Source organism: Kribbella monticola, assembly GCF_003261635.1.
Lineage (GTDB): Bacteria > Actinomycetota > Actinomycetes > Propionibacteriales > Kribbellaceae > Kribbella > Kribbella monticola.
In genome coordinates this window covers 1-54,769 of sequence record NZ_QFXK01000010.1, presented here as the reverse complement: position 1 = coordinate 54,769, position 54,769 = coordinate 1, and the positions used below count along the sequence as shown (strand labels likewise).

Sequence of the window (54,769 nt, the reverse complement as noted above, 5' to 3'; positions counted from 1 at the left end):
GCAACCCGCCGTACGTGCCGTCGCCGAGACCCGACGTCCCGCGCCGCGGGCCGAGTCGCGCGTGGGAGGCCGGTCACGACGGTCGGATCGTCCTCGACGACCTGTGCGATCAGGCGCCGGACCACCTGCGACCCGGCGGAGCCATACTCCTCGTGCACTCTTCCCTGATCGGAACCGACACGACCCTGAACCGGCTGGAGCAAGCCGGACTCACGCAGGTCGAGGTACGCAGCCGCCGCCGAGGACCACTCGGACCGCTGATGCGCGCCCAGCAGCTGGCCGGCACGATCCCCGCCGACATCGACGAGGAAGAAGTCGTGATCATCCGGGCCAAAGCCCGTCGCTCCTGATCGACCGCACCGGCGCCCACTGCCCAAACCCGGCACGCCGACCGGCGACCCGCCGCCCGTCAGGCGCGGCCGCCGGTCGTCGGCACGTCAGGGGCTGCCGCCGGTACGTCGGCACGTCCGCGGCCGCCGCCCGGTCGTCGGTGTGTCAGGGGCGGCGCCAGTCGTCGGAGGTGAGGTGGCTGCCTGCCATCGGGCCCATGTTGAGCATCCCGCCGTCGGCGGCGATGCTCGCGCCGGTCACGTAGGCGGCACCCGGTGAGGCCAGGAAGGCGATCACGGCCGCGATCTCGCGCGCGTCGCCGGGCCGGCCGAGCGGTACGCCGGGACGTTTCGTACCGCGCGGATCGTCGTCCTCCTGGCCCGTCATCGGGGTGGCGATCTCACCAGGCGCCACCGCGTTGGCGGTGATCCCGTACTCCCCCAGTTCCAGCGCCAGCGTCTTGATCAGCAGGCCCAGGCCGCCCTTGGCCGCGTCGTACGGCGCCGAGCCGACCCGCGGCTGGTGCTCGTGCACGCTCGTCACTGCGATCAGCCGGCCACCACGGCCCTGCTGAATCATCCGGCGGGCGGCCCTTTGCAGGCAGAGGAAGGCTCCGTCGAGGTCGACCGACAACACCTTCCGCCAGTCGTCGAAGGACAGCTCCACGGCCAACTCGCTGGTGCCTGTCCCACTGTTGGCGACCAGCACGTCGACACCGCCCAGTATTTCGGCCAGGTCGTCGATCACGTCGGCCGCAGCAGGCAGATCGAGCAGATCAAGCTGCCGCACCTCGGCGCGGCGGCCGAGCGACCGAACCTCCTTGGCTGTTTGCTCGGCGCCCTCGGAGTCGCTGTGCCAGGTCACCCCGATGTCGAAGCCGTCGTTGGCCAACGCGACCGCGGCCGCCTTGCCGATACCGCTGTCAGAACCGGTGACTATCGCTGTAGGCATGCCGCGCCGGTACCCCGCAGTACGGCGTCCTAACGGTGGTCAGCTGGCGTGGTTGACGGTGTCGGTGATGATGCCGGCGGCGACGTCGTGGAGTTTGACGTTGGTCGACTGGGACAGGCGCACCAGGAAGGAGAAGGCGCGGTCGTTGTCCAGCCGGTAGCGCTCCATCAGGATGCCGACGGCCTGCCCGATGGTGGTGCGGGTCTCGAGTGCCTGGGTCATCGTCTCGCCCTGCCGGGCCCAGCCGAGGGCGAGCGCGATCAGCCGGGCGAACATCATGCCGAACTGGCGCGTCTCGGAGTCGATCGCATACGGACGGTCGAAGTACAGGTTCAGTGCGCCCCGGGCGTGTGGAGCGGCCTCGAACTGGAAGGCCAGCTGGGATCCCAGGCCGAACAGGCAGGCCGCCTTGGCCCCGTAGCTCGGCCAGCGCAGGTCCGATGCGAGGTCGTCCACTTGGACCACCGGCTGCCCGTAGGCGGCCTCGTAACAAGGCCCCTCCCGCAGTTCGTACTGCAGTTCGTCGGCGCACACGGCCACCGGATCGGTCGGTGCGAGCGTCTGGATCCGGTGATTCCTCGCCGTGATGGAGATACTGACGTGATCGACTCCCGGAACGGAATCAGCAGCGGAGTGCGTGATGACGTCGAGCGCCTCGGCCAGATCGATCGGCAACTGCAGTGAGTCGGCGACGTCCGTCATCACGGCGATGAGTTCCCTCAACTCCATGCTCGTATCCCTCCGTCCGGAGGCATTCCAACGATTGCTTCGACAGTACGCCTGATCCGGGCCGTTGCCGACGGCTCTCCTCGCCTGGACGCAACCGACGCCGTCTGCTTACCGTGGAAACAGGTTGAGTGAGCAGCCTGGATCCCACCTCGCCAGTGAGGATTGCCTGTTGCACCAGCCCGTCGACGACCCCGGCCCACAGTTCCGGTGGGCAGCCCGCTCGAGCTCCGAACTCGAGATCGGCCTGGACTTCACTCCGCCGTTGCTGATCGCCCGGCTGACCGGCCGGCTCACCCACACCTCGCGCAAGCCGTTGCGCTCGATCCTGCACGACGCGTCCACGCAGCGGCCCGAACGCCTGGTGCTCGACGCGACACTGCTCTCCCATTGCGACGAGGCCGGGTTGGCGGCGCTGGCCAACGCGATCAACCACAGTGCGGCGGAGTTGCCCGTGGGCGTCGCCGGTTTTCGGCGGGCCCAACGTCTGCTTCTGCACCGGCTCTGCGCCGATCGGACTCAGCAACTCCGGACGTTCGAAACGGTCGCCGAAGCCGTCGACGCGATGCTGGCCGCTCCAGGCGCCGCTCTCCCCGATCAGCAGACCCTGCTGGCCGAAGTACGGCATCTTCACCGCGCGCTGTTGTCCCGCGCAGCCATCGATCAGGCCAAGGGGATTCTGATGGCCGTCTACGGGCTGGAGCCCGATGCTGCATTCGCGATGCTCACCTGGCATTCGCGGAACAGCAGGGTTCCGCTCCGCGTTCTCGCGGAGCACTTCGTGGCAGCGGTCCGCCGGCGGCAAGGTGGACGGCTCGAACCGGTCACGACCGATGCCCTCCTGGCCGACATCGCCGCTGGCCTCAGGAGCGGGAAAGACACGCTGGCCTGACGGCCGTTGCGATCGAGCGGGCGTGAGGTGGCGATTCGCGGATCAGCGATCGACGGCCGGATCAGCGATCCTGACCGGTACCACGTTCGCCCTTGCCCTCGGCATCGTCGACGAGCTGCTCGGCCACCCGGTTGAGCTTGACGTTGCCGTGCTGGGAAAGCCTGGTCAGGAAGGCGAACGCGCGTTGGTCGGTCAGGCTGTAGCGCTCCATCAGGATGCCGATCGCCTGCCCGATGGTCCGCCGCGTCTGCAGCGCAACCTGGAGGTTGTCGACCTCCTGCGCGTACCCGATCGCCAGCGCCGACTGATGGGTGAAGAGCTGCCCGAGCGACCCCAGGTCCGTGAACGAGCCGACCGCGGTGGAGTAGAGATTGAGCGCGCCCTGCGATCTCGGGGCGTCGAAGAGCCGGAGCCCGGCCTGGGCCCGGATCCCGACCGCCACCGCGGTCGCGGCGTACCGCGGGAACCGCGGATCAGCGCCCAGGTCGGGCGAGACGACGTGAACGGTGTCGACGGCCGCGTCGTAACAAGGACCTTCCTGCAGGTCGTACTGCGCTGCGTCCACACCCCACAGCACGTCATCGGTCGGCGCCACCGTCTCCAGCCGGCCGTCGCTGTGTTTCACCGTGATGCTCGCGTAGTCGACCTCCGGGAGGACCTCCACCGCGGCCACCGTGATCCGACTCAGCGTATGGTCCAGGTCGCCCGGCGTCAGCGACTTCACCAGCCGGGCGGCTGCCTCGATCAGTTCCGCATCATCCATTTCCGGCCGGTACCCTTCCCAAGTTGGTTGAAGCGATCGGCCGCTCTCCGGCATACCGCGCCGTACTGATCATGACCGTTTGCGCGCGTCCTCGATGACCCCGTTCGCGGCCTGAGTCAGGCTGACATCGCGGTCGGCAGCTCGCTGGACGAGCAGGTCGTACGCGGCACCCATGTCGACGCCCGAGAGCTGGGCGAGAACGCCCTTGGCCTGCTCGATCACCGTCCGTCCGGCCAGCGCGGCCCGGATCCGCTCGTCGAGCTGACCGGGGCTGAGTTCGGCGGACTGGATGATCACCACGGCGGCGATGTCCGCGAAGGCCTGCGTCAGCTGTTGGGCCTCCCCGTCGGCTGTTTCCGGCGCACTGTGGAAGGCGTTCATCGCACCGATCAACCGGCCGTGCCACCGCAGCGGAACCGCATGGACCGCGTGGTAGCCGGCGGCGATGATCGCCTCACCGACCTTGCCCCAGCGCTCGATGAGCTCCGCATCCACGGCGACCGACAACGCGGAGCCGTCCTGAGCCACGTCGACGCACGGTCCGGAGTCCTGCTGGAGCTGGTAGAGCTCGAGCTCGGCCGCCTGGTGCGAGGTGGCGCTCAGGATCTCCAGCGAGCCGTCCTCATGTTTGACCAGGAGGCCGATCGCGTCCGCGGCAGTGAACTTCGCGCAGTCGGCCAGTAGCCGGGTCAAGGTGTCAGTGACGTCGTCTTGCTGGACCATGGCCGCGGCGGCGTCCACGAACGCTTGTGAAGCGGTAGCGGCAGTCATGGAGTCTCGCTTTCGGCGTCGTCGGTGAAGTGCAGGTGCCGGCTGGTGATGAGATCGGCCACCGCTGCCAAGCTGATGTCATGGGAGAACGCGTGCGCCCGCAGCAACGCGAGCGCGTCGTCGGGGCTGATCCGTAACTGGGCCACCACCATGCCGGTGGCCTGATGGATCTCCGACCGAGTCGTCCAGGGCCCCGAGCCGAGGGAGAATTCGACCGGCGGGTCCTTGACCAGGGCGGCGCCGATCGCGCTCGCGAGGAACTGCGCCTGGCCCGCGTCCGGCAGTTCCATGGTCTGCTGGTGGACCGTCAGCACCCCGATGACCCCGTCGTTCCACGGCCGGATCGGTACGGCGTAGAGGACCGCGGCGCCCGGGACCTTGCGGGCGGCTTCGGTGAACAGCGGCCACGGCCCGGTCTCGGCCCGCAGGTCGGCGACCGCGATCTGTTCGGTCACGTACGCCGTCGGGCCCGGCCCCTCGCCGAGCACCTCCTGCAGATCCTCCAGCCGCGCCGCCAGGTCGTCCGTCGTACAAAGCGTGACCCGCTCGGGCTGCGTGTAGGACAGCGTGAGCGCCGCGCCGTCCCCCGACATCATCGCCAGGTAGGCACGGCAAAGGCGCGCCTCCAGCTGAAGGTCGTTGTCGTCCTCGGCGATCAATCTCGCCAGCCGGGCCAACAGGGTGGTCCGATCCAGGTCACCCATCCGCCGTCACCTCGTCCGTCCCCAACCTGTTGTCCGTCCCGGCCGGGTCCCGCACCGGACGCCAACCTCCACAATCCCACGGGCCGGTCCGGCCGGCGGGAAATCGGGCCGAGGATTGCACAAGTTCGACGAATCGCAGCTATTCCGGTGGGCACTGGGGGCCGGCAGATGCCGCTCGGCATCGCGCCGGTGAATTGATCACCGGCTGCAGCGAAAGGACGACGTCATCATGGTTGACGCTGCATCGCGAAACATGACCAGGACCACGGTTCAAAAGGCAGCCGTGGCGGTCGCATTGGCATTCCTCCTCGTCGGGGTGCTCGGATTCATCCCGGGCATCACGACGAACTACGACACGATGATGTTCGGCGGGCACCATTCCGACGCCGAACTCCTGGGCCTGTTCCAGGTCTCGATCCTGCACAACATCGTGCATCTGCTCTTCGGCATCGTCGGTCTCCTGCTGGCCAGGTCCGTCGCGGGTGCGCGTAACTATCTGATCGGCGGCGGCATCGTTTATCTGGTGCTGTGGGTCTACGGCCTGGTGATCGACCAGGCCAGCGCGGCCAACTTCGTACCGCTCAACACGGCCGACAACTGGCTGCATTTCCTGCTCGGCGTCGCGATGATCCTGCTGGGTCTCGTGCTGTCCCGGCGGCCCGTCGCGGCCAGGGGGTCGGCGCACTGATCCTCGCCTGCACGGAGCCGGCAACCTCCGCGGCGGTCTGGTAATGTTCCCCTCCCCTAGCGACGATTTTCGGCGTTTCGGGTGGGGTTCGTTCCTCACTCGTCCCGGAGGTTGTCGTGCGGAAAGGCTCACGTTCCCGGCGTGATTTCCAGTGGTTGCTGCTCGGGCAGACGACCAGTCAGTTCGGTGCCCAGGTCAGTGGCATCGCCATCCCCCTGCTGGCCGTCTCCACCTTGCGGGCCTCGCCTCTGCAGGCCGGTCTGGTGACCGCGGCCGGCACCGTGGCCTTCGCGGTGATCGGTCTGCCGGCCGGCGCCTGGATAGATCGGGTACGCCGCCGGCCGGTCCTCGTCGCCAGTGACCTGTCCCGCGCGGCCCTGTTGACCTCGATCCCGGTGATGGCCTGGCTCGGGATGCTCACCATCACTCAACTCGTCGTGGTCTCGCTGCTGATCGGCGTGGCCCGGGTCTTCTTCGACGTCGGCTACCAGAGCTACCTGCCCGACGTGGTCGGCAAACAGCGACTGATCGCCGGGAACTCAGCGATGGAAACGGTCCGGGCCTCCGGACAGGTCGCCGGACCAGGTCTCGGTGGCTGGCTGGTCGGGCGACTCGGCTCCGCGAACGTCCTGCTGATCCAGGCGATCACACTGGCCGTCTCCGCGGGTTGTCTGCTCGCGATCAAGGTCCGTGAACCTCGGCCCACCTCGCAGCAGGAGCACACCCGCCTACGAGGACAGATCAAAGAGGGCCTTGAATTCCTGAGCCGATCGCCCGTACTGCGGGCCTTGACCGTGACCAGTGCGGTCGGGAACTTCTCCTTCGCGGTGGCCTCCGCTGTGAACTACATCTTTCTGGTGCGCACCCTGCGACTGTCGCCGGCAGCGGTCGGCGTACTGCTCGCGGTCGGTTCGGTCACCGCGATGCTCGGCGCAGCCCTCACTCCCCGGTGGGCGAACCGCTTCGGGTCGGCGCGGATCGTCTGGTTGTCGTTGCTGGTGACCGGGCCGATCGCGTTGCTCGGACCACTGGCCCGGCCCGGGTGGTCAGTGGGCCTGGTCGTGCTCGGCACGGCGGTCGGTGAGCTCGGACAGATCGTCTACGCCATCAGTTCGGTCAGCCTGCGCCAGCAGCTGTGCCCCACGGAACTGCTCGGCCGGGTGAACGCCAGCGCGCGCACGCTCATCATGGCGCTGTTCCCGGTCGGGGCTCTGTTCGGCGGAGTGCTTGGCGAGTGGTTCGGCATCCGGCCCACGTTGTGGATCGCCTTGACACTCGCCGCGCTCTCCCCGCTGCCTGCTTACCGGGCTCTTCGGCAGTTCAGGACTGCCGAAGAGGTCACGATCACTCCTTCTTGAGCTCCTGGACCTTGCCTGCCGTCTTCTCCATCAAGTTCGGCAGATCGGTGGTGCCGTAGAACCTCGCGTCCGGCCGGGTGGGGGCCGGCATCGGCGCGGTGGTGGTGGGTCCGTCGTGGTACGTGAACTCGCCGTTGCCGTCAGGTGTCGGCCCCTTCGCCCAGGAACCTTCACTCGCGGCCTGACCGTCGCTGAAGTTCTGGTACTGGTACGAGACCTCCGTGTATTCCTTGTTCTGCGGGAAGTTGCTCGGCACCGGGAGAAGTTCCGCGCCCTCCTCGCGCAACTCGGTGGCGGCCGCCAGCCACATGTTCTGGTGCATGGTGTCGCGCGCGAGCAGGAACGAGAGCAGGTCGCGGACGCCGTGGTCGTCGGTCATGTGGTAGAGCCTGGCGACCTGCACCCGGCCCTGCATCTCGGCATTGGCGTTGGCCTGGAAGTCCGCCAGCAGGTTGCCGCTGGCGGTGATGTAGCTGCCCTGCCAGGGATTTCCCATGCTGTCCACGGCACGGGCGCCGGCTCCGGCGACGATCGCCTGCTGGATATCGGTGCCGCCGATGACGGCCGCGACGGTCGGGTCGTCCTGGACGGCGTCGTCAGTGATGCCGAGCGGCGCTTTCTCCAGCAGTTGCGCGATCATCGTGGCGAGCATCTCGACATGGCCGACCTCTTCGGCCCCGACCCCGAAGACCAGGTCGCGGTACTTGCCCGGGGTGTGCATGTTCCAGCCCTGGAACATGTACTGCATCGCGACGGTGATCTCGCCGTACTGACCGCCGAGCACCTCCTGCAACTTGCGCGCATAGACCGCGTCCGCGCGATCCGGGGTCGATTTGAACTGCAGTTCCTGACGGTGGAAAAACATCGTTGCCTCCTGTGAGCGGGCGAACTGCGAATCCGCGAGGTTCCCGCTCGGCGGCGCTATTAACGTGCCGGGTACTACGCCTGGGTACCAGGGCCGCGAAATGACGTTTGCGGAACTGGGGAGGAACCATGAGAAACAAAGGGTGGGCGTTGGCGGGTCTTGCCGCCGGAGCATTGGTCGTCACGTCCTGCGCCGGGGTCGGCAGCAAGGACGACGCCGGCGGCAAGGCGGGATCGGCCGGCTCGACACCCACCGGAACCCTTAATGTGATGGGTTTCAGCGGTGAGGACGAAGTGGCGCAGTCGCGTATCGCGGCCTTCAAGGCCGCTTATCCGTCCGTGACCGTGAAGAACAACAAAGGCGACTTCGACGCCCAGCAGTTCCTCACCGCGGTCTCCAGCGGCAATGCGCCGGACGTCGTCTACATGGCCCGCAACCTGGTCGGCACCTACGCCGCCAAGGGCGCGATCCTGCCGCTCGACGATTGCATCAAGAACAACGACATCGACACCGGCCAGTACCGCGAGGCCGCGCTGAACGAGGTCAAACTCAAGGACAAGACCTACGGCATCCCGGAGTTCTACACCGTCACCGTGAATCTGATCAACAGCACGGCACTGGCCTCCACCGGAGTACAGACCGCCGATATCCAGACCACCGACTGGGACAAGCTGGAGCAGACCGCGAAGAAGCTGTACAAGGCGAAGAACGGCCGGCCGGCCCGGATCGGCTACGACCCCCGGATGCCCGACTTCTTCCCGCTCTGGGCGCTGAACAACGGCGTCGAGCTGATCAAGCCCGGCGGCGAGCCGAACCTGAACGACCCCAAGGCCGTCGAAGCGCTGACATATGCGATCAAGCTGGTCAACGACCAGGGCGGTTGGTCGAACTTCAAGACCTTCCGGGACACCTTCGACATCTTCGGGGAGAAGAACCAGTTCACCCAGGATCAGCTCGCGGTGATGCCGATCGAGAACTGGTACCTGAACGTGCTGCTCGACTCCCGGCGCAACGGGCTGAAGCTGCAGTCGACGATGTTCACCGACCGCCAGGGCAAGCCGATCAGTACGCTGGGCGGCTCGGCCTGGGTCGTCCCGAAGGGCGCCAAGAACCCGGACGCGGCCTGCAAGTGGGCCAAGACCCTGACCGCGGTGGACACCTGGCAGAAGGCGGCCGAGGCCCGGATGCAGACCGTCGCCAAGGACAAGACGTTCTTCACCGGCTTGTTCACCGGCAACAAGGTCGCCGACGAGCAGATCAAGGCGAAGTACCTGAAGCCCAGCGGCGATCCGGGCTTCGACCAGGCGATCAGCAACTACTACGCCAGCCTGGACGTGGCCAAGCCGCTCAATCCGTCCCCGGCCGGGGCGGAGATCGAGGCGGCCTGGAAGAACGCGGTCGGCAAGGCGCTCGGTGGTAAGGCGACGCCGCAGGCCGCGCTCGACGCGGCGCAGACCGAAGCCAAGGCGGCCTTCGACAAGGCGAGTCAGGGCTGATGCCGCGCAGTGAGCTGGTACGCCGGGAGAACCGGGCCGGCTGGTTCTTCGTCCTCCCCTGGGTCGTCGGCTTCCTGGTCTTCACGGCCGGTCCGATGATCGCCAGCCTGGTGCTGTCCTTCACCGACTACCAGATGATCCGGAGCCCCAACCCGGTCGGCTTCGACAACTATCGCGCGCTGTTCGACGACCCGCGGGTGCTGAAGTCGCTGAGCAACACCTTCGTGTACGCGGCGATGTTCGTACCACTGGGCACTGTCGCGGCTCTCGGGCTCGCGCTGATGCTGCAGCGGGTGGGTCGGGCGAGCGGGTTCTTCCGGACCGCGTTCTACCTGCCCGAGATGACACCCGCGGTGGCCGCGGGTGCGATGTTCCTGCTGCTGCTGAACGGCCAGCAAGGCCTGGTGAACAAGGTTCTCGGCTGGTTCGGGATCAACGGCCCGAACTGGACCACCGACCCGAACTGGCTGAAACCGTCGCTCGCGATCGTCAGTCTGTGGACACTCGGCGGCACCGTGGTGATCTACCTCGCCGCGCTCAACGGCGTACCGCGGCAGTTGTACGAGGCGGCCGAACTGGACGGCGCCGGACCGATCACCCGGCTCTTCCGGATCACCGTGCCGATGATCTCGGGCGCGCTGTTCTTCACCGTCATCACCAACACGATCGCGGCGATGCAGATGTTCGACCAGGCGTACACGATGTTCTACGGGCCGCAGCAGAAGGCCGCCGCGTCGGAGGAGTCACTGGTCTACATGGTCTACCTGTTCCAGAACGCCTTCCAGTTCTTCAAGATGGGCTTCGCCTCGGCGATGGCGTGGCTGCTCTTCGTGATCATCCTGGCCATCACCTTCGTTCAGGTCCGGATCGGCAACCGGTACGTCTACTACCACGGGGAGCGCTGAGGTATGACGATTCCCTGGCGCCGGCTGCCGTTCCTGGCCCTCCTGATCGCCGCGACCTTCCTGTTCGTCTATCCGCTGGTCTGGTTGATCAGCGCATCGCTCAAACCGCGTTCGCAGGTGTTCGACAACCGGCTGATTCCCGCGGTCTTCCAGCCCCAGAACTATGTCCGGGTGTGGGACGCGGCCCCGGTACTGCGGTGGCTGGTCAACTCGCTGACGGTCGGCTTCATGGCCGCCGCCACAGTGACACTGTCCAGCGCGCTGGTCGCGTTCGGCTTCGCCTACTTCCGGTTCCGCGGCCGCAACCTGCTGTTCGGCATCGTGTTGTCGACGATGATGCTGCCGGGCGCCGTGACGATGATCCCGGTCTACCTGATCTGGAACCGGCTCGGTCTGATCGACACCCAGATCCCGCTGTGGGCGCAGAACCTGTTCGGCTCGGCCTTCTACATCTTCCTGCTCCGTCAGTTCTTCCTCGGCATCCCGCGGGAACTGTTCGAGGCGGCCCGGGTGGACGGTTGCGGCTACCTGTCGATGTTCCGGCGGATCGCCTTCCCGCTGTGCAAACCGGCGCTGGTGATCGTGTTCGTGTTCGAGTTCAAGGCCAGCTGGTCGGACCTGATGAAACCGCTGATCTACCTGCAGACGCCCGAGTACTTCACGATGCCGCGCGGGCTGAAACAGCTGATCGACGCGTTCGCGCTGTCCGGTCACTACGAGTGGGAGATCGCGATCGCGGCGAGCGTGATCGCCGTCGTACCGATGATCGTGTTGTTCGCCTTCGGCCAGCGCTACATCCTCGACGGGGTCGCCACCACCGCGCAGAAGGGCTGAACCGGTTCGGGCCGGGCGAAGAAAATGCTCGTCCCAGCGGTACGGGGGCGCGTAATGTCGGCCCCGTTGGGATCCTTGCCGAGGGGAGAACCGTGAGTCAGCCAGCTGCGCAAACCGACTACCCCGACCACATCGACGCTGCCGTACTGAAGATCGCCGGTGTCGTGGTGCTCGGGGCAATCATGTCCATTCTCGACATCACCGTGGTGAACGTCGCCCTGCCGACCTTCCAGGACACCTTCGGCTCACCCCAGAGCCCGGTCGCCTACTCGACCGTGGCCTGGACCGTGACGGCGTACACGCTCGCGCTCGCGACGGTGATCCCGCTGACCGGCTGGGCCGCCGACCGGTTCGGCACCAAGCGGCTCTACATGACCGCGATCTTCCTCTTCACCGCCGGATCCGCGCTCTGCGCGACCGCGTCGAGCATCGACATGCTGATCGGCTTCCGGGTCCTGCAGGGCCTGGGCGGCGGCATGCTGATGCCGCTCGGTATGACGATCATGACCCGGGCCGCCGGACCGCACCGGATGGGCCGGCTGATGGCGATCCTCGGCGTGCCGATGCTGCTCGGCCCGATCCTGGGCCCGATCCTCGGCGGCTGGCTGATCCAGGTCGCGAGCTGGCACTGGATCTTCCTGATCAACGTGCCGCTCGGGGTGATCGCGCTGATCTACGCGTGGTACGCGCTGGCACCCGACCACGCGGAGCGCTCGGAGTCGTTCGACTTCCTCGGGGTGGCGCTGATGTCGCCCGGGCTCGCGCTGTTCCTCTTCGGCGTCTCCTCGCTGCCGGCCAAGGGCGGCGACTTCGGCGCGCCGAGGGTGTGGGTGTCGATGCTGATCGGCGTCGTCCTGATGGCGACCTTCGTCTGGCACTCGTTCCGGCCGGAGCACCCGCTGCTCGACCTGCGGCTGTTCCGCGACCGCAACCTCACCGTCTCGATCATCACGATGTTCCTGTTCGCCGCGGCGTTCTTCGGCGGCCTGCTGCTGGTGCCGACGTACTTCCAGCAGATCCGCGGTGAGTCGACCCTGCACGCGGGCCTGCTGGTGGCGCCGCAGGGACTCGGTGCGATGGTCACCATGCCGATCGCAGGCCGGCTGGTGGACAAGATCCCGGTGGGCCGGATCGTGCCGGTCGGGATCGCGCTGATCGTGGTGGGGATGTTCGGCCTCACCCAGATCACCGCGACCACGTCGTACGGGCTGATCATCGTCATGCTGGTCGTGATGGGTTTCGGGATGGGCGCGACGATGATGCCGCTGTTCACCACCGCCCTGCGGACCTTGAACGGTGCCCAGGTCGCCCGCGGTTCGACGCTGCTGAACATCAGCCAGCAGATCGCGTCCTCCTGCGGGGTGGCGACGATGTCGGTCATCCTGACCAACCAGCTCAACGACTCGCCGATCATCCCCGGCACCCAGCAGATCCCCGGCCTGAGCGGCGGACTACGCGAAACCCAGGCGGCGATCCTGTCCAACACCCGCCCGGACAACATCGCTGCCCTGCACCTCGACCCCGCCGCCATCGCCCGCGGCCTGGTCCACGCCGCGTCCGCGTTCTCCCACACCTACTGGGTCGCTTGGGTCCTCGTCACCCTCACCCTGATCCCAGCCCTGATGCTCCCCCGCAAACGCGAAGAAAACCGCCTGGCCGAAACCGACGTCCCACCCGCAGTCGTCTGACGACCGCCTCCGGTACGCCGCCCGCCGCGACGGCGTACCGGAGCGGCCCGCAAGTTGTCCGGCTCGGGTGGGTCAGGCGGACTTGACCTCGTGGTGGAGTAGGCGGGTTACGCCGATGGCCAGGGGGATCAGGACCCAGAGGGTGCCGGAGACCGCGATGTGGGCCCAGTCGGTGGGGTTGAGGGTTTGCTGGGCGAAGGTGGGGGCCATGGCGGTGTTGAGGTCGAGCCAGGGGGCGACCTTCCCGAGGGCGTCGACCATCGAGAAGAGGAGGTTCCAGGCGATCGGGAGTACGTAGTACAAGACGACCGCGGCCGCTGTATTCATCAGCAGCATGCCGAAGGCGAAGCCTTGCACGATGCCGATAAGTTGCAGGGCGAAGAAGTCGCGCACGTTGGCGGCGCCCACGTTCCAGGTGCCGGCGCCGTCCAGGAACGCCATGCCGGCCACGTTGCTGAGCGCGGCCACACCGAGCGCGACGACCACCGCTGCCAACCCGACCAGCGTCACGGCGAGCAGCTTGGCGACGGCGATCCGCAGGCGGCTCGGTTCGAGGGTGAAGGTGACCAGGCCGGTGCGCTGACTCCACTCGGCCGTGACCGCGAGAATCCCGAGCACAGGAAGCAGGATGCTCTGCGGCGTCGCGGCCGCACCGACGAAGTTCAGGAACGTCAACTGGTCCGGATCGGCGACGAACAGGAACACGGCGATGACCGCCACCGTGATCAAGCCGATGGAAATGAGCAGCCAGAACCCTGCGCGGGTGTCGACGAGCTTGCGCAGCTCGACTCGCAGCAGGCGGTTGAACGGGACGGCTGTCACCGTCGGATCGGGGGAAACCATCAGGTCGGACGAAGTCGCGGTACTCATGCGGTGACCTTCTCTCGTGCGTCGTCGGCGGTGAGCTGCAAGAACATTTCCTCGAGTCCGGCGCCGTCCGCGCCACGCAACTCGGTCACCACAACGCCGTACTGCGCGGTGGCCGCGGCGACCTGCTCCCGAGTGGCCTGTACGACGTACGCGCCGTCGTGGGTGCGCCGACAGCTGAGCCCGGCCGCGTCGAGGCAGGTCGCCAAGGCAGCCGGATCGAGCCCGCGGACCAGGGTTCCGGCGGCGTCCAGAAGGTCGGCTTTGGTGCCGTCGGCAACGATCACGCCGCGGCCGATGACGACCAGATGGTCGGCGATGATCTCGATCTCGTGCAGCAGGTGCGAGGACAGCAGGACTGTCCCGCCACGGTCCGCGAAGCCTTTCAGCAGTCCGCGCATCCAGTGGATACCGGCCGGGTCGAGGCCGTTCGCGGGTTCGTCCAGGATCAGCACCTGCGGATCGCCGAGCAGCGCGTGGGCGATGCCGAGCCGCTGCCGCATGCCGAGGGAGTAGTTGCCGACCCGGCGGTCACCCTCGTCATCGGACAGGCCGACCAGCTCGAGCGACTCCTCCACCCGTTGCCGGTGAAGGCCCATCAACAGCGCGCCGAGCCGGAGGATCTCGCGGCCGGTGCGGCCGGCGTGCTGGGCGGAGGCGTCAAGAAGCACGCCGACATGGCGACCCGGGTTGGGCAGGTCGGCGTACGGGACACCGAGGATCGTGCTGCGGCCCCCGGACGGCGGCGTCAGGCCGGTCATCATCCGCATCGTGGTCGACTTGCCGGCTCCGTTGGGACCGAGGAACCCGGTGACGGATCCCGGTCGTGCCTGGAATGAGACGCGGTCGACGGACTGGTACGCGCCGTACCGCTTGCTGAGTTCTTCGACTGTGATCATGAGGTCGAGCCTGGCGCCGAGGGCAGCCTCCGCACATCAGTCGCAGTGCCATCTCCGCAGACCACGGACCAGACCTCGGGGTAGCCCGTAGTAGGGGGTCGGCCCCCGACCGCGGTCTGTGCCTCGGAACGGCCAGGTCCCGTACGGTGAGCTCGTGGACGCCTACGAAGCCGCGCCACCACCTCCGCTGACCCGTTGGCAGTCGAGGTGGCGCTACCTCTTCGCCGTCATCGCAGGCGCCGTCTTCTGGGTGGCAACCCTCGCCAACGCCTACGACTGGGTCCTCCGGCCGTATCTCGTCTTCGACCTCTGCCTCGGCGTCGCCAGCGTCGTGTTGATGCGCTGGCGCCGGCGTTATCCGTTGCCGGTCGCCCTGCTGGTGAGCGCGATCGGGGCCCTTTCGTCCGCGGCATCGGGAGCGGTGGTCGTCACTGCCTTGTCCCTGGCGACGCGACGGAAGTGGCCCGAGATCGTGCCGCTGGCGGTGGTGGGACTGGTCGCCTCGATCGTGTACTTCGAGACCCAGCCCGGCCAGGAGGGCCTGGCGATCTCGGTGACGTTCACCCTGGTCTTTGTGAGCGCGGTCATCGCGATCGGCATGTATGTCGGGGCTCGGCGAGACCTCCTCGCAACGCTGCGCGAGCGAGCCGATCGCGCCGAACGCGAGCAGGATCTGCGCGTCCAGCAGGCCCACGTCACCGAGCGGGCCCGGATCGCGCGAGAGATGCACGACGTACTGGCCCATCGCCTGTCGCTGGTCGCGTTGCACGCGGGCGCACTGGAGTACTGCCGCAGTCTGAGCGACGACGAAGTGGCCAACGCGGCGGCAATCACCCGGCAGAGCGCCCATCGAGCCCTCGACGATCTGCACGAGATCCTCGGCGTACTGCGGACGCTCGAACCGGACGCGCCACCGGAGCCGCCGCAACCGACGCTCGTCGACCTGCCGGCGCTGGTCCGGGAGGCCACCGGATCGGGCGCGAGAGTCCGGCTGCACAACCAGATCGAGAACCTGGCTGACGCGCCCGAGGCGGTCGGCCGCAACGCGTACAGGATGGTCCAGGAAAGCTTGACCAATGCCCGTAAGCACGCACCGGACACGGCCGTCGACGTCACGCTGAGCGGGCGGCCGGGTGGGCAGCTGATGCTGGAGGTACGCAATCCGCTGCGACTTGGCGCCGCGGTGACTACTACGCCCGGCTCGGGTCTCGGCCTGCTCGGGCTCACCGAGCGCGCCGAACTGATCGGTGGCCGCCTCGAGCACACGAGCGCCGATGGAGACTTCGTGGTCCGCGCCTGGCTACCGTGGCCGGCATGACCGAAGCTGCCGGTGACCCGATCCGCGTCGTGATCGTCGACGACGACGCGCTGGTACGGACCGCCCTCGCGATGATCCTGCGCGACGACGCCGGGATCGAGCTGGCCGGCGAAGCGGACGACGGTCAGGCCGGGCTCGACCTGGTCGCGCGGGTGGCGCCGGACGTCGTACTGCTGGACATCCGGATGCCGCGCCTGGACGGTCTCGAGGCGCTCAGCCGGCTGATGAGCCGGCCGGCGCCACCCAAGGTGATCGTGCTGACGACCTTCGACGCCGACGACTACGTACTACGTGCGCTTCGCGATGGCGCGAGTGGGTTCCTGCTCAAGCACACCCCACCCGCAGAGATCGTCGCGGCCGTCCACAAGGTGGCGGCCGGCGACCACATGCTCTCCCCCAGCGTGACCGCCCAGCTGATCGCTCGGTTGCGGGAGACCGACCCGGAACCGCGGCGAGCCCTCGACGCGCAGGCTCTGACCGGGACCCTCACCGACCGCGAACGCGAGGTGGCCATCGCCGTCGGCGAAGGGAAGGCGAACGCCCAGATCGCCGCGGAGCTCTACCTCAGCATGGCGACGGTCAAGGCACACGTCTCCCGCATCATGGTCAAGTTCGCGGCCACCAACCGGGTCCAGATCGCCAACCGCCTCCACGACGCCGGCCTGCTCTGACCGGCTTCATCGCCCGGCGCGGTACTCCGCGACTCCGGCGACGCGATGTCAGAGAAGGTGGAGTTTGTCGAACGGGGAGACTACGCGCAGCAACCTGCCGCCACCGAGGTCGACGACGACCGCGTGGGTGCCCTCGACGGCGGTGATCCGCCCGAGGCCCTCCTTGTCGTGGGAGACCCGGTCACCTTCTTCGAAGGTCTTGACCGGCTCGGGCACCCGAGGCTTGAAGGGACTCGTGGACAGGTGACGACGCGTCGTCGCGCGGGAGGGCTCCATCAACCCCAGTATGCCCCTAATCCCCAGCGTCCGCCTGCCCCGGCCATCGCCGTCGACGGCTCAGCGACCGGCCAGGAGCAGTGCCCAGGGTGCGGGCCAGTGATTCTCACAGGGGCGACGGGAGTCGTTGACGGGTCAGGATGCGGGCATGAAGCGACCCCTGATCATGCTGATCGCTGCGGTGGTGCCCGCCGCCGCGATCATCCTTCCCGTAGCGTCCAGTGCCGCGGCCGACAACACCGCCGCTACGACAACCTGCTCCCCCGTCCCGGTCGCCGCGCCTTCCGGCACGAAGGTGGTGTCGGTCGACGCCGTGGCCAGGCCGGGCGGCGACTTCACCTTCCCGAACGCCTACCCACCCGCCGACCCGATCACCGACGTACCGGCCTGGTGTGACGTCCGCGTCGTCGTGACCCATCCCGGCGCGAACGACACCGTCACCGTCAAGATCTCCCTCCCCCAGGACCCGAACAACTGGAACGGCCGGTTCCAGGCGACCGGCGGCAGCGGCTACTCGGCCGGCGACATCAGCGAACTCAGCATCCCGCTGATCGGCGCCGTCAAGAAGGGGTACGTCGGCGCGGCCACCGACGCGGGCGTCAAGGACGGCCTCGACGCCAGTTGGGGGCTCACCGCGGACGGCAAGACCAATACCGGTCTGCTCACCGACTTCGCGTCCCGCTCGGTGCACGACCTCGCCGTGATCGGCAAGGACGTGACGGCGAAGTTCTACCAGCGCGCCGCGAGCTACTCGTACTTCACGGGTTGCTCGACCGGCGGCCGCCAGGGGTACGCCGAAGCCGAGTACTACCCGACCGACTTCCAGGGCATCCTCGCCAACGCGCCCGCGGTCGACTGGAACCGGTTCGAGATCGCCACTCTGTGGTCGCAAGCGGTCTTCAACGAGGAGCACGTCGCACCGACCAAGTGCGAACTGGACGCGTTCACCAACGCCGCGGTGGCTGCCTGTGATCCTCTCGACGGGGTCAAGGACGGCGTCATCGACAACCCGTCGAACTGCACCTGGGACACGCGTCGGCTGATCGGCACGAAGGTGCTCTGCGACGGCAAGGAACTCACCATCAGCAAGGCGCTCGCCGTCGCTGTCAACAAGCTCTGGGCCGGCCCGGTCACGCCGTGGGGCAGGAAGCTCTGGTTCGGCCAGAACAAGGGCTCGTCCTTCGACTTCATTGCCTCTTACAACAAGCCGTTCACCGTTCCGGACCAGTGGGCCAAGTACTTCGTGACGAAGAACCCGTCGTTCGACAGCACCAAGCTCACCTACGCGTCCTTCGAGCGACTGTTCACCTCGGCGACCACGCAGTACGACGCTGTCATCGCCGACAACAACCCCAACCTGTCGAAGTTCGCCAAGGCCGGCGGCAAGCTGCTGACCTGGCACGGTCAGTCCGACCAGCTGATCCCGACCCTAGGCACCGTCCACTACCGCCGGCAGGTCGACGCCTTCTTCGGCGGAACCAAGCGCGTGGACGACTTCTACCGGCTGTTCCTGCTGCCGGGTGTCGATCACTGCGGCACGAAGCTCTACAGCACCGGTCCCCTGGTCGATCCGGGCGCCGACCTCGACGCCTTGGTCAACTGGGTCGAGAAGGGTGAAGCACCGGCCACCCTGCCGGTGACATCGCCGGACGGCACGACCACCCGCGACATCTGCCGCTATCCGATGGTCAGCCACAACTCCCACTGCATCACGCCCTGACCAACTGCGCAGCGACGGCCCCGGACGATGATCCGGGGCCGTCGCCTTTCCCTGCAGAACAAGGCGATTTCGTCAGAGGCGATCGGCGTCGATCACTGCACGCGCGAAGTCGTGCGGGGCCTCTTGGGGGACGTTGTGGCCGACGTCGAAGGTGCGGTGCTGGTACTTGCCGGTGAAGTGGTCGCGGTACGAACTGCCGTTGCCGGCGGGCGTGAACGGGTCGTGCTTGCCGTCGACGGTGATCGTCGGCACCGCGATCTTCGGGGCGTTCTGGAGCTCGGCTTCCAGCGCGGCGTACTCCGGCTCGGGTGGCAGCAGGCTCTGCCGCCACCGATAGTTGCCGATGACAATGGCTTCGTAGTCCGGGTTGTCGAAGGCGGCCGCGGTGCGTTCGTAAGTAGAGGCGGCGAAGTTCCACGTCGGTGAGTTGAACTTCCAGATGAATTCACCGAGTTCGCGCTTGTACAGGTGCAGCCCTTTCGCCCCTCGCTCGGTGGCGAAGTAGTACTGGTACCACCAGGCGTTCTCGGCCGCGGGCGGGAGCGGCATCAGGTTCGCCGCCAGATTGGTAATCAGATAGCCGGTCACCGACACCAGCGCTTTGACCCGCTCCGGCCACAACGCGGCGACGATGTCCGCGGTCCGCGATCCCCAGTCGAAGCCGGCCAGTACCGCGCGTTCGATCCCGAGCACGTCCATCAGCGCGAGCAGGTCGAGCGCGAAGGCGGCCTGGTCGACGTGGCGCGGGGTGGACGCCGAGCGGAACGTCGTACTGCCGTGGCCTCTCAGGTACGGCACGATGACGCGGTAGCCGCGCGCGGCGAGCAGCGGCGCGACCCGCTCGAAGCTGTGGATGTCGTACGGGAAGCCGTGCAGCAGTACGACGGGTGTACCGCGCGCCGGCCCGAGCTCGACGTACCCGACATCGAGAACACCCGCCACGACCTGCCGCACGGGCCCGAACGGACGACCCTTGGTCGCATAGGCGGTGCCGGCTGTCACTGCTGGGACCCCGCCTGCCGCAAGCGCCGCGACCCCGGTGGTCCGCAGGAACTGCCGCCGGCTTTGACCGTGGGAACTGCTGGTCGACATGAGAAAACCCTTCCGCTGGTGAGGAACGTTTCGATTCAGCTCCACACTCCCCCGGCCGCCGCCGAGCCCGCGCCCGTAGAACACCCTGGCGCACTCACCCCGGGGGCCGGGGCAGGTCATACACGTTGTAGTCAGCCGATAACACAGAATGATGAACGGTGGGCAGCGGTGATTGTTCAGATGGTGTTTGCCTGCGGGCCGCCGGTGCCGTGAAGGATCAGGCCGCAGTACGACCGACTTCAATGCAAGGAGCTCCGCCATGTCCCTCGATCGCCGTTCCGTCCTGCGGGGTGCCGCCGTCGGCGCCACGGGTGTCGGATTCGCCGCCGTCGGCGCCGTCCCCTCGCTCGCCGAGGCCACGCCCGCGCCCGCCTCGCGGCCGTACCCGACGAACCGCCCGTTCCCGCCGCTGATGGACGACCCCCAGGGTCTGCTCGCGCTGCCGCCGGGCTTCAAGTACACCGTCGTCACCCGGGCCGGCGAGACCAAGCTGAAGAGCGGCCAGCCGACCCCGGAGCTGCACGACGGTACGGCGGTCTTCGCGGCCGGCCCCAGGAGCTACACGCTGATCCAGAACCACGAGATCGGCGCGAACTCCGCTCTCGGCGTACCGCAGATCCCGGGCACCGTGTACGACGAGGGTGTCGGCGCGGCCGGTGGCTGCACCGTGATCTCCGTCGACTGCGACGGCAAGAACCACGGTGAGTGGGTCGGCATCTCCGGCACCCTGACCAACTGCGCCGGCGGCCCCACTCCTTGGGGCACCTGGATGACGTGCGAGGAGACCGAGAACAAGGCCAACGGCACGACCCGGCTGAAGGACCACGGCTACGTGTTCGAGGTCTGGGGTGACGGCAAGACCGCTCACCCCGTGCCGCTCAAGGCCCTCGGCCGCTACGCCCACGAGGCGCTCGCGATCGACCAGGACCGGCAGCACATCTACCTGTCCGAGGACGCGTCGGGCCCGAACGGATCGTTCTACCGCTGGAGCGCCCCGGCCGGTTACCGGCTCGGCAAGGAAAGCTGGAAGGACCTGCAGAACGCCGGCTTCGGCAAGCTCGAGGCGATGGCCATCCTGGGTGACGACGGCAAGCCGATCCCGGACGTCGCCTACCTGACCTCGGCCCAGTTGCTGCGGCCGTTCCGGGTCGCGTGGGTGCCGGTGCCGGACCGCGACGCGGTCACCGTGTCGACCCGCAAGCAGTTCACCGACGGCCAGGTCACCCGCGGCAAGAAGTTCGAGGGCGTCTACGGAACCCACGACGGCGTTTACGTCGTGAACTCCTACGCCAAGTCCGGTACGACGGATGTGCCGGCCGACGCCGTACCGCACGACGGCATGGTCTGGTTCTACAACTACAAGTCGAAGACCATCCAGCTGGTCACGTACTTCCCGTCGAACCCGGCGGCGGAGAACGGTGTCGGCTACGCGGACCTGAACTTCGACGGGCCGGACAACGTCACCGTCACCCCGTGGGGCTCGCTGATCCTCGCCGAGGACGGCAACGCGAGCAGCCACGTGCTGAGCGCGACGCCGGGCGGCCCGACGTACGCGATCGCCCGGAACATGCTGAACGACTCCGAGTTCACCGGGCCGACCTTCTCCGCGGACGGCAAGGTGCTGTTCGTCAACATCCAGACGCCCGGTATCACGCTGGCCATCACCGGCCCCTGGCGCGACTACCTCGGCTGAGCAGCCAACGCCGAAGAGGTGACACGGCTGACCGTGTCACCTCTTCGGCCGCGGGAGTCCTACTGGCGGACGTCCTACTGCGAGATGTCCTGGACGACGTCGCCGGTCGCCGCGTCGGGCATGGCGCGGGCGATGTCCGCCTGGGCCAGCATGCCGACCAGGTCGTGGCCGTCGATCACCGGCAGCCGGCGGACCTGATGCTTGCTCATCGTCGCCAGTGCCTCCTCGATGCTGTCGTCCGCGCCGATCGTCACCGGCTTGCCCTGCCCGAACTGGCCGGCCAGCGCCGTCGCCGGGTCACCGCCGTCGGCCAGGCACCGGACCACGATGTCGCGATCGGTCAGCACGCCCTTCAGCCGGTTGTCCTCACCGCAGATCGGGAGCGCGCCGACGTCGAGGTCGCGCATCTTGCGAGCCGCGTCGACCAGTGTCTCGTTCTCGCCGACACACTCGGCACCGGCTGTCATCAGATCCCGTGCTTTGGTCATCGTCTTCAACTCCTCACCGAACTCTGCTGGCTGCTCTACGGACAGCCCTGCGGTTCCCCTCCGCAGCCGATCGAAACCCCCGCGATTCCCCTGGCAGGCAACAACAAATCGCTGCGCCGGGAGACAGTGAAGGAAGCTAGCGGGCGTCCTGGTCGAGGAGGCGGTTCACCGAGCGTTCGACGACGGCGCGGGTCTTGTCGTCGTCGAGGTCGGTGCCGACCTTTTCGACCGCATCCGCGATCGTCCGTCCGTGTTCGTACTGCTCGACGACCCTGGGATCGACATAGGACGCACGGGCGACCGTCGGGGTGTTGCCGAGATGGTCGGAGACCTCTTCCAGCATGTCCTTCACCGCGGCGTTCAGCGCCTTCTTGGTGGCCGGTGGATCCGCTTCGGCCAGGTCGACCGCGGCGTGCACGGTGGCGGTCCAGGTGCGCAGGTCCTTCACGGTGTAGTCGTCCCCGACCAATTCGTGGAACCGGTCGTTGACCATCCCCGCGTCGATCTCGTGGTACCCGGACTCGTCGCGGTAGACCAGCAGCCGCGGGCTGTCGTGGCGAGCCCGCTTGAGCGACCGTACGGCGGCCACCAGGCGGTCGTCGTCCAACGAGATCTTGCGCTGCTGGCCGCCCTTGGCCACGAAGTCGAAGACGACCTGGCCCTTGCTGACCCGGACGTCGTCGCGCAGCAGCGTGGACGCACCACGGCTGCCGTACTCCTCGGCGTACCGGGTGTTGCCGGTGCGGAAGACACCGTAGTCCAGCATTCTCAGCGCGACCGCCAGAACCTTGCTCCGGCCGAGCCCGTCGGCACAGAGGTCCGCGTCGACGGCCTCGCGGAACGCGGGTAGCTTGCGCGCGAGACGGCGTACGCGGTCGTGTTTGTCGTCGTCCTGTGCCGAGCGCCAGTCGTCGTGGTACAGGTACTGCCGCCGGCCGGCCTGGTCGGTGCCGATCGCCTGGATGTGCCCGTTCGGGTAGGGGCAGATCCACACGTCGCGCCAGGCGGGTGGGATCGCCAGCGTCCGGATCCGCTCGATCACGTCGGCGTCCTCGATCCGGCCGCCCTCGGTGTCGTGGTAGCTGAAGCCGCTGCCGCGGCGCCGGCGGGTGTACCCCGGCTTGTCAGGATGGCTTCGACGCAGTCGCATGCCGTCCCTGTACCCGGGCCGATTCACGGCCGGCCGGAGACGTTTCCAAGCCACTGCCAGGGGTACCGCGGGCCATGGACGAAAAGCACGTGGTGGTCACCGGCGGGGCCGGATTCCTCGGCAGTCATCTGTGTGAACGCTTGCTCCAGCAGGGCCACCAGGTGACCTGTCTGGACAACTTCCTCACCGGATCCCCCGGCAACGTCGCCCACCTGCTCGACAATCCCGCCTTCACCTGCACCCGGACCGATCTGACCGAGTTCGTGCACGTCCCGGGCCCGGTCGACCTGATCCTGCACTTCGCGAGTCCCGCCTCGCCGATCGACTATCTCCGGTTGCCGATCCAGACCCTCAAGGTCGGTGCCATCGGCACCTGGCACGCGCTCGGCCTGGCCAAGGAGAAGGGCGCCCGCTTCCTGCTGGCCAGCACGTCGGAGGTGTACGGCGACCCGCAGGTCCATCCCCAGCCGGAGTCGTACTGGGGCCACGTGAACCCGATCGGCCCACGCGGCGTGTACGACGAGGCCAAGCGGTACGCCGAGGCGCTTACCACCGCCTACCGGACCAGCGAAGGCCTGGACACGGCGATCGTGCGGATCTTCAACACCTACGGTCCCCGGATGCGACCCAGCGACGGCCGCGCGATCCCGACCTTCATCCGGCAGGCGCTGGCCGGCGAACCGCTCACCGTCGCCGGCGACGGCAGCCAGACGCGCTCGGTCTGCCATGTCGACGACACGGTCAGCGGCATTCTGGGGCTGGCCTTCAGCGCGCACCCGGGTCCGGTGAACATCGGCAACCCGGACGAACGCTCCGTCCTGCGCATCGCCGAGGACGTGATCGCGGCAACCGGCTCGCAGTCGGCCATCGAGTTCATCGATCGCCCGGTCGACGACCCCGCCGTACGACGGCCCGACACCACGCTGGCCGAGCAGTTGCTGAGCTGGAAACCCCAGGTGGACTGGCAGGAAGGGCTCAGTTCGACGGTTGCCTGGTTCCGTGACGCACTTGATCCCGAGCGGCCTGCAGCACTTCAGGGACGGTGATCCGAAGCAGGGCCGCGTCGGGTTGATCGGCATGCGGGTCACCCGGCGCCTCACCGTGGTACAGAACGGTATGCCGGTCCAGATCGATCGCAGGACCCCACCACAAGGGCGGCGTGGGGCCGAACAACGTCACCGATCTGGTTCCGACCGCGGTGGCGAGGTGGGCAACTCCGGTGTCGCCGGACAACAGCACGGCCGCTGCGGCGACCCGACCAGCCAGCTCTTCAACAGACAAACGTCCACTCAGATCCTCCGCGCCTGTTTCCCGAGCCAGGAAAGCGCACAACTCCACTTCCGAACCAGTCAGTACTACGTGGTGCGAGTCCTCGCGCAGTTCCCGGATGACCTCGATCCACCTGTACGGCGGCCATTGCCGAGCGACGCTGGCTGCTCCTGGATGGACCACGACCGCTTCGTCCGGCGCGGCCTGGACAGGAAGCCGGAGATCCTCGCGAGAACACGACCCCACCAACCGGCACCAGCGATCCACCTCATGCTCATCGAGACGCCAGCGGCTACCGCTGCGATGACCCGCGGCGGCACAGTTGAACGCCACCAGGTGGTCCGGACTGCTTGCCTGCAGCAACAGATGGCTCTCCGGCCCGCGACCGTGCAGATTGACAGCGGTGTGCCGGCCGAGCGAGCGCCCGGGCGGCGGCCCGGACAGCCCGTCGGTCGGCACCACGTCGTCGACTAGTCCCAGCCCACGAAGCCAGCCGGACACGGGTTGCCGACCGGCCAGGAGCAGCGGGCGGTCGCCGTACAGTCGTCTGAGGCCCCTCAGCGCCGGGACGCCCGTCAGCGCGTCACCGAGGCCGAGGGCCCGCAGGATCAGGACCGGCCGGGGCACTACGGCCAGGAGGGTTCGACGGACGGGCAGATCACCAGTTCGCGGATCTCGACGCCGGCCGGCTGACCGAGCGCGAAGACCACGGCGTCGGCGACGTTGGCGGGATCGTTGAGCATGGCGTCCGGTCCGGGCTTGTACTGCTCCGGACGACCGTCGAAGAACGCCGTCTGCATGCCACCTGGCACCAGCATGGTCACGCCCACCCGCCCGGCCGTCTCGACGGCCAGCGCCCGCGTGAACCCGACCACGCCGAACTTGGAGGCGCAGTACGCCGTTGCGTCGCTGAGGGCTCGCAGCCCCAGGGTCGACGCCACCGTGACGAGCCGCCCGCGGGTCCGCTCGAGACGTGGTACGGCCGCTCGAGCGATCGCCGCCGTACCGATCAGATTGACGTTGATCACCCGGACCCAGTCCTGCAGGTCGACCTCGTCGATCCGGCCGCAGGCGTCGACCCCGGCAGCCGTGACCACCCCGGTCAGCGGGCCGCCGAGTTGCTCCTCCGCGGCCGCGAGCGCCGCTTCGGCGGAGGCGGGATCGGCGAGGTCCGCCTCGACCCAGCCCACGTCGTCGACCGGCTTCTGCCGATCGACGGCGACGGCGGTCCCGCCGTGTTTGCGTACCGCGCGAACGACGGCGGCGCCGAGTCCACTCGCGCCACCAGTGACGGCTACTCGGTCCAAACTCATCGGGTGCTTCCTTTCTCGAGGATCGCGGTGGTCGAGCGGCCCGGCAGGTACGGCATCAGGACGACTCGGCCACCCCAGCTGGTCACCAGAGGGTTCTCGGGCAACATCTCGGCGGTGTAGTCGCCACCTTTGGCCCAGACATCCGGGCGCAGTCGCTGCAGTGCCGCGCGGGGATCGTCGTCGTCGAAGACGACCACGGCATCCACGCACCGCAAGGAAGTGAGGACCCGGCACCGGTCCTCCGTCGAGTTCACCGGCCGGCCGTTGCCCTTGAGCCGCCGGACACTCTCGTCGGAGTTCAGCAGGACGACCAGCGCGTCGCCGAGACTCCTGGCGGCCTCGAGCGATGCGATGTGGCCGGCATGCAGGATGTCGAAGCAACCGCCTGTGGCCACCACCGTGCCGCCGGCTGCACGCACCCGCCGTACCACGGCCTCGGCATCAAGGCTCTGCCCCACAGACGCCGTCTCCGAAGTCGCCTGCACTCCCCCGGCAGCAAGCCAGTCCGCAGTGTCCTGTACTGCGGCTTCGACCGCCTCGCTCGTCGTCGCGCCCGCCCCGAGCTTCGCAGCGACCGTGCCCGCGAACCGGTCCCCCGCTCCGCAACTGTCACCGCTATATCTGAACGGCACCGGCGTGAACTGGGCCTGCGCTCCCCCGCTCGCCGTGAACACGCCATTGCTGCCGTCGGTCACCGCGACCGACCAGGCCTGCCACCGCTCGCGAAGCTCCACGGCCAGCCGGTCGGGATGCTCGACCCCCGCAGACCCGAAACGAACGGCCTCGGCCTTGTTGGGTGTCACCACCGTCGCCCCCGCGACCGGCTCGGCTCCGCGCGGATGCGGGTCCCAAACCAGTGGCCGGCGACCTGCCCAGTCGGTGAGAACACGCCGTACCTCTGGGTGGTTCAGGACGCCCCCGCCGTAGTCGGACACGAGCAGCGCATCCGCTTCTTTTAGAGCCGCTTCCAGGGCAGCCACGTCGCAGCCGCCATCACTGCTCGCCGACGCCTCGACGTCCATCCTCAACAAGGACTGCCCACCGCTGCGAATCCTGGTCTTGCACCGGGTACCGGGTGAGGTCAGCACCGATGTCACCGGGATCCGCTGCGTCAGCAGGTTGAGCAAGCGCTTCGCCGGCTCGTCATCGGCCAACGCGGTCAGCAGGTGCACCGAGACCCCAGGCCTGTCCAGCAGGACGGCCGCCAGCCCCGCGCCACCGGCCCGGTCGCTTTCCGACCCGATCTCGACCACGGGAGCCGGAGCATCCGGCATGATGCGCCGTACCTCGCCCTCGATGTCCCGGTCCAGCAGGACATCTCCCAGCACGACGACGCGCGCGGTCATCGGGACACCTCGGCGGCCTGATCCGCCCAGCGCACCGATGGCAGATGCCGCTCGACCGCTGCGCAGAGCGCGTGGACGGCGATCAGATGGATCTCCTGGACCGCGGTCGGCGCCGCCGTCTCGACGGCCAGCGTCTGGTCGGCCAGGTCCGACAGCGGACTCCGGCCCGGCCCGGTCATCGCCCAGACCTGCATCTGCCGATCGCGTGCGTCAGCCGCGGCGGCCAGCAGGTTCCGGCTCCGGCCACTCGTCGACAGCAGGATCAAGACATCGCCGGGGCGGCCGTGCGCCCTGACCTGGCGGGCGAAGATCCCGTCCGGGCCGAAGTCGTTGCAGATCGCGGTCAGGCTGGACGTCTCCGCGTGCAATGCGATCGCCGGCAGCGGCGCGCGGTCGCTCTCGAACCGGCCGACCAGCTCGGCAGTCAGGTGCTGCGCCTCGGCCGCGCTCCCACCGTTGCCGGCGGCAAGCAATTTGTGACCGGCGACGAATGCGGTGGTGAGCTGTTGCCCCCAACTGTCGATCAGCCCGGCCTGCCGGTCGAGGCTGGCCAGGCCGTTGCGCAGGTGGCCGAGATGCTCTGCGACGGTTCCGAAGCGCGCCATCAGGACACCCTCCCGGTGATGACCGACGCGCCGATGCGCCGGTAGATCTCCTCGGTGGCAGCGGCGACTCGCGGCCATGTGTAATGACGCCGTACCCGGGCAGCTCCTGCTCGGCCGAGCCGTTCACGCCGGCCGGGGTCGGCCAGCAGATCGCGCAGTGCCGCCGCGAGCCGGTCGGGATCCCGAGGAGGAACCAGGAGTCCGGTGACGCCGTCGACCACGGTGTCGAGCAGGCCGCCGACTGCCGCACCGACCACCGGCCGGGCGCAGGCCATCGCCTCCAGCGGCACGATGCCGAACGGCTCGTACCACGGTGTGCAGGCCACCACGTCGGCCGACAACATCAACCCCGCGACGTCATCGCGAGCAACCGGACCGATGAACCGCACCCGGTCGGCCACCCCGAGCCGATCAGCCTCGGCACGCAGTCTGCGCACTTCAGGATCGTTGTCGAATGCAACGACTGGACCGCCGGCCACCACCAGCTCGGCACCGGGAACCTCCGCCAGCGCCGCGATCACGGTGTCGACACCCTTGCGCTCGACCAGCCGCCCGAGAGACAGAATCCGCCCGCCCGGCCCACTTCGCCACCACCGGTCGTCGGCAGCACCACTGAACAGCTCGACCCCACACGGTACGACGTGCAACGACTCGGCCGGCGCTCCGAGCTCCAGCAGTTCGCGCACCTCGTCCGTCGCGGTGGCGATCACCGCGTCCGCAGTACGGGTCAGTCTGGCCTCGATCTCCAGGCGGCCGGGCGGGCTGGTGTCCCGATCACCTTGATGGCGTCGTTTCACCACTCCCAGGGCGTGGAAGGTCTGCGCGAACGGGAAGGCGGTCAGCCGGCGGGCGTGCTCGCAGGCGAGACCGGACATCCAGAAGTGCGCGTGCACGACATCGGGGACGGCGGACGACCAGCGTGCGCCGAGCCATCGGCCGAACGCCGGCATGTACGGCAGCAGGTCGTCCTTCGCGACCGGTTCGGGCGGTCCGGCCGGCACGTGGACGACCTCGACGCCGGGTCCGAACGGGACCCGCTCCGGGAGCGTGGCGTCGTCGCGGCGGGTGTAGACCTCCACGTCGTGGCCGCGATCAGCCAGAGCCGACGCGAGCGCGGCCACGTGGACGTTCTGCCCACCGGCGTCGGCGCCGCCCAGGACAGCCAGCGGACTCGCGTGTTCCGACACCAAAGCGATCCTCATCGGCAGACCTCCTTCAACAATCCGTCCCAGTCATCCAGGAAGCGAGTGAGTCCGAACTGCCGCAGCGCATGGGCGCGCGCGGCCTGACCGCGCGCCCGCGCCTCGGCCGGATCCCGGCGCCAGCGCTGTGCGGTCTCGATCAACCGATCGGGGGCGGCGCTGACCAGACCGGCCTCCGGTGGCACCGCTTCGTAGGCGGCGGTCGCGCCCACCGCGAGCACCGGCAGCCCGAGCATCATCGCCTCGATCAGCGAAAGCCCCAGGCTGGTCCAGCGATAGGGATGCAGGTAGCCGAAATGGCGGCCCATCCGCTCGTGCAGCTCGGCTTGCGACAGGTCGTCCACGCGAGCCAGTCCAGGGATCCGGGCCGGCAACTCCGCGGTACCCATCCCGTAGACGCTGACCGGGACCTGCTCGGTGACGCGGGCGACCAGATCGGTACCGGCCACCCGCCACCGGCGTACCGGTTCGTTGATCGCGGCAACCAGTGAGTCGTCGTCGCCGACGTAACCGTAGCCGTGGTCGGGAACGCCGTGCTCGATCACGAAGGCCGGCGCGATGCCGTTGTCCCAGACCGTCCGGTTGAACTCGGTGACATGCACGATCGGCACATCCGCCCGGGCCGCCAGCGGATGCTTCCACTCGGCAACGTCTCCCCGTGGCGTGTTGTGCTCGACATACACAGCCGGTACGCCGTGCCGCCCCAGCGCGCGCCCGGCCCAGCGCGCGAACAACTCCACCTCGCAGGGGCGCTGCAGCAGCACCACGTCGAGGTCGGTGGTTCGCAGCGCCTCGGGAGTGATCTCGCGGACCGTGTCCGGCCAGTCGTAGGTCTGGGCCCTCCCTTTGCCGTCCGCGCTGCGATCGGGCAGCACCGGAACGTAGTACTCGTGCGGCCCTTGGACGAAGGACGTCATCCAGGCCGCGTGCACATGCCAGGCGAGGATTCTCATCCTGCCACCTCCTCGATCAACTTGCCGACGGCAACGACTACCTCGTCGGCGGCGATGCCACTCAGACAGGGGTGACCCGGGATCGGGCACTCGCGTGCCCTGCTGCCGCGGCACTCCGCCTGCTGATCGCCGAGCAGGATCGAAGGGACCTGCCACGGCGCCCACTGGCCGGCCGGGACGACCGGGGCGAACAACGAGACCACCGGCGTACGGACGGCGGCGGCGAGATGGGCCGGCCCCGTGTTGCCGACGACAACACAGGAGGCGGCCCGCAGTACTTCGGCCAGCCGGCCGTAGCCGGTCTGACCGCCCAGGTCGATTCCGTTGCTTCCAGCAACCACCTTGGTCAGGTCCCGCTCGGCCGGTGAGCCGGTCACCACAACCTCGTGGCCGGCTGCCACCAGCGCGTCGACCACGTCGGCGAGCCACTGCGGGCCGGCGGCCCGGGCCGGTACCGAGGCGCCGGGGTGAACGACGACGTACGGGCGCTCCGGCTGTTCGGCCGGCCTGGTTCGGCGCACCGCCAGACCGCCGTCGTCGCCGGGCGGCAGTTCGTACCCGGCGGCCCTGACCAGCGAGAGTTGGCGGACGACCTCGTGGTCGGCCGGCGCGCGGTGGCGGAGGTCGAGCAGCGCACCCGGGTAGTCCTCGGAAGCGGCCGCGACGTTCTGGATCCCGGCCATCCGCAGAATCAGGGCCATCGGCAACGAACTCTGGTGGTACGAGGTGAGCACGAACGCCGCACCGAGGTGGGCCAGCGACAACACCTCGATCAGGGTTTCCACGCTGCGCCGATCCACGGCGGGCGGGCGGAATCCGGTCCACGGACAAGGCCAGACAAGGAGGTCGTAGATACCCGGTAGCAGCCGGGCCGCCTGCTCTCCGGACGGCGCGACCAGCAGCACGACCCGGTCGGTCGCCGCGACGGCCCGGATCGCCGGACCGGCGAGCAGAACGTCGCCGTCGTTGTCGAGCCGCGTGATCAGAACCGTTCGCATCAGCGACCTGCCCCGGAAGCGGCGAGGACGTGATCGACCGCGGCGGCCAGATCGGGGGCGGTCGTGCGGGCGGCCAGGATCTCGTCGGTCCTGGTCTGCCGATTGGGCACCAGGACGGACCGCGCACCGGCCGCCTCGGCAGCGGCGAGATCGGCCGCGATGTCGCCGATCACCACGATCTGACGCGGCGGGACGCCCAGTTCGGCAGCCGCCGACAGGACCAGCCCCGCCGCCGGCTTACGGCATGCGCAGCCGTCGGCCGGCGCGTGCGGGCAGACCTGCCAGGTCTGGAAGGGGCCGATCAGATCGTCGATCCGGCGATTCACCTCGGCCACCTGCTCGGCCGTCAGCAGCCCGCGGCCGATCCCGGACTGGTTGGTGACGACGCCGACCTGCAGGCCGGCGGTGCGCAGTCGCTCGACCGATTCGCGGGCGTGCCGAACCAGCTCTACCCGCTCCGGATCGCCGTTGTAGGGAACGTCTTCGACCAACGTGCCGTCCCGGTCGAAGAGCACCGCGCGGACCGGTCCGGGCCACGCCGTACTGCGCCGGTGCCGCCATGCTCCTCGCAGTCGATGCCAGACCGCGGCGAAGGGCAGTACCACGGAGGTCGCCGTCATCCGCGCGATCTCATCGGGAGTGCGTGGCCCCGGTGCGATCCGGCGAGCGATGAGCTCAAGCGTCAGCCCCAGCCACGCGACTCCTCCCAGTCGCCGGTACTTCGTCGCCAGAACCGCTGCCGCGACAGTCGCCACGTGTGCTTTGAAGCGTCCCGGCGGGCATTCGGCCAGCCGACGCCAGTGGCGGCCGTAGATCGCCCGCATCAGGGCGTCGTCCGCATTGCCGCGTTGCACGCGGACACTGACCCAGAAGCCTTCACGACGCACGGGATGGATCACGTACCGGCCACCGCGGGTCAAGATCCAGCCGGCCCGGCGGATCCGGAGCGCCAGTTCGGCGTCCTCGCGGTAGGCCCGCGGGAACCGCTCGTCGAAACCGTCGACATCCTGCAGAGCCTGCCGGCGGTACGCCATGTCGGCTGTCGCCCACCGCGCGGTCTCGAGCCCCGCCGTAGAGCGCTCCCAGTCGGTGCTCGGCCGATCCGTCGGTCGCGGTACGACGATGGCGCCCTGGATCCCAGCCGTTGAAGGGGCCGCGCTCTCGAGATCCGCGAGCAGGTCCTCCGACCAGGTGCCGGAGAGCCGGACATCGTCGTCGAGGAAGGCGATCCACTCGGTGTCGGCGGCCCGCCAGCCGAGGTTCCGCGCGCGGGCCGGACCGTGGCCGCCGGCCTGCAGGATCGTCGCGTCGACCGGCAGGCGGCCCTCGGGTTGGCGCCGGTCGTCGACGACATAGATCGCATCGGGATGGTGGACCTGAGCAGCCAGGTCGTCCAGCAGGTCGAACAGGCCCTGCCTGCCGACCGTCGGAATCACCACCGACCAGGTTGTCATCGGAACGCCTCGGCCCGGCGGACGACGTGAGGTCCCAGCACCAGCAGGCCCACCGGCGTCGAGCCGAACAGTTCGAGCGCGTCGGACGGACTGTCCACCATCGGCCGGCCGGCCGTGTTGAGGCTCGTGTTCACCAGGACCGGCAGGCCGGTTCGCCGCTCGAACTCGGTGAGGAGTTGCGCGAGCAGCGGCTCGTCGGCCCGGTCGACGGTCTGGATCCGCGCTGTGCCGTCGACGTGCACCACTGCCGGGATGCGCTCTCGCCAGGCCGACGCGACCTCGTGCACGAACAGCATGTACGGGCTCGGCAACGGTCCGTCGAAGATGGCCGCCGCTCGCTCCGCGAGAACCAGTGGCGCCACCGGACGGAACTGCTCGCGTCCCTTGATCTCGTTGAGTCGCTCCAGATTCTGCCGCCGGCCCGGATGCGCCAGCAGGGACCGATGACCGAGCGCCCGCGGCCCGTACTCCGAACGCCCCTGGTACCAGGCGACGATCTGGTCGTCCGCGAGCGCCTGGCCGACCACGGCGGCCAGGTCGGCAGGCGTTTCGAACGGCAACGCGGCCTGCCGGAGACGAGCGGCCAACGCGTCATCGCTCCAGCCACGCCCGAGCGCTGCCGTCGGCATCGGGTCGGGCCGACCATCGGTCGCGCTGAGATGGAGCGCCGCGCCGAGCGACGTACCGGCATCTCCTGCGGCGGGCTGCACCCAAACGTGGTCGTAGGGACCCTGCCGGGCGATCACCGAATTGGCGACGCAGTTCAGCGCGGTGCCGCCGGCCATCGTGAGCGCCTTTGCACCGGTCTGTTCATGCAGCCAGCCGGTCAGTTCCAGCAGAACTTCCTCCAGCCGGCGCTGGACGCTGCACGCGAGGTCGGCCTGGGCGTCGCTCAGCTCCATGCCGTCCTGCGCCTTGGGCGCGTACGCCGACCAGTCCACCGGCTCGGTGACGAACCCACCGTCGCCCGTCGTCCGGACCAACTCGCGAAAGTCCGCCAGGTGCCGCGGCTTTCCGTACGACGCGAGCGCCATCACCTTGTACTCGTCGCTCGAACGCAGGAAACCCAGGTGCTCGGTCAGGTCCTCGTACAGCAGACCGAGCGAGTGCGGCAGGTCCTGCGTGGCGAGGATCTGCAGCTCAGGTCCGTCGTACAGACCGGCCAGGTGGGACGCCCGCTCGCCGCGACCGTCGAGGACCAGACAGGCGCTGCGCTCGTACGGCGCAGCCAGGCCGGCCGATGCCGCGTGGGCGACGTGATGAGGTACGAACCGGACCTTGTCCGGATCGAGTCCCGGCAGTGCGGCCGCCAGGAACCGCGGTGCCCGGCGGGCATAGTCGAGCCGGGTCGCGTCGCCCGGGTCGGAGACTCCGAGCCCGGCCAGGTCTACGCAGAGTGACGGGTCGAACGAGTATCCGACCGCGTCGAGGTCTTCAGGTCGCAGGCCGGCGGCGTCCAGGCACCAGCGCATGGACTGCTCGGGCAGTTCCCACGCCGACCATGGAACCGGCCGTTTTCCGTGCTTGCGCCGACTGAATCGTTCCTCTTCGGCGGCGGCCACCACCTGTCCGTCGACGACCAGTGCGGCCGACGGATCGTGGAAGATCGCGTTGACGCCCAGAACCCGCATGTGCTTGACCTCCTTCACCCGGGGGAGCAGCGGAGGTACCCGGCCGAAACGCTCGTACACGTCGAGTAGCGCTTCTTCTCGATTCGCGCCCGAACCGCTACAGCCTGATTCGGTTCGCGGAAGCTGGGTACGGGGGCCCGATCCGGCCCGTGGCCCAGCCCTTCGCCACACTGCCGGTTCGGCGAGTGGGTGTGCTCCATGGCCATCAGCGATTCAGTTCCCCAGCCCGGCACTTCCGTCCGGCACCAGGCGCGTCCGCTGCGCGATCAGCAGGCCACCGAGGTGGAGCGCCTGCTGCGACTTGCCGCAGGCGCACCGGAGTACCAGAAGGCGCGTCTGCTCGAAGAAGCCATCCTGGCGGGTATGCCGATGGCGCGTACGCTGGCGGCGCGGTACTGCCGGCGAGGAGTGGACACCGAGGACGTCCACCAGGTCGCCTGCGTCGGCCTGGTGAAGGCGGTGCGCGGGTACCGGCCCGGCGACGACACCGACTTCCGGTCGTATGCGCTGCCGACGATCCGCGGCGAGATCCGCCGGTACTTTCGCGATCGGGCCTGGATGGTCCGGCCGCCGCGCAACATCCAGGACGTGCAGTCGGCGATCAACGCCGCCGAGGGCGAGTTGGCCCTGCTGCTGCAGCGCTGGCCGACCGCCGACGACCTCGCCACCGCGCTCGACCTCTCGGTGGCCGAGATCCTCGACGCCCAACGGGCCCAGGGCTGCTTCCACCCGACCTCGCTCGATGCCAACGTCGTCGCCTCACCGACGCTGTCCCTGGCCAACACCATCGCGGACGAACGCGACACCTACGAACTCGTCGACGACGTCGAAGCACTGCGGCCAGTGGTCGCGGACCTGCCCGACCGGGCGCGGCTGATCCTGCACCGGCGGTTCGTCGAACATCGCACCCAGGCCGAGATCGGCGCCGAGATCGGCGTCAGCCAGATGCAGGTGTCCCGCCTGCTCCACGAGATCATGCAACTCTTCCGCGCCGCCCTCACCGCTTGAGCCATGGACAGGTTGCACAAGTTCCGGCCGCGCAGAGGTTTGTCGCGGGCGTCTGCGGCTACCCCGATGTCATGAGCAACCACCTCGCGTCAGCCGATCCCGCGAATCCGCGAGGGCGGATGTCCGTCGGCGATCGGGTCGTGCTGCTCGCCGCGGTTGTCGTTCTGGCGGTGAGCGGGATTTGGCTCGCTGCCTCTACGGCCACTGCGGCTAGCAACAGCAGCGGCGACAGCGCGGCGGTAACGGTCGCCTCAGTAGCGGCTGCCAGCCCGAGCCCGCTCCCGGCCGGCGACAGCGACGGGGACGCGAACGACTGGACCGGGACGCCGTTGGTCTTCGTAGGTCTGCTTGCAGTGTTACTGGTTGCCGCCAGCGTGATCGTGGTTCGCTACCGAAGTCACCGCAACAAACCGGACCGGGAGCAACGATGACCGAAAAGTCCTTCCGCAAAGGCGATGCCGTGGAGTGGGACAGCCACGGCGGTACTGCGCAAGGGAAGGTGGAACGCAAGATCACCGAGCGCACCGAAGCCGGTGGCCGCACGGTCGACGCCTCTCCCGACGAACCGCAGTACCTCGTCCGGAGCGATAAATCGGGTGGCACCGCCGTCCACAAACCGTCGGCGTTGCGGCGGATCGGCAAGAAGTCCTGATCACTTGACCGAACAATTGCACACCTCTGGAGGCGATGATGAGTTTTGATCGGCCTGGCGTGAATGAGCAGAAGACCGTCAGCGATACCGAGGTCAACGACGCGCTGGAGAACGGTGACACCGAGACGGAGTTGGCGGATGTCGACAACGTCGAGCACGACGACGGCCGGCGTTCGCCGGGGCCCGTCGAGAACGACGAACGGCAGCCGCCTAGTGAGCAGGACGTCACCAGCGGCGAGCGGGGCAACCCGGTCGAGCCACCTGACTGATCAGGCGTGGAACCGGCCGCTGGCTGGGCGGAATCGAGGAAGCCAGCGGCCGGGTCTTCTTACCGGAGTTCTGCGTCAGCCCCACCAGTAGAAGTGGTAGCCGCCACCGCGGTAGTAGATGTGGGTGACGATGTACTTCTGCCCGTAGTCGAACCATTTCTGCACGCAGCTGGTGTAGTCGTAGCCGCACGCGACCTCGCCTTCGGACTGGACGCCGGTCGTGACGGTGGTCTGTGCGTGCGCCGCGGTCGTGGTGCCCACGACGGCCGTTAATGCAAGCCCGGCGGCCGCGATCAGTCGTGTGAAAGTACTCATGAGGTGGTTCCGCCCTTTCGTCCTCGGCAGTTGCCTTGCGCAACATCGTTACGCTCTGTTCCACCGCCGGTACCCTCTGCGATCAGGCCTAATCACCTCCGGCAGATGATCAGCTGTCGGCACCCCGGCCCGTGCGGGCCTGCAACTCGTCGATCAGCCGGGACGCGTCGGCCTTGGTGAGCTCGGCCGGCACCTCGACGCCGGCTTCCTGCGCCAGCGTCTCGAGGTACGACGCCTGCGGTCCGGTCATCGGCTCGTCCCCCGTCGTCCAGTCCTCGGGATCCTTCTCGGGCACCGGATTGACATCCATGATTCCTCCTGTCGAACAACCGCTCGATTACTGGGCACCCCGGTACCCAGGCCGGCCGCGCTCAATCAGGTCAATGGACGCATGAACGTGCGGTCGTACCGCAGCACACAGCCGCTCTCGTCCCGGATCTTGTCCGCGGCGACGAAATCCGGATCGACCCCGAAGAGCGCCCGGTACTTCTCGTACTCCGCCAGGCTCGGGAAGCTGAACAAGGCCAAGGCCCGGTCGCTCGCCCCCTCCGACGGCAGGTAGTAGCCGTGGTGGGTGCCGCCGTGCCGGCCGACCAGCTCGATCCAGCGCCGGCCGAACTCCTCGAACGCCTCGATCTTCGCCGGATCGATGACGTACTCGACCACACAGGTGATCATCCCGAGCCTCCTTCTCGTCGGCTGTCGAGTGCCCGGCGTCCCGGGCCGGAAACCCCACCCGCGTGGCGGCGCACCCGCCGGGGTACCGGTCGGTCGTGACGAGCGTTGGCCGGCCGTGACCAACCAGTACGGCGTACCGCCTCCCCCGCGTAGCGCGTTGACGCTGCGCCTGGTCCTCGCGACCTTCGGCCTGCTCGTCTGCGCCGCCGCGGCAGTCGTCTTCGCCGTGCTCGACCTGCCGCTGCCCCTGATCCTCGTCGCGGCCCTGCTGGCCGTGGTAGCCGCCGTCGACCTCGTCGTCATCACCCGCCGCAAACTCCACGGCGAACCGGGCTGACCCCGATGCCCCGCGGCAACTTCGTGGTGCGTTAAGCCGGCTCTTCGTCGCCGAGTTCGGTGAAGAGAGTGAGCTGGATGCCGCCGGGGGTTTCGAGGCGGGCGTTGAGGGAGTTCCAGGGCGTTCGGGTGGGCTCGGCGATCACGCTGGCACCTGCATCGGCAAGCTGGGCGGTGACGGCGGCGGAGTCGTCGACCTCCAGCGCGACGCGAAACTTGCCCGCCACCCGGCGGCCGACCTCCACCTTGTCGATGAAGTCCGCCTGGTTCGGGTCGGCGATCTCCAGCGTCGCCCGACCTGCCTCCAGAATCATCACCCGGCCGTCCTCGGACGAGTACGACTCACGCTCGGCCAGCCCCAGCACGTCGCGGTAGAACGCGACCGCCTCGTCGTAGTCCGTCGCCGTGACCACCAACCGAAGTTCCTTCACACCCATCCGACAACCTCCAGGTCGACACTCCACCACCATGGCCGAGGCCCAACCTTACGTCCGCCACCGGGCACCGGGCCTGCGGGCATCAGGACATCGACCGCGCGGTTGCCGATAGCAACTTTCTCGAGCACGAAGGGTCGTGAGGTCCGGGCGGACGGGACCTTCGGCCCTGACCGTTCGTGGTGGTTTCCGGCTGTACTCGGTGGGAGCCGCGCCGACCCCGCCTGCTCGAAAGGGTGCGATGACATGAGTAGCTCCGTTGCCAACAACCCGGCAAGGGGCCATGGTGGGGAGGGTGACCCCCGCGACGAGGTCGAGGCGATGACTACTTCGCAGTCGCCTGCCCGCGCGGCCACGCGCTCACCCTGGCTGATGCTGGCGATGGCGACCATCGGGTTCGCGGTCAACTTCTGGGCCTGGGCGCTGATCAGCCCGCTCGGCCCGCTCTTCCGGACCACCGGCTCCCTGGGTCCGCTCACCGAATCCGACGTCGCGCTGCTGGTCGCCGTACCGGTGGTCGTCGGCTCGCTGGGCCGCATCGTCGTGGGCGGTCTGACCGATCGGTACGGCGGCCGGGTGATGTTCCCGATCGTCTCGGGTGTGACCATCCTGCCGATCCTCTTCATCGCCTTCGCCGCCCTCGACTCCTACGCGCTGCTGCTGGTCGGCGGCTTCTTCCTCGGTATCGCCGGTACCGCGTTCGCGGTCGGCGTCCCGTTCGTCAACGCGTGGTTCCCACCCGACAAGCGTGGTCTCGCCATCGGCGTCTTCGGAGCCGGAATGGGCGGTACCGCGATCAGCGCCCTGACCACCGTGAAGCTCACCGACCACTTGGGCGCGAAATCACCGTTCCTGATCACCGCCGCGGTGCTGGCCTGCTACGCCGTTGCGGCGTGGCTGGTCCTGCGCGACGCCCCCGGCCGGGTCGTCCCGACCAGTTCGCTGGCGTCGCGGATCTCGGTCAACGCGCGGCTCGCGATCACCTGGCAGGCGTGCATCCTCTACGCGGTGGCCTTCGGCGGGTATGTCGCCTTCTCGGTCTACCTCCCGGCGTACCTCAAGACCGCGCATCACCTCACCGCGGCCGACGCGGCGAACCGGATGGCCGGCTTCGTCCTGATCGCCGTCATCATGCGACCGGTCGGCGGCTGGCTCGCCGACAAGGTCGGCGCGATCCCGGTCCTGGCGACCGGCTTCGGGATCGTCGTGGTCTGCGCCGGCATCTCAGCCGGTACGCCGCCCCTGCACGGCATCGGAACGCTCGCCTTCCTTGCCATGGCGGCCGCACTCGGCTCCGGTAGCGGGGCGACGTTCGCCCTCATCGCCAAGGTCACCGAGCCGTCCCGGGTCGGCGGGGTCACCGGCTTGGTCGGTGCCGCCGGCGGACTGGGCGGCTTCATCCCGCCACTGATCATGGGCTACGTCTACGGTCGCACGGACTCCTACGCCATCGGCTTGTGGCTGCTCTCCGGTACGGCGGCCCTCGCGCTCCTGCTCACCCTCACGATCGTCCGTCGTACCGCCACCAAGGGACAGGAAACGCGTTGACCCGTTCAGAGCAGCAGTCCGGCCTCGGGATGGACGGTTCGTTCACCGAGGCCCTCGTCCGGACCAGACGGTTCTTCACCCGGGGCACCGTCTCGGACGACCTGCGAACCATCACCAAGGCGGGTGGGCGCGAGGCCGACGACTTCTACCGCGACCGCTGGAGCCACGACAAGGTCGTCCGGTCCACTCATGGCGTGAACTGCACCGGCTCGTGCTCGTGGAAGGTCTACGTCAAGGACGGCATCATCACCTGGGAGACCCAGCAGACCGACTACCCGTCGGTCGGCCCGGACTCCCCGGAGTACGAGCCGCGGGGGTGTCCGCGCGGCGCGGCCTTCTCCTGGTACACCTACTCCCCCACCCGGGTCCGCTATCCCTATGTGCGCGGCGTCCTGCTCCAGATGTTCCGCGAGGCCAAGGCCCAGTACGGCGGCGACCCCGTGAAGGCGTGGGAGCACATCGTCGAGAATCCCTTGCGGGCCAAGGCATACAAGTCGGCGCGCGGCAAGGGCGGCCTGGTCAGGGCGAGCTGGGACGAGGCCAGCGAGATCGTGGCCGCGGCTCATGTCCACACGATCAAGAAGTACGGCCCCGACCGGGTGGCGGGCTTCTCCCCCATCCCCGCGATGTCGATGGTCTCGCACGCGTCAGGTGCGCGGTTCGTCAACCTCATCGGCGGCTCGATGCTCAGCTTCTACGACTGGTACGCCGATCTGCCGGTCGCGTCGCCGCAGGTCTTCGGCGATCAGACCGACGTCCCCGAGTCCGGCGACTGGTGGAACGCCGGCTACCTGATCATGTGGGGCTCCAACCTCCCGGTCACCCGGACTCCGGACGCGCACTGGATGACTGAGGCGCGGTACCGCGGCCAGAAGGTCGTCGCGGTCGCCCCGGACTACGCCGACAACGTCAAGTTCGCCGACGAGTGGTTGCCCGCGAAGCCCGGTACCGATGCTGCTCTCGCGATGGCGATGGGTCACGTCGTCCTCAGGGAGTTCTTCGTCGACCGCCAGACGCCGTACTTCACCGAATACGTGAAGACCTACACCGATCTGCCCTATCTGGTCCGGTTGGAGGAGACCGCCGACGGCGAGTACACCGCGGGCAAGTTCCTCACCGCCGCCGATCTGGCGGAGCACTCCAGCGACGAGAACGCCGCCTTCAAAACCGTCCTCCTCGACTCGCGCACCGGCGCGCCCGTCGTACCGAACGGCTCGCTGGGACACCGATACGGCGAGGCCGGCGTCGGCCAGTGGAACCTCGACCTCGGCGACGTCGATCCGGCCCTGTCGCTGCTCGACACCGCGACCGAGTCGGTCGTCGTCCGGATGCCACGTTTCGACACCCCCCGATGGTGCCGCCGCGGAGCTTCCCAGAGGCGTGCCGGTGCAACGTGTGGAGGGCCACCTGGTGACCACCGTCTTCGATCTCCTCCTTGCCCAGTACGGCGTCGGCCGCGGCTCCTTGCCCGGCAGTTGGCCAACCGGCGAGAACAACGGGTACGACGACGCGTCGTCGCCGTACACGCCTGCCTGGCAGGAAACGATCACCGGTGTGCCGGCCGCCACCGCCGCCCGGATCGGGCGCGAGTTCGCCCGCAACGCCGAGGAGTCCAAGGGCCGGTCGATGATCGTGATGGGCGCCGGCACGAACCACTGGTTCCACTCGGACACGATCTACCGCGCCTTCCTCACCCTGACCAACCTCACCGGCTGCCAGGGCGTCAACGGCGGCGGCTGGGCGCACTACGTCGGCCAGGAGAAGGTCCGCCCGATCACCGGCTACACGCAGATCGCCAACGCGCTCGACTGGAACCGGCCGCCACGCAACATGATCCAGACCGCGTACTGGTACCTGCACACCAACCAGTTCCGCTACGACCAGTTCGGGGCCGACACGTTGGCGGCCACCACCGGCAAGGGACGGCTCGCGGGGAGATCGACGGCCGACGTGATCGCGCAGAGCGCGCGGATGGGCTGGATGCCGTCGTACCCGACGTTCGACCGCAATCCACTCGACCTCAGCGACGACGCGGCGGCCGCCGGGCAACCGGTCGGCCAGTACGTCGTACAGCAACTGAAGGCCGGCGAGCTCGCTTTCGCCGGTGAGGATCCCGATGCCCCCGGCAACTATCCGCGGATCCTGTCGATCTGGCGGGCCAACCTGCTCGGCTCGTCGGGCAAGGGCAACGAGTACTTCCTCAAGCACCTGCTCGGCACGGACTCGTCGCTGCGCGCGACCGAGACACCGGAGGAACTGCGACCGGTCGACGTCACCTGGCGCGACCAGGCGCCGGAGGGCAAGCTCGACCTGCTGATGACGATCGACTTCCGGCAGACCAGTACGACGATCTTCTCCGACGTCGTCCTGCCGGCCGCGACCTGGTACGAGAAACACGATCTCAGCACCACCGACATGCACCCGTTCGTGCACTCCTTCAACCCCGCGATCGCGCCGCCTTGGCAAACCCGTACCGATTGGGATGCCTGGCAGACGATCGCGGAGAAGTTCAGCAGCCTCGCGGCGACCCACCTCGGGGTCCGCAAAGACGTGGTCGCCGTGCCGCTCACCCACGACACGCCGGACGCGATGGCCAACCCGCACGGTGTGGTCCGCGACTGGAAGAAGGGCGAGTGCGAGCCGATCCCCGGCGTCACCATGCCCAAACTGGTCGAGGTCGAGCGAGACTACGGCGCGGTCGCCGAGAAGCTGAACGCACTCGGCCCGCTGATGGACAGCCTGGGCGCAACGACCAAGGGCGTCACCTTCGACCTCGGCAAGCAGGTCGACTATCTCCGGGCCAAGAACGGTGCCGTCCGGGGCGGCGTCGCCGACGGCAGGCCCTCCCTGCGGAAGGACGTCCACGTCTGCGAGGCGATCCTGGCGATGTCCGGGACCACGAACGGACACCTGGCGACGCAGGGATTCAAGACGCTCGAGAAGCGCACCGGCGTACGGCTGGCCGACCTCGCCGAGGAACACCAGGGCAAGCAGATCACCTTCGCCGACACCCAAGGGCCGCCCGTTCCGGTGATCACCTCGCCGGAGTGGTCGGGCTCCGAGACCGGCGGTCGCCGCTACTCGCCCTTCACCATCAACGTGGAGCGGAAGAAGCCCTGGCACACACTGACCGGGCGGATGCACTTCTACCTCGACCACGACTGGATGACCGAACTCGGCGAGGGTCTGCCCGTCTACCGGCCGCCCCTCAACCTCGCGGCACTGTTCGCGGAGCCCGCACTCGGCAACGTGTCCGACGGGTCGGCGGGTCAGGTCGAGGGACTTACCGTGCGCTACCTGACCCCGCACAACAAATGGTCGATCCACTCCGAGTACCAGGACAACCTCTTCATGCTGTCGCTGTCGCGCGGCGGCCAGAACGTCTGGATGAGTGACCGGGACGCGGCCAAGGTCGGAATCCAGGACAACGACTGGATCGAGGCGGTCAACCGCAACGGCGTCGTGGTCGCCCGGGCGATCGTCTCGCACCGGATGCCGGAGGGAACGGTGTACATGTACCACGCCCAGGACCGGCTGATCGACGTACCGCTCGCGGAGACGTCCGGCAAACGCGGCGGCATCCACAACTCGCTGACCCGCCTGCTGGTGAAGCCGTCCCACCTGATCGGCGGCTACGCCCAGCTCACCTACGCCTTCAACTACCTCGGGCCCACCGGCAACCAGCGCGACGAGGTCACCATCATCCGCAAGCGCAGCCAGGAGGTGACCTACTGATGAAGGTCATGGCCCAGATGGCGATGGTGATGAACCTCGACAAGTGCATCGGCTGCCACACCTGCTCGGTCACCTGCAAGCAGGCCTGGACCAACCGATCGGGGACGGAGTACGTCTGGTTCAACAACGTCGAGACCAGGCCCGGGCTCGGCTACCCGCGGACGTACGAGGACCAGGAGAAGTGGCAGGGCGGCTGGGAGCTCACCAAGCGCGGCCGGATGAAACTCAAGGGCGGCGGGCGCCTGAAGAACCTGATGACGATTTTCTCCAACCCCAAGCTGCCGTCGATCAACGAGTACTACGAGCCGTGGACCTACGACTACTCGACTCTCACCGACGCGCCCGCGCAGGAACACACCCCGGTGGCCCGGCCCAAGTCGCTGATCAGCGGCAAGGACCTGAAGATCGAGTGGTCGGCCAACTGGGACGACGACCTGGGCGGCTCGACCGCGACCGCGCACCTCGACCCGATGCTGGCGAAGATCGCCGACAAGGTGAAGTTCGAGTTCGAGCAGACCTTCATGTTCTACCTGCCCAGGATCTGCGAGCACTGCCTCAACCCGTCATGCGCGGCGTCGTGCCCCAGCGGTGCGATCTACAAGCGCGCCGAGGACGGCATCGTCCTGGTCGATCAGGACCGGTGCCGCGGCTGGCGCAAGTGCGTCTCGGGCTGCCCGTACAAAAAGGTCTACTTCAACCACCGCACCGGTAAGGCCGAGAAGTGCACGTTCTGCTTCCCGCGCATCGAGGTCGGCCTGCCGACTGTTTGCGCGGAGACCTGCGTGGGCCGGCTGCGCTACATCGGCCTGATGCTGTACGACGCCGACAAGGTGCTCGAGGCAGCTTCCACCACTGATGACCAGGGTCTGTACGAGGCCCAGCGCGACGTCTTCCTCGACCCGTCCGACCCTGAGGTGATCCGCGAGGCGGAGAAGGCCGGGATCGCCCGCAACTGGATCGATGCCGCCCAGCGCTCCCCCGTCTACGCGCTGATCAACACCTACAAGGTCGCTTTGCCGCTGCATCCGGAGTACCGGACGATGCCGATGGTCTGGTACATCCCACCGCTGTCCCCGGTCGTCGAGGTCGTGGCAGAGACCGGTGAGGACGCCGAGAACAAAGGCAACCTCTTCGCCGCGATCGACGCCCTGCGGATCCCGGTCGAGTACCTCGCCGAGTTGTTCACCGCCGGTGACGTCGGACCGGTCGACGCCGTACTGCGAAAGCTCGCGGCGATGCGCTGCTACCTGCGCGACATCAACCTCGGTCGCGACCCGGACGCCTCGATCCCGGCCGCCGTCGGGATGAGCGAGGAGGACATGTACGACATGTACCGCCTGCTCGCGATCGCGAAGTACGACGAGCGCTACGTGATCCCACCTGCTCATGCCGAGCAGGCGCACGCTCTGGAGGAGCTGTCCACGGAGTGCTCGGTCTCGGAGTACGGCGGTGGTCAGCACGACCTGTTCGGTGAGGGCTCCGGAGTGCCGACGCCGATCGCGGTCGAGAACTTCCAGATGCTGCAGGACCGGCAGACCTCCGACTCACTGAGCGGCCCGGAGAACAAATCGGGTCGGGTCAACCTACTGAACTGGGACGGCAAGGGCTCACCACCCGGGATGTTCCCGCCGAAGGACGCCGACTCGTGACCGGCCGACGCCCCAAGCCGGTCCTGCCGCCCGACCAGCTCTCCATCGCGTGGCAGTCGGTCTCGCTGCTGCTCGACTACCCCGACGAAGACCTGCTCGCCCGAGCCGCCCTGCTCCGCTCGGCCTCCCGCGAGCTTCCGGCCGCGATCGGCGAATCCCTCCGGTCCTTCCTCGATCACCTCGAAGCAACACCGTTGCCCGATCTCCAGGCCGACTACGTCGAAACCTTCGACAACCGGCGACGCTGCAACCTGTTCCTGACCTACTTCGCTCATGGCGACACCCGCAAGCGCGGGCTGGCGCTGTTGCGCTTCAAGCAGACCTATCTGCGCGCGGGTTTCGAACCCGGCGAAGCCGAACTGCCCGACCACCTCTGCGTAGTACTGGAGTTCGCGGCCACCATCGACCAGCGGCTGGGTCGCGACCTGATGCTCGACCACCGGGCCGGACTCGAGTTGCTGAGACTGTCACTACGCGACAAGCGCTCGCCATGGGCGCCGCTCATCGACGCGGTCACGGCAACTCTGCCGGCACTGCGTGGAGAGGAGCGAGACGCCGTACGCCGGCTGGCTGCCGAGGGACCACCGGAGGAAGAGGTCGGCCTCGCCCCGTTCGCCAGTCCTCAGTTCAGTCCCGGGACCACCTCGCTGCCGATGCCGACCTTCCCCGGAGGTCACCGATGAGCGAGTTCCTCTTCGTCGTCGTCCCGTACCTCTGCCTCGCGACCTTCGTCGTCGGACACCTGTGGCGCTACCGCTACGACAAGTTCGGCTGGACCACCCGCTCGTCCCAGCTCTACGAGAACCGGCTGTTGCGGATCGGCAGTCCACTGTTCCACTTCGGCCTGCTCGGCGTCGTCGGCGGACACATCATCGGCCTGCTGGTACCGGAGTCGTGGACAGACGCGGTCGGCATCAGCGAGCGCATGTACCACGTCGTCGCCGTGGTGGGCGGTCTGCTGGCCGGACTCATGACGGTGGCCGGGATGGCGATCCTGATCTACCGGCGACGTACGGTCGGCCCGGTCTTCTCGGCCACAACCGTGATGGACAAGGTGATGTACGCGTTCCTGGCAGTCGTGATCGTGCTCGGGATGTGGAACACGATCGCCGGGTCGATCCTCACCATCGGCGGCGAGTACGACTACCGCGAAGGCGTCTCGGTCTGGTACCGCTCGTTCCTCGCCTTCAACCCCGACGCGACCCTGATGGCTGCGGCTCCGCTCGGATTCCAGCTGCACGCGCTGGTCGCATTCGGCCTCTTCGCGCTGTGGCCCTTCACGCGCCTGGTCCACGTCTTCAGTGCGCCCCTGGGCTACCTCACCCGTCCCTACATCGTCTACCGCAGTCGCGACGACAGCCGCCTCGGCAGCCATCGCCCCCGCCGCGGCTGGGACCGCACCGGCTGACCTGCTCTCTGGTTTCAGCGGGGTCGGACTACGCCCAGGGTTTCGCGGGCTATCTGCCATTCCTCGTTGGTGGGGATTACGAGAACGGCGACTTGGCTGTCGTCGGTGGAGATTCGGCGCGGATCTGTGCAGGAGGCGGTGTTGCGGTCGTGGTCGATCGTGATGCCGAGGCGGTCGAGGTTGGCGAGGGCAGCGGCGCGCATAGCGGCGTCGTGTTCGCCGATGCCGGCGGTGAAGACGATCGCGTCGACCGTGCCGAGCGCGGCGTAGTACGCGCCGACGTACTTCTTGATGCGGTAGCAGAAGACGTCGAACGCCAACTGCGCCAGTTCGTCGCCGGCCGCGCGTCGCCGGGACAGCTCGCGGAAGTCGTTGTCGCCGGCCAGACCCTTCAAGCCGGAGCCGAAGTTCAGCAGGTGGTCGATCTTGTCCAGCGACCAGCCGAGTTCGCGCGCCAGGTGGGCGTGGATCGCCGGGTCGAGGTCGCCGGAGCGCGTGCCCATCACCAGGCCTTCGAGCGGGGTCATCCCCATCGAGGTGTCCACGGAGAGGCCGCCGCGTACGGCGGTCGCCGAGCAGCCGTTGCCGAGATGGAGCACGACGAGGTTCACGTCGCTCGGCGGCCGGCCCAGCATCCGCGCGGCCTCCGCCGAGACAAAGGCGTGCGACGTGCCGTGGAATCCGTAGCGGCGGACTCCGTGGTCGGTCGCCCACTCGTGCGGTACTGCGTACGTGTGTGCTGCCGGCGGCAAGGTCTGGTGGAAGGCGGTGTCGAAAACGGCGACCTGTGGGAGGTCAGGGAACAGCCGAAGGGCCACTCGCATGCCGGCGAGGTTGGCCGGGTTGTGCAACGGAGCCAGCGAGATCAGTTCGGAGACCCTCGTGAGCAGCTCGTCGTCGATCAGGGCCGGCTCGGCGAAGTACGTTCCGCCGTGCACAACTCGGTGGCCGATGGCAACCATGCCGACCTGGTCCAGTGCGGGCCCATAGGTGCCGAAGGCATCGATCGCCGCCTGCAACGCGTCCTCGTGCGACGACGCGGTCAGCGCCGCACTGGTCTCGCCCTGGGGTCCGCGATGGGTGTGCCGGCCTTCGCTCTCGCCGATCCGCTCCACCAGGCCGCTCGCCGCAGCCGCACCGGAGTCGGCGTCGACCAGGCTGTACTTGAGCGAGGACGACCCCGCATTGATCACCAGGACGTAGGCGCTCATCGGTTCCTTCCAGCGGTTTGCTGTGCCTGAATCGCCGTGATCGCGACGGTGTTGACGATGTCGCGCACGGTCGCACCACGGGACAAGTCGTTCACGGGTTTCTTGAGCCCTTGCAGGACAGGCCCGACAGCTACCGCGTTCGCGGATCGCTGCACAGCCTTGTACGTGTTGTTGCCCGTATTGAGGTCAGGGAACACGAAGACGGTGGCCCGCCCGGCGACCGACGACTCCGGCAACTTGGTCTTCGCCACGGCGCTGTCGATCGCGGCGTCGTACTGGATCGGTCCCTCCACCAGCAACGCGGGAACGCGCTCTCTGACGATGCTGGTTGCCTTGGACACCTTTTCGACATCGGTCCCGGAACCCGATGTACCGGTGGAGTACGACAGCATCGCGACCCGGGGCTCGATGCCGAAGGCGGCCGCGGTCGCCGCCGACGAGATCGCGATGTCCGCGAGTTGCTCGGCGCTCGGATCCGGGTTCACCGCGCAGTCGCCGTACACGAGGACCTGGTTCTCCAGGCACATGAAGAACACCGAAGAGACGACGGAGACGTCGGGCAGCGTCTTCACGATCTCCAGTGCCGGCCGGATCGTGTGCGCGGTGGTGTGCACCGAACCCGAGACCATGCCGTCGGCCAGACCGAGCTGGACCATCATCGTGCCGAAGTACGAGACGTCCTTGACCACGTCGCGGGCCTGCTCGAGCTCGACACCGCGATGTCTGCGCAGCCGGTGGTACTCCGCGGCGAACCGCTCGCCCAGCTCCTCGTCGTCGGGACTGACGATCCGGGCCGCCGAGATGTCCACCCCGAGACCGGCCGCCTTCGCGCTGATCAGCACCCGGTCGCCGAGCAGCGTCAGCTCCGCCACGCCGCGGCGCAACAGGACGTCGGCCGCCCGGAGGATCCGCTCCTCCTCACCCTCCGGCAGCACGATGTGCTTGCGGTCGGCAACGGCTTCGTCGATCAACTGGTGCTCGAACATCAGCGGCGTCACCGCGCTGCTCCGCGCCACCGCCAGCCGGTCCAGCAGCGCCGCGCCATCGACGTACTGGTCGAACAGCGCCAGCGCGGTGTTGACCTTGCGCGGCGAGTCCTTGGTCAGCCGGCCCCGGACGGCGGTCAGCGCCGTCGAGGTCGCATGGGTGCCCAGGTCGGTCTCGATCAGCGGCAGTGTGTTGCCGACGCCCTCGATCAGCCGCAGGATCTGCGGCGGCAAGGCGAAGCCGCCGTTGAGGAAGATCGCCGAGATCTGCGGGAAGTTCTGCGAGGCGTTCGCCATCAGCACGCCGACGACCACCTCGGGACGATCGGCGGCCGTGATCACAGCAGCGCCTTCGAAGAGCCGGTCCAGCACGTTCGGCATGGTCATCCCGGCGATCACCAGCCCGCTGGCCTCGCGGGACAGCAACCGCGGGTCTCCACTCAGCAACCGCCCGTCGACCGCACTCATCAGATCCGCCACCGCGGGCGCGCTGAGCAGCGGCTCCTCCGGAATCGCGTACGCCGGTACGTCGGCCTCCGACAACGCCGCGACGATCGGCTCGAGCCGGTCCGCGTCCACCCGGTTGGCGATCACCGCGAACAACGAGCCGTGGTTGGCCGCGAGTTCGGCGGCTGTGATGTCGGTCAGCGTGCGCAGGTCCTCGGGGCCGCGGCCCGAACCATTCAGGACGAGCAGCACCGGCGCGCCCAGGTTGGCGGCGATCCTCGCGTTGTAGGAGAACTCGGTCGGCGTACCGACATCGGTGTAGTCGCTGCCGACGATGACGACCGGATCGCCGCGATCGGCCACCGCGCGGTATCGCTGCACGATCTGATCCAGCGCGGCATCGGGGTCTCGGTGCACCTCGTCGTAGCTGACGCCCACGCATTCGTCGTACGACAACGAGACGGCGTCGTGGGAGATGAGCAGGTCCAGGACGTAGTCGCGGCCGCCGTACGAGGCGGCGTCGGGGCGAACGATCGGCCGGAATACGGCTACCCGCTCGACCCGCTTCGACAGCTCCTGCAGCACTCCCAGCGCCACCGTGGACTTGCCGGTGTACCCCTCCACCGACGCGACATACACGCTGCTACCCATACCCCGCACCCTAGTCCGCGCTCCCTTACCGATCGCCAAGCTGCTCGTCACGAGGGACCTAGGTCCCACCGTCAAGGGCCCGATGGCAGCTACGCCCCAGCCCCGTCGCGGGTTCTCATGGAGACCGGAGGCGACAACGATGAACACGGCGGACCGAGTCGGGAACAACCACGGAAGATCCGGTGGGGATCTGGCCCGGCGGGTTCGTGCGCGGCGGCTGGCGCTCGGGCTGAGCCGTGACGAGGTCGCCGAGCGGGCGCGGCTGGACCCGTCGTACGTCGACCGGATCGAGAACGCGCCGGTCGCGCTGACCGGCGGCGCCCTGATGCGGTTGGCCGGTGCCCTCGATCAGCCGCAGCGGCCCGCCGGCGCCGGCCCAGCGGCGCTGCATCCAGTGTTCGAGACGATGGACGACGACGAGTGCCGCCGGCTGATCGAGCCCGGCGGCGTCGGCCGGGTCGCGTTCCAGCTGGTCGGCCGGCTGAACGTCGTACCGGTGAACTTCGGCATGCACGACGGCGCCGTCGTCTTCCGGACCAGCGCGACCACCGCACTGGGACGCTACGGGTCCGGCGCCGTCAGCTTCGAGATCGACCGACTCGACGAGGGAATGCACCAAGGGTGGAGCGTCCTGGTCAGCGGCACCGCGCGGCAAGCCGACCCCGAGAAGACCGAGCAACTTCGCGAGGCGATGGACGTCGACCCGTGGGCCGGTGGCGACCGCGAGGTCTACATCGTGATCGAACCGGAGCAGGTCAGTGGACGACGCGTTCGTGCCTGGTGAGGTGGCGAGATCACTTCGGCGGTTGCTGGCGGTTGGCCCGCTCAACCGCGTAAACGGCCGCCTCGGTCCGGCGCTCCATCTCGAGCTTACGCAGCAACCCCGAGACGTAATTCTTCACGGTCTTCTCAGCCAGGAACATCTCCTGCGCGATCTGCCGGTTGGTCTTGCCCTCAGCGATCAGGTCAAGGATCTTGCGCTCCTGCTCGGTCAGCGACTTGTACCTCGGATCGTCGTCCTCCACGGCCGGATGCCGCAACCGCTCCAACACCGCCGTCGTCATCGCCGGGTCCAGCAACGACTCCCCCGCCGCCAGCCGGCGGATCGCACCAACCAGATCCGTACCGCTGACCTGCTTCAGCAAATACCCGGCCGCACCCGCCATGATCGCGGTGAACAACGCCTCGTCGTCGGAATACGACGTCAACATCAAGCAGGCAGGCGGGTCGTCCATCGCCGACCGCAACTCCCGGCACACCGTGATCCCGTCACCGTCGGGCAGCCGCACATCCAGGACCGCGACGTCAGGGCGCAGCGCCGGGACGCGTGCGATCGCGTGCGCGGCCGTGCCCGCCTCACCGATCACCTCGATGTCCTCCTCGGCCTCCAGCAGTTGCCGCAACCCAAGCCGGACCACCTCGTGGTCATCGAGCAAGAACACCTTGATCGCCATGTCGTGCCACTCCCGCAGTCGCAGTCAGTCCTGACCACCACACTAGACCGCCACCACCCTCGAAAGGGGTCACGATGAGTGCCCCGCCCCGCCGCTTCGACCACACCGGTCTGCAGGTCCTGGAAGACGACGAATGCCTCAAGCTGCTCTCGTCGGTCCCGGTCGGCCGGCTGGTGTTCACCAAAGCTGGCCTGCCGGCCATCCGGCTGGTCAACTTCTTCGTCGACGACCGGACGGTGATCTTCGCGACCGCCGACGGCGACAAGTACCGCGCCGCCGAGCGCGAGGACGTCGTCGCGTTCGAGGTCGACGAGTTCGACCCCGACCGGCACCTCGGCTGGACCGTCACAGCCACCGGCCGGCTCTCCGTCGTCGACCTGGACGACGCCGTCCGTGCCAAACCGATCCGCGCCTGGGCCCCGAACCGCGACCGTCACCTCATCCGCCTCACCATCGAGGTTCTCGAAGGCCGCCGCCTCCTCGCCTGGGCCCAACGCCCCCACCCGGCAACAGACGAGCAGTGGCCTGCCCCTGGGCAGCCCCTGAGCTGAGGAGATCCACCGCAGCCCCCCCGTGGGCTCAGCTCGTTCAGTCCGCGGTGCGGAGGTGGAAGGCCTCGACGGCGGTGGGAAGGGTGAAGAAGACGTTGTCCCGGCCGAGGCGGTCCAGGAAGCCGGCGGCCTCGAGGTCGTCGCGGAGATCCTGCTTCACCCGGGCCAGAGCCAGCACGATGCCGCGTCGAGCCAGGTCCTCGCGCAGCGCATCCAGCGCGTCGACGGCGGTGATGTCGATCTCGACGTTGGCCTCGGCGTTCAGGAGCAGCCAGCGGACGGGCTCGGTCGAGGCGTCGACTGCCGCCAGCGCCCGGCGGTGGAAGTTCTCGGCGTTGGCGAAGAACAGCGGCGAGTCGTAGCGGTACACGACCAGTCCGGGCACCGGCCGCGCGGTCGGGTAGTCGTCGAGGTCGTGCATGCCCGGGATGCCGGGGGCGATGCCGAGAATCCCGTCGTGCGGCCGGGCGACCCGCCGGAACAGGTCGAGGACGGAAAGGCCGACAGCCACCAGTACGCCGTACAGAACGTCCAGCGCGACCACGCCGACACAGGTGGCCAGCGCCAGGACGAACTCGCTGCGCCGGAAGCGGGCGATCCGCCGGAACTCGCCCAGATCGACCAGCCGCAGGGCCGCGTACACGACCAACGCGCCCAGAGCGCCGGTTGGGAAGGTCGCCAGGAGCGGGCCGGCGAACAGAAGGGTCGCAACGACACTCGCCAGCGCGACGAGCGAGTACAACTGGCTCTTCGCACCGGCCGCGGCGGCAACCGCCGTACGGCTGCCGCTACTGCTGACCGGAAAACCGTGCAGGCCTCCGGCGGTCAGGTTGGCCATGCCCAGGGCGAGCAGTTCCTGGTCGGCATTGACCCGCTCGTGTCGCTCGCCGGCGAAGGCTCGCCCGGTCAGCACGGTGTCGGTGTAACCGACGAGGGCGACGCCGACCGCGGGCAGGATCAGCAGGCGCAGGTCGTGCAGGGTGATCGACGGCAGCGCCGGTACTGGCAAGCCTGAAGGAACGTCACCGATCAGAGCGACGCCGTGGCTACCCAGGCCGGTCGCCGCTGCGACGGCAGCTGCGAGTGCCATCACCAGCAGCGGCGCCGGCAACCGAGGCAGCCACCGGGTCGCCGCCAGAAGCAATGCCAGAACAGCCAGCGACAGAACGACAGTGGCCGGATGCCAGGCCCGGAACTGCCGAAGCGCCGACAGCAACTCCTCGATCGGCGACTCCCCCGAGACACTCCGCCCGGTCATCCGGCCGAGCTGGCCCGCGATCATGATCACAGCGATGCCCGCCAGATAGCCGATCAGCACCGGCTTCGACAGCAGGTCCGCCAGGAAGCCCAGGCGGAGCAGCCACGCAACCACGCAGACGACGCCGACCAGCAACGCCAAGGCGGCGGCCAACGCGATGTACCGCGAGGGATCGCCGACGGCCAACGCGCCGAGAGTAGCGGCGGTCATGAGCGCGGTGGTCGACTCCGGGCCGACCGACAGCAGCCGCGAAGTACCGAGAAACGCATAAACCGCGAGTGGACCGAGCACTGCCCACAAGCCGGCCACAGGCGGTAGCCCGGCCAGCTGGGCGTAGGCCATCGCCTGCGGCACCAGATAGGCAGCCACCGTCACGCCGGCGATCACATCCGCCCGCAGTCCACCCCGTACACCGGTGAGCCCGGTCGCCAACTTCACGGGGTCAGTATGTCGTCAGCCAATGCACGATGGATCTTCGCGAGTGCCTTCAGGAGCTGAGCACGCTCGGTCTTCGTCAGAGTCGCGGTGATCCGGTCCTCGAGCCGCTGGCGTTCCTCCTCGACGGGCTGCTGAAGGGCGCGGCCGGCCGGGGTCAGCCAGAGCCGGACGAGCCGATGGTCGCGCGCGTCGGGACGCCGTTCGAGCAGGCCGGCCTCGGCCAGCCGGGTGGCGAGTTTGGTGACGGCCGGGGTGGTGACCTTGACCGAGGCCGCGATCTCCCCCGGCGTACGCCCGTCCGCTGCCCACAGCGCCGCCAGCAGATAGTCCTGGCCCAGCCGCAGTCCATGCCGCTGTACGGCGGCATCGGCGGCCGCGCGCAGCAACTTGGACGTCTTGCTGTGCAACTCGAGGAACTCGGGCATCGACGGACTCCAGCCTTGACGGTCGAATCGTTTACCGGTTAACGTTCGGACGAAATCGTTAACCGGTAAAGGAGTCTGCCATGCTGCTCGTCACCGGCGCCACCGGACACGTCGGTCGCCTGCTCGTCGAAGAGCTCACCGCGCGCGGAGCCGCCTTCCGCGCGCTGGTCCGCAACCCGCGCGACGACCTTCCGGCCGAGCAGGTGATCGGCGATCTCGACCGCCCGCTCGACCTGCGCGGTGTCGACGAGGTGTTCCTGCTGGTCCCTGGGACCGGCCTCGAGCACACCGTCAATGTCGTCACAGCGGCACGAGAGGCCGGCGTACGGCGGCTGGTGTACCTCTCGTCGTACGCCGTACTCGGTGATCCGGTGCCCGCGATGGGCCGATGGCATCACGAGCGGGAGCGGCTCATCCGCGATTCGGGGATCCCGGCAACGTTCCTGCGGCCGACCGGGTTCATGACCAACGCGTTCGACTGGGTGCCGACGATCAAGGCCGGAGGTTACGTGCTGGATCCGATCGGGCCGGGCCGCTCGGCGCCGATCGATCCGGCGGACATTGCGGCCGTCGCGGCGACCGTGCTCACCGAGGACGGTCACGAGAAACGGGAGTACACGCTAACCGGGCCCGAGGCGTTCACCCTGGCCGAGCAGGTCGCGATTCTCGGCGAAGCGATCGGTCGCAAGCTCGGCGTCCGTCCGGTCGAGCAACCCGAGGACGCGGTTCGGTTCCGGTATCCCGAGGGTGCGCCGCCGGAGTTGGCGGCCGCGATCGTCGAGGGGCTCATGCTGATGCGCGCAGACACGGTGGGCTTGCGGACGGACGTCGTACGTCGACTGACCGGTCGCGGGGCGCGCACCTTCGCGACCTGGTGTCAGGACAACGCAGCCGAGTTCAGAGAGCGGCTGGAATAGCTCGGCAGCGATCGGCACGGCGTGCGCTGGTGGCTGGTCACCGGGAGCGGTCGGGCCGGTTCCCTTTCCGGCTGGGGTTCCGTACGGTGGCGGCATGGGTGGGAATGATGACGGGCAGCGGCTGACCTGGGACGAAGGTGCGCTCGGATTCGCGGGGCTGTCGAGGGTGCGGCTGGACGCGCTGCTGCAGGAGTTGCTGGGCCGCGTCGACGAGATCCTGGACTCCCAGGAGCGGCTCCGGGCCCTGCTCGACGCGGTCGTCGGGATCGGCGCCGACCTCGACCTGAACAGCACGCTCGACCGGATCGTGACCGCCGCCTGCGAGCTGGTTGGCGCCCGGTACGGCGCGCTCGGCGTGGTCGGCCACGACGGCAAACGGCTGGTCCGCTTCATCACGCACGGCGTGACCGCCGAGGAGATCGCGGCGATCGGCCCGTACCCCGAAGGCCACGGCATCCTCGGCCTATTGATCGACCACCCGAC

55 protein-coding genes and 2 pseudogenes (1 of these 57 cut by a window edge) are annotated in these 54,769 nt (G+C 68.3%); 27 read left to right on the top strand and 30 right to left on the bottom strand.

The features are described from left to right. Positions 1-350, top strand: partial view of a HemK2/MTQ2 family protein methyltransferase gene (locus tag DIZ26_RS06345; protein ID WP_112238753.1) — the 3' portion only. Its footprint begins 298 nt before the window's first position; only the last 350 of its 648 coding nucleotides appear in the window; the start codon falls outside the window, past its left edge; its stop codon occupies positions 348-350. Between the two features lie 145 nt (positions 351-495). Here DIZ26_RS06345 and DIZ26_RS06340 read toward each other — a convergent pair whose 3' ends face one another. Continuing rightward, complete coding sequence (locus tag DIZ26_RS06340; protein ID WP_112238751.1) at positions 496-1,281, bottom strand: SDR family oxidoreductase; 786 nt, start codon at positions 1,279-1,281, stop codon at positions 496-498. 39 nt (positions 1,282-1,320) lie between these two features. Next, a complete protein-coding gene (locus tag DIZ26_RS06335) occupies positions 1,321-2,010 on the bottom strand; it encodes a GAF and ANTAR domain-containing protein (protein WP_112238749.1) in 690 nt (229 codons plus the stop codon). 169 nt (positions 2,011-2,179) lie between these two features. Between DIZ26_RS06335 and DIZ26_RS37790 the strand changes: the two genes are divergently transcribed. After that, positions 2,180-2,899 carry an ANTAR domain-containing protein gene (locus DIZ26_RS37790; protein WP_198675939.1) on the top strand — a complete coding sequence of 240 codons (720 nt, stop codon included), beginning with the start codon at positions 2,180-2,182 and terminating at the stop codon, positions 2,897-2,899. Between the two features lie 61 nt (positions 2,900-2,960). On the opposite strand, the gene DIZ26_RS06325 is transcribed toward DIZ26_RS37790, so the two are convergent. The 3 genes from DIZ26_RS06325 to DIZ26_RS06315 all read right to left on the bottom strand — a co-directional run bounded on the left by DIZ26_RS06325 (position 2,961) and on the right by DIZ26_RS06315 (position 5,137). Beyond that, positions 2,961-3,662 (bottom strand): GAF and ANTAR domain-containing protein, encoded by a 702-nt coding sequence (locus DIZ26_RS06325; RefSeq protein ID WP_157979605.1) that lies wholly within the window; start codon positions 3,660-3,662, stop codon positions 2,961-2,963. Between the two features lie 69 nt (positions 3,663-3,731). Next, a complete protein-coding gene (locus tag DIZ26_RS06320) occupies positions 3,732-4,433 on the bottom strand; it encodes a GAF and ANTAR domain-containing protein (RefSeq protein WP_112238745.1) in 702 nt (233 codons plus the stop codon). Then, positions 4,430-5,137 (bottom strand): ANTAR domain-containing protein, encoded by a 708-nt coding sequence (locus DIZ26_RS06315; RefSeq protein WP_112238743.1) that lies wholly within the window; start codon positions 5,135-5,137, stop codon positions 4,430-4,432. The genes DIZ26_RS06320 and DIZ26_RS06315 overlap by 4 nt, the downstream gene beginning before the upstream one ends. Before the next feature lie 229 nt (positions 5,138-5,366). Here DIZ26_RS06315 and DIZ26_RS06310 point away from each other — a divergent pair, with 229 nt between their 5' ends. Both DIZ26_RS06310 and DIZ26_RS06305 read left to right on the top strand, forming a co-directional pair. Beyond that, on the top strand, positions 5,367-5,825 hold the full coding sequence (locus tag DIZ26_RS06310) for a DUF4383 domain-containing protein (protein ID WP_198675938.1): 459 nt from the start codon (positions 5,367-5,369) through the stop codon (positions 5,823-5,825). Positions 5,826-5,941: 116 nt separating this feature from the next. Beyond that, on the top strand, positions 5,942-7,183 hold the full coding sequence (locus DIZ26_RS06305; protein ID WP_112238739.1) for an MFS transporter: 1,242 nt from the start codon (positions 5,942-5,944) through the stop codon (positions 7,181-7,183). On the opposite strand, the gene DIZ26_RS06300 is transcribed toward DIZ26_RS06305, so the two are convergent. After that, positions 7,170-8,048 carry a manganese catalase family protein gene (locus DIZ26_RS06300; protein ID WP_112238737.1) on the bottom strand — a complete coding sequence of 293 codons (879 nt, stop codon included), beginning with the start codon at positions 8,046-8,048 and terminating at the stop codon, positions 7,170-7,172. The genes DIZ26_RS06305 and DIZ26_RS06300 overlap by 14 nt on opposite strands. 128 nt (positions 8,049-8,176) lie before the next feature. Here DIZ26_RS06300 and DIZ26_RS06295 point away from each other — a divergent pair, with 128 nt between their 5' ends. The 4 genes from DIZ26_RS06295 to DIZ26_RS06280 all read left to right on the top strand — a co-directional run bounded on the left by DIZ26_RS06295 (position 8,177) and on the right by DIZ26_RS06280 (position 12,971). Further along, a complete protein-coding gene (locus DIZ26_RS06295; RefSeq protein ID WP_112238735.1) occupies positions 8,177-9,544 on the top strand; it encodes an extracellular solute-binding protein in 1,368 nt (455 codons plus the stop codon). Continuing rightward, positions 9,544-10,449 (top strand): carbohydrate ABC transporter permease, encoded by a 906-nt coding sequence (locus DIZ26_RS06290; RefSeq protein ID WP_112238733.1) that lies wholly within the window; start codon positions 9,544-9,546, stop codon positions 10,447-10,449. Before DIZ26_RS06295 ends, DIZ26_RS06290 begins: the two co-directional genes overlap by 1 nt. 3 nt (positions 10,450-10,452) lie before the next feature. Beyond that, the gene (locus DIZ26_RS06285; RefSeq protein WP_112238731.1) at positions 10,453-11,283 is read left to right on the top strand and encodes a carbohydrate ABC transporter permease; all 831 of its coding nucleotides are present in this window, start codon (positions 10,453-10,455) and stop codon (positions 11,281-11,283) included. Positions 11,284-11,375: 92 nt separating this feature from the next. Beyond that, positions 11,376-12,971: a DHA2 family efflux MFS transporter permease subunit gene (locus tag DIZ26_RS06280; protein WP_112238729.1), complete on the top strand. Its 1,596-nt coding sequence runs from the start codon at positions 11,376-11,378 to the stop codon at positions 12,969-12,971. 72 nt (positions 12,972-13,043) lie between these two features. Here the strand turns inward: DIZ26_RS06280 and DIZ26_RS06275 are convergent, their stop codons facing one another. Together DIZ26_RS06275 and DIZ26_RS06270 are read right to left on the bottom strand one after the other, a co-directional pair. Further along, positions 13,044-13,841, bottom strand: a complete 798-nt coding sequence (locus tag DIZ26_RS06275; RefSeq protein ID WP_112238727.1) for an ABC transporter permease — start codon at positions 13,839-13,841, stop codon at positions 13,044-13,046. Beyond that, positions 13,838-14,737 (bottom strand): ABC transporter ATP-binding protein, encoded by a 900-nt coding sequence (locus DIZ26_RS06270; RefSeq protein WP_112238725.1) that lies wholly within the window; start codon positions 14,735-14,737, stop codon positions 13,838-13,840. Before DIZ26_RS06270 ends, DIZ26_RS06275 begins: the two co-directional genes overlap by 4 nt. Positions 14,738-14,891: 154 nt before the next feature. On the opposite strand from DIZ26_RS06270, the gene DIZ26_RS06265 reads away from it, so the two are divergent. Then, complete coding sequence (locus DIZ26_RS06265) at positions 14,892-16,055, top strand: sensor histidine kinase (RefSeq protein WP_157979604.1); 1,164 nt, start codon at positions 14,892-14,894, stop codon at positions 16,053-16,055. Further along, positions 16,052-16,726 carry a response regulator gene (locus DIZ26_RS06260; RefSeq protein WP_112239100.1) on the top strand — a complete coding sequence of 225 codons (675 nt, stop codon included), beginning with the start codon at positions 16,052-16,054 and terminating at the stop codon, positions 16,724-16,726. The genes DIZ26_RS06265 and DIZ26_RS06260 overlap by 4 nt, the downstream gene beginning before the upstream one ends. A gap of 48 nt (positions 16,727-16,774) precedes the next feature. On the opposite strand, the gene DIZ26_RS06255 is transcribed toward DIZ26_RS06260, so the two are convergent. Next, positions 16,775-17,002 carry a hypothetical protein gene (locus DIZ26_RS06255; RefSeq protein WP_112238721.1) on the bottom strand — a complete coding sequence of 76 codons (228 nt, stop codon included), beginning with the start codon at positions 17,000-17,002 and terminating at the stop codon, positions 16,775-16,777. Between the two features lie 148 nt (positions 17,003-17,150). On the opposite strand from DIZ26_RS06255, the gene DIZ26_RS06250 reads away from it, so the two are divergent. Further along, positions 17,151-18,722 (top strand): tannase/feruloyl esterase family alpha/beta hydrolase, encoded by a 1,572-nt coding sequence (locus DIZ26_RS06250; RefSeq protein WP_112238719.1) that lies wholly within the window; start codon positions 17,151-17,153, stop codon positions 18,720-18,722. Positions 18,723-18,794: 72 nt separating this feature from the next. Here DIZ26_RS06250 and DIZ26_RS06245 read toward each other — a convergent pair whose 3' ends face one another. Continuing rightward, complete coding sequence (locus tag DIZ26_RS06245) at positions 18,795-19,814, bottom strand: alpha/beta fold hydrolase (protein WP_112238717.1); 1,020 nt, start codon at positions 19,812-19,814, stop codon at positions 18,795-18,797. A gap of 259 nt (positions 19,815-20,073) precedes the next feature. Here DIZ26_RS06245 and DIZ26_RS06240 point away from each other — a divergent pair, with 259 nt between their 5' ends. Next, complete coding sequence (locus DIZ26_RS06240; RefSeq protein ID WP_112238715.1) at positions 20,074-21,507, top strand: alkaline phosphatase PhoX; 1,434 nt, start codon at positions 20,074-20,076, stop codon at positions 21,505-21,507. 74 nt (positions 21,508-21,581) lie between these two features. Here the strand turns inward: DIZ26_RS06240 and DIZ26_RS06235 are convergent, their stop codons facing one another. Both DIZ26_RS06235 and DIZ26_RS06230 read right to left on the bottom strand, forming a co-directional pair. After that, entirely contained in the window at positions 21,582-21,995 is a 414-nt protein-coding gene (locus DIZ26_RS06235; RefSeq protein WP_112238713.1) for a CBS domain-containing protein, read from the bottom strand. A 136-nt stretch (positions 21,996-22,131) separates the two neighbouring features. After that, the gene (locus DIZ26_RS06230) at positions 22,132-23,145 is read right to left on the bottom strand and encodes a DNA topoisomerase IB (protein WP_112238711.1); all 1,014 of its coding nucleotides are present in this window, start codon (positions 23,143-23,145) and stop codon (positions 22,132-22,134) included. A 74-nt stretch (positions 23,146-23,219) separates the two neighbouring features. Between DIZ26_RS06230 and DIZ26_RS06225 the strand changes: the two genes are divergently transcribed. Continuing rightward, positions 23,220-24,191, top strand: coding sequence for a UDP-glucuronic acid decarboxylase family protein (locus DIZ26_RS06225; protein ID WP_112238709.1), 972 nt, complete (start codon positions 23,220-23,222; stop codon positions 24,189-24,191). On the opposite strand, the gene DIZ26_RS06220 is transcribed toward DIZ26_RS06225, so the two are convergent. Genes DIZ26_RS06220 through DIZ26_RS06180 form a run of 9 tightly spaced genes read right to left on the bottom strand, consistent with a single transcriptional unit; the run spans position 24,121 to position 33,916 of the window. Further along, positions 24,121-25,041, bottom strand: coding sequence for a glycosyltransferase family 9 protein (locus DIZ26_RS06220; RefSeq protein WP_112238707.1), 921 nt, complete (start codon positions 25,039-25,041; stop codon positions 24,121-24,123). The two genes, DIZ26_RS06225 and DIZ26_RS06220, sit on opposite strands and share 71 nt — an antisense overlap. Beyond that, positions 25,041-25,727: an SDR family oxidoreductase gene (locus tag DIZ26_RS06215; protein ID WP_112238705.1), complete on the bottom strand. Its 687-nt coding sequence runs from the start codon at positions 25,725-25,727 to the stop codon at positions 25,041-25,043. The genes DIZ26_RS06220 and DIZ26_RS06215 overlap by 1 nt, the downstream gene beginning before the upstream one ends. Then, complete coding sequence (locus tag DIZ26_RS06210; RefSeq protein ID WP_112238703.1) at positions 25,724-27,073, bottom strand: PfkB family carbohydrate kinase; 1,350 nt, start codon at positions 27,071-27,073, stop codon at positions 25,724-25,726. Before DIZ26_RS06210 ends, DIZ26_RS06215 begins: the two co-directional genes overlap by 4 nt. Next, positions 27,070-27,678 (bottom strand): D-sedoheptulose-7-phosphate isomerase, encoded by a 609-nt coding sequence (locus DIZ26_RS06205; RefSeq protein WP_112238701.1) that lies wholly within the window; start codon positions 27,676-27,678, stop codon positions 27,070-27,072. Before DIZ26_RS06205 ends, DIZ26_RS06210 begins: the two co-directional genes overlap by 4 nt. Then, positions 27,678-28,880 carry a glycosyltransferase gene (locus DIZ26_RS06200; RefSeq protein ID WP_112238699.1) on the bottom strand — a complete coding sequence of 401 codons (1,203 nt, stop codon included), beginning with the start codon at positions 28,878-28,880 and terminating at the stop codon, positions 27,678-27,680. Before DIZ26_RS06200 ends, DIZ26_RS06205 begins: the two co-directional genes overlap by 1 nt. Beyond that, the gene (locus DIZ26_RS06195; protein ID WP_112238697.1) at positions 28,877-29,833 is read right to left on the bottom strand and encodes a glycosyltransferase; all 957 of its coding nucleotides are present in this window, start codon (positions 29,831-29,833) and stop codon (positions 28,877-28,879) included. Before DIZ26_RS06195 ends, DIZ26_RS06200 begins: the two co-directional genes overlap by 4 nt. Further along, entirely contained in the window at positions 29,830-30,831 is a 1,002-nt protein-coding gene (locus tag DIZ26_RS06190) for a glycosyltransferase family 9 protein (protein ID WP_112238695.1), read from the bottom strand. Before DIZ26_RS06190 ends, DIZ26_RS06195 begins: the two co-directional genes overlap by 4 nt. Further along, positions 30,831-32,285 (bottom strand): HAD-IIIA family hydrolase, encoded by a 1,455-nt coding sequence (locus DIZ26_RS06185; RefSeq protein WP_112238693.1) that lies wholly within the window; start codon positions 32,283-32,285, stop codon positions 30,831-30,833. Before DIZ26_RS06185 ends, DIZ26_RS06190 begins: the two co-directional genes overlap by 1 nt. Then, positions 32,282-33,916, bottom strand: coding sequence for a carbamoyltransferase family protein (locus tag DIZ26_RS06180; RefSeq protein WP_112239099.1), 1,635 nt, complete (start codon positions 33,914-33,916; stop codon positions 32,282-32,284). The genes DIZ26_RS06185 and DIZ26_RS06180 overlap by 4 nt, the downstream gene beginning before the upstream one ends. 198 nt (positions 33,917-34,114) lie before the next feature. On the opposite strand from DIZ26_RS06180, the gene DIZ26_RS06175 reads away from it, so the two are divergent. From DIZ26_RS06175 to DIZ26_RS06160, 4 genes are all read left to right on the top strand, one after another. After that, positions 34,115-34,924: a sigma-70 family RNA polymerase sigma factor gene (locus DIZ26_RS06175; protein WP_112238691.1), complete on the top strand. Its 810-nt coding sequence runs from the start codon at positions 34,115-34,117 to the stop codon at positions 34,922-34,924. 71 nt (positions 34,925-34,995) lie between these two features. After that, positions 34,996-35,355, top strand: coding sequence for a hypothetical protein (locus DIZ26_RS06170; protein ID WP_112238689.1), 360 nt, complete (start codon positions 34,996-34,998; stop codon positions 35,353-35,355). Beyond that, a complete protein-coding gene (locus DIZ26_RS06165; RefSeq protein WP_112238687.1) occupies positions 35,352-35,576 on the top strand; it encodes a hypervirulence associated TUDOR domain-containing protein in 225 nt (74 codons plus the stop codon). Before DIZ26_RS06170 ends, DIZ26_RS06165 begins: the two co-directional genes overlap by 4 nt. Positions 35,577-35,614: 38 nt before the next feature. Continuing rightward, a complete protein-coding gene (locus DIZ26_RS06160; protein WP_157979603.1) occupies positions 35,615-35,845 on the top strand; it encodes a hypothetical protein in 231 nt (76 codons plus the stop codon). Positions 35,846-35,920: 75 nt separating this feature from the next. Here the strand turns inward: DIZ26_RS06160 and DIZ26_RS06155 are convergent, their stop codons facing one another. From DIZ26_RS06155 to DIZ26_RS06145, 3 genes are all read right to left on the bottom strand, one after another. Continuing rightward, on the bottom strand, positions 35,921-36,160 hold the full coding sequence (locus DIZ26_RS06155; protein WP_157979602.1) for a hypothetical protein: 240 nt from the start codon (positions 36,158-36,160) through the stop codon (positions 35,921-35,923). 109 nt (positions 36,161-36,269) lie between these two features. Further along, a complete protein-coding gene (locus DIZ26_RS06150; protein ID WP_198675937.1) occupies positions 36,270-36,470 on the bottom strand; it encodes a DUF3072 domain-containing protein in 201 nt (66 codons plus the stop codon). A 65-nt stretch (positions 36,471-36,535) separates the two neighbouring features. After that, positions 36,536-36,838, bottom strand: a complete 303-nt coding sequence (locus tag DIZ26_RS06145; protein ID WP_112238658.1) for an NIPSNAP family protein — start codon at positions 36,836-36,838, stop codon at positions 36,536-36,538. 115 nt (positions 36,839-36,953) lie between these two features. Here DIZ26_RS06145 and DIZ26_RS06140 point away from each other — a divergent pair, with 115 nt between their 5' ends. Next, on the top strand, positions 36,954-37,175 hold the full coding sequence (locus DIZ26_RS06140; protein WP_112238656.1) for a DUF6343 family protein: 222 nt from the start codon (positions 36,954-36,956) through the stop codon (positions 37,173-37,175). Positions 37,176-37,206: 31 nt separating this feature from the next. Here DIZ26_RS06140 and DIZ26_RS06135 read toward each other — a convergent pair whose 3' ends face one another. Continuing rightward, entirely contained in the window at positions 37,207-37,611 is a 405-nt protein-coding gene (locus DIZ26_RS06135) for a VOC family protein (protein WP_112238654.1), read from the bottom strand. A gap of 243 nt (positions 37,612-37,854) precedes the next feature. Between DIZ26_RS06135 and DIZ26_RS06130 the strand changes: the two genes are divergently transcribed. From DIZ26_RS06130 to narI, 5 genes and pseudogenes are all read left to right on the top strand, one after another. Beyond that, positions 37,855-39,156: an MFS transporter gene (locus tag DIZ26_RS06130; RefSeq protein WP_232828166.1), complete on the top strand. Its 1,302-nt coding sequence runs from the start codon at positions 37,855-37,857 to the stop codon at positions 39,154-39,156. A gap of 29 nt (positions 39,157-39,185) precedes the next feature. Continuing rightward, a pseudogene (locus tag DIZ26_RS06125) lies at positions 39,186-42,891 on the top strand (nitrate reductase subunit alpha). Then, positions 42,891-44,540, top strand: coding sequence for a nitrate reductase subunit beta (gene narH, locus DIZ26_RS06120; protein WP_112238652.1), 1,650 nt, complete (start codon positions 42,891-42,893; stop codon positions 44,538-44,540). Before DIZ26_RS06125 ends, narH begins: the two are co-directional and overlap by 1 nt. Next, positions 44,537-45,223, top strand: coding sequence for a nitrate reductase molybdenum cofactor assembly chaperone (narJ, locus tag DIZ26_RS06115; protein ID WP_112238650.1), 687 nt, complete (start codon positions 44,537-44,539; stop codon positions 45,221-45,223). Before narH ends, narJ begins: the two co-directional genes overlap by 4 nt. Next, positions 45,220-45,948: a respiratory nitrate reductase subunit gamma gene (narI, locus tag DIZ26_RS06110; RefSeq protein ID WP_112238648.1), complete on the top strand. Its 729-nt coding sequence runs from the start codon at positions 45,220-45,222 to the stop codon at positions 45,946-45,948. The genes narJ and narI overlap by 4 nt, the downstream gene beginning before the upstream one ends. Before the next feature lie 14 nt (positions 45,949-45,962). Here the strand turns inward: narI and DIZ26_RS06105 are convergent, their stop codons facing one another. Continuing rightward, positions 45,963-47,159: an acetate/propionate family kinase gene (locus DIZ26_RS06105; RefSeq protein ID WP_112238646.1), complete on the bottom strand. Its 1,197-nt coding sequence runs from the start codon at positions 47,157-47,159 to the stop codon at positions 45,963-45,965. Continuing rightward, a complete protein-coding gene (pta, locus tag DIZ26_RS06100; RefSeq protein ID WP_112238645.1) occupies positions 47,156-49,243 on the bottom strand; it encodes a phosphate acetyltransferase in 2,088 nt (695 codons plus the stop codon). Before pta ends, DIZ26_RS06105 begins: the two co-directional genes overlap by 4 nt. 139 nt (positions 49,244-49,382) lie before the next feature. Here pta and DIZ26_RS06095 point away from each other — a divergent pair, with 139 nt between their 5' ends. Then, the gene (locus tag DIZ26_RS06095) at positions 49,383-50,027 is read left to right on the top strand and encodes a pyridoxamine 5'-phosphate oxidase family protein (RefSeq protein ID WP_198675936.1); all 645 of its coding nucleotides are present in this window, start codon (positions 49,383-49,385) and stop codon (positions 50,025-50,027) included. Positions 50,028-50,037: 10 nt separating this feature from the next. Here DIZ26_RS06095 and DIZ26_RS06090 read toward each other — a convergent pair whose 3' ends face one another. Beyond that, complete coding sequence (locus DIZ26_RS06090; RefSeq protein WP_112238643.1) at positions 50,038-50,697, bottom strand: response regulator; 660 nt, start codon at positions 50,695-50,697, stop codon at positions 50,038-50,040. 74 nt (positions 50,698-50,771) lie between these two features. Between DIZ26_RS06090 and DIZ26_RS06085 the strand changes: the two genes are divergently transcribed. Continuing rightward, positions 50,772-51,248: a pyridoxamine 5'-phosphate oxidase family protein gene (locus tag DIZ26_RS06085; RefSeq protein ID WP_112238642.1), complete on the top strand. Its 477-nt coding sequence runs from the start codon at positions 50,772-50,774 to the stop codon at positions 51,246-51,248. A gap of 37 nt (positions 51,249-51,285) precedes the next feature. On the opposite strand, the gene DIZ26_RS06080 is transcribed toward DIZ26_RS06085, so the two are convergent. Continuing rightward, on the bottom strand, positions 51,286-52,944 hold the full coding sequence (locus DIZ26_RS06080; protein WP_198675935.1) for a SulP family inorganic anion transporter: 1,659 nt from the start codon (positions 52,942-52,944) through the stop codon (positions 51,286-51,288). Further along, on the bottom strand, positions 52,941-53,369 hold the full coding sequence (locus DIZ26_RS06075; RefSeq protein ID WP_112238641.1) for a MarR family winged helix-turn-helix transcriptional regulator: 429 nt from the start codon (positions 53,367-53,369) through the stop codon (positions 52,941-52,943). The genes DIZ26_RS06080 and DIZ26_RS06075 overlap by 4 nt, the downstream gene beginning before the upstream one ends. 80 nt (positions 53,370-53,449) lie before the next feature. On the opposite strand from DIZ26_RS06075, the gene DIZ26_RS06070 reads away from it, so the two are divergent. Together DIZ26_RS06070 and DIZ26_RS06065 are read left to right on the top strand one after the other, a co-directional pair. Further along, on the top strand, positions 53,450-54,286 hold the full coding sequence (locus DIZ26_RS06070; protein ID WP_112238639.1) for an SDR family oxidoreductase: 837 nt from the start codon (positions 53,450-53,452) through the stop codon (positions 54,284-54,286). A gap of 94 nt (positions 54,287-54,380) precedes the next feature. After that, positions 54,381-54,769 (top strand): annotated as a pseudogene (locus DIZ26_RS06065) (diguanylate cyclase); the annotation flags it as partial.

Bases quoted from the DNA above. Each gene is read 5' to 3' on its own strand.
- DIZ26_RS06185 (WP_112238693.1), bottom strand. From the start codon at position 32,285: ATGACAACCTGGTCGGTGGTGATTCCGACGGTCGGCAGGCAGGGCCTG.
- DIZ26_RS06195 (WP_112238697.1), bottom strand. From the start codon at position 29,833: ATGAGAATCCTCGCCTGGCATGTGCACGCGGCCTGGATGACGTCCTTC.
- narI (WP_112238648.1), top strand. From the start codon at position 45,220: ATGAGCGAGTTCCTCTTCGTCGTCGTCCCGTACCTCTGCCTCGCGACC.
- DIZ26_RS06145 (WP_112238658.1), bottom strand. From the start codon at position 36,838: ATGATCACCTGTGTGGTCGAGTACGTCATCGATCCGGCGAAGATCGAG.
- DIZ26_RS06190 (WP_112238695.1), bottom strand. From the start codon at position 30,831: ATGCGAACGGTTCTGATCACGCGGCTCGACAACGACGGCGACGTTCTG.
- DIZ26_RS06260 (WP_112239100.1), top strand. From the start codon at position 16,052: ATGACCGAAGCTGCCGGTGACCCGATCCGCGTCGTGATCGTCGACGAC.
- DIZ26_RS06335 (WP_112238749.1), bottom strand. From the start codon at position 2,010: ATGGAGTTGAGGGAACTCATCGCCGTGATGACGGACGTCGCCGACTCA.
- DIZ26_RS06215 (WP_112238705.1), bottom strand. From the start codon at position 25,727: ATGAGTTTGGACCGAGTAGCCGTCACTGGTGGCGCGAGTGGACTCGGC.
- DIZ26_RS06105 (WP_112238646.1), bottom strand. From the start codon at position 47,159: ATGAGCGCCTACGTCCTGGTGATCAATGCGGGGTCGTCCTCGCTCAAG.
- DIZ26_RS06315 (WP_112238743.1), bottom strand. From the start codon at position 5,137: ATGGGTGACCTGGATCGGACCACCCTGTTGGCCCGGCTGGCGAGATTG.
- DIZ26_RS06200 (WP_112238699.1), bottom strand. From the start codon at position 28,880: ATGAGGATCGCTTTGGTGTCGGAACACGCGAGTCCGCTGGCTGTCCTG.
- DIZ26_RS06240 (WP_112238715.1), top strand. From the start codon at position 20,074: ATGTCCCTCGATCGCCGTTCCGTCCTGCGGGGTGCCGCCGTCGGCGCC.
- DIZ26_RS06075 (WP_112238641.1), bottom strand. From the start codon at position 53,369: ATGCCCGAGTTCCTCGAGTTGCACAGCAAGACGTCCAAGTTGCTGCGC.
- DIZ26_RS06270 (WP_112238725.1), bottom strand. From the start codon at position 14,737: ATGATCACAGTCGAAGAACTCAGCAAGCGGTACGGCGCGTACCAGTCC.
- DIZ26_RS06095 (WP_198675936.1), top strand. From the start codon at position 49,383: ATGAACACGGCGGACCGAGTCGGGAACAACCACGGAAGATCCGGTGGG.
- DIZ26_RS06230 (WP_112238711.1), bottom strand. From the start codon at position 23,145: ATGCGACTGCGTCGAAGCCATCCTGACAAGCCGGGGTACACCCGCCGG.
- DIZ26_RS06310 (WP_198675938.1), top strand. From the start codon at position 5,367: ATGGTTGACGCTGCATCGCGAAACATGACCAGGACCACGGTTCAAAAG.
- DIZ26_RS06165 (WP_112238687.1), top strand. From the start codon at position 35,352: ATGACCGAAAAGTCCTTCCGCAAAGGCGATGCCGTGGAGTGGGACAGC.
- DIZ26_RS06155 (WP_157979602.1), bottom strand. From the start codon at position 36,160: ATGAGTACTTTCACACGACTGATCGCGGCCGCCGGGCTTGCATTAACG.
- DIZ26_RS06295 (WP_112238735.1), top strand. From the start codon at position 8,177: ATGAGAAACAAAGGGTGGGCGTTGGCGGGTCTTGCCGCCGGAGCATTG.
- DIZ26_RS06170 (WP_112238689.1), top strand. From the start codon at position 34,996: ATGAGCAACCACCTCGCGTCAGCCGATCCCGCGAATCCGCGAGGGCGG.
- DIZ26_RS06300 (WP_112238737.1), bottom strand. From the start codon at position 8,048: ATGTTTTTCCACCGTCAGGAACTGCAGTTCAAATCGACCCCGGATCGC.
- DIZ26_RS06340 (WP_112238751.1), bottom strand. From the start codon at position 1,281: ATGCCTACAGCGATAGTCACCGGTTCTGACAGCGGTATCGGCAAGGCG.
- DIZ26_RS06180 (WP_112239099.1), bottom strand. From the start codon at position 33,916: ATGCGGGTTCTGGGCGTCAACGCGATCTTCCACGATCCGTCGGCCGCA.
- narH (WP_112238652.1), top strand. From the start codon at position 42,891: ATGAAGGTCATGGCCCAGATGGCGATGGTGATGAACCTCGACAAGTGC.
- DIZ26_RS06085 (WP_112238642.1), top strand. From the start codon at position 50,772: ATGAGTGCCCCGCCCCGCCGCTTCGACCACACCGGTCTGCAGGTCCTG.
- DIZ26_RS06255 (WP_112238721.1), bottom strand. From the start codon at position 17,002: ATGGAGCCCTCCCGCGCGACGACGCGTCGTCACCTGTCCACGAGTCCC.
- DIZ26_RS06205 (WP_112238701.1), bottom strand. From the start codon at position 27,678: ATGGCGCGCTTCGGAACCGTCGCAGAGCATCTCGGCCACCTGCGCAAC.
- DIZ26_RS06130 (WP_232828166.1), top strand. From the start codon at position 37,855: ATGAGTAGCTCCGTTGCCAACAACCCGGCAAGGGGCCATGGTGGGGAG.
- DIZ26_RS06210 (WP_112238703.1), bottom strand. From the start codon at position 27,073: ATGACCGCGCGCGTCGTCGTGCTGGGAGATGTCCTGCTGGACCGGGAC.
- DIZ26_RS06275 (WP_112238727.1), bottom strand. From the start codon at position 13,841: ATGAGTACCGCGACTTCGTCCGACCTGATGGTTTCCCCCGATCCGACG.
- DIZ26_RS06225 (WP_112238709.1), top strand. From the start codon at position 23,220: ATGGACGAAAAGCACGTGGTGGTCACCGGCGGGGCCGGATTCCTCGGC.
- DIZ26_RS06150 (WP_198675937.1), bottom strand. From the start codon at position 36,470: ATGGATGTCAATCCGGTGCCCGAGAAGGATCCCGAGGACTGGACGACG.
- DIZ26_RS06090 (WP_112238643.1), bottom strand. From the start codon at position 50,697: ATGGCGATCAAGGTGTTCTTGCTCGATGACCACGAGGTGGTCCGGCTT.
- pta (WP_112238645.1), bottom strand. From the start codon at position 49,243: ATGGGTAGCAGCGTGTATGTCGCGTCGGTGGAGGGGTACACCGGCAAG.
- DIZ26_RS06325 (WP_157979605.1), bottom strand. From the start codon at position 3,662: ATGGATGATGCGGAACTGATCGAGGCAGCCGCCCGGCTGGTGAAGTCG.
- DIZ26_RS06250 (WP_112238719.1), top strand. From the start codon at position 17,151: ATGAAGCGACCCCTGATCATGCTGATCGCTGCGGTGGTGCCCGCCGCC.
- DIZ26_RS06175 (WP_112238691.1), top strand. From the start codon at position 34,115: ATGGCCATCAGCGATTCAGTTCCCCAGCCCGGCACTTCCGTCCGGCAC.
- DIZ26_RS06320 (WP_112238745.1), bottom strand. From the start codon at position 4,433: ATGACTGCCGCTACCGCTTCACAAGCGTTCGTGGACGCCGCCGCGGCC.
- DIZ26_RS06245 (WP_112238717.1), bottom strand. From the start codon at position 19,814: ATGTCGACCAGCAGTTCCCACGGTCAAAGCCGGCGGCAGTTCCTGCGG.
- DIZ26_RS06135 (WP_112238654.1), bottom strand. From the start codon at position 37,611: ATGGGTGTGAAGGAACTTCGGTTGGTGGTCACGGCGACGGACTACGAC.
- DIZ26_RS06285 (WP_112238731.1), top strand. From the start codon at position 10,453: ATGACGATTCCCTGGCGCCGGCTGCCGTTCCTGGCCCTCCTGATCGCC.
- DIZ26_RS06070 (WP_112238639.1), top strand. From the start codon at position 53,450: ATGCTGCTCGTCACCGGCGCCACCGGACACGTCGGTCGCCTGCTCGTC.
- DIZ26_RS06235 (WP_112238713.1), bottom strand. From the start codon at position 21,995: ATGACCAAAGCACGGGATCTGATGACAGCCGGTGCCGAGTGTGTCGGC.
- DIZ26_RS06290 (WP_112238733.1), top strand. From the start codon at position 9,544: ATGCCGCGCAGTGAGCTGGTACGCCGGGAGAACCGGGCCGGCTGGTTC.
- DIZ26_RS06160 (WP_157979603.1), top strand. From the start codon at position 35,615: ATGAGTTTTGATCGGCCTGGCGTGAATGAGCAGAAGACCGTCAGCGAT.